Genomic DNA, 57,671 nt, shown 5'->3' with positions numbered 1-57,671 from the left:
TTCCATAAATGACGACTTGCGACGACGTCTTCTAAAAAAAGCGACAACCATTCATACATCCGCTTCGTCGCCCGTTGAAAATCGACCGTTTCGACATCGTATTCATCATACGAAACGGCAACAGCCGGAATGTCATAACTAATCGCTTCCCTCGCGCCGCTTACCGTTCCTGAATAAAACAAATCACGTCCAACATTCGCTCCGAGATTCATGCCAGAAAACACGACATCAATCGGCGAATGAATTAACACATCGCAACCTAATTTAATCGCATCTGTCGGTGTTCCGTTAATGCTCCAAGCTTGTACATTACGCCCGAACACATTCGATTCTTTCGCTTCGATCGGTTGACGTAAGGTGATGGATTGACTAATCGCACTTCGCTCTTTATCCGGAGCGATGACGTACACTTTTCCAAAATGTTGTAACACATCGACGAAAGCGAGAAGGCCAGGCGCAAAAATGCCATCATCATTCGTCACTAAAAAAGTCTTCATACCGATTGTTCTCTCCTCTCGCTCATCTGCTCTAAGTGGCAAAGCCCCGCCAGATGCGCACGTAAAAATTGTTCATCTTCCGACACGTCAAACCCTTCTAAAATGAGCGGAACCTTTTTATTTAAAATGTACGGCATCAGCCTCGACCATTGAATCTCGCCTTGTCCAACCGGAACATGAAAGGCTAACGGTGTCGCATCGCTCATATGAATTTTATTCACGCGTTCCAATTGAAGGAATGCTCGTTCTGGTTCTTCTCCTAAACTACTGTGCGCCACATCATACGTCGTATACACCCAATCCGAACACGCTTCAAGTAACTCATTTAATTGTGTGGGTGTCGTATACATTTCTTTCCGAATCGGCTCCATCAATTCAAAAGAAACGGGCATTTCATACTGTTGGGCCAATTGATCAATCGCTTCTACACTGTACAGCATTTGTTCTCTATGCCAATCATCCAGCAATGAAATTGAAGAGTGTCGTCCTGGATGAATCGTCACATCGTCCGCCTGTAGTAATTTCGCAAAGTGTAAAGATTTCTCGATTTCTTCTAACGATTGTTGGCGCACTCCTCGGTTGATTGATGAAAGATTTAAATCCCAACTCGCCGCATGCACAGTCCGTGCTTGACTATAAGAAGAAAATACATCCGCGATTTCTTTCGGTGAAAGGTTAAAAAATTGGGCTTGTTCATACCAAAACTCAATGCCCGTAAGATGATACGTTTCTAATGCTTTCGCCATCTCCAAAACAGATCGTCCCCAAAACAATGTCGAAGAACTATATAACATGTCCACGCTTCCTTTCTAATAAAGAGGTCATGAATGGATGTACACTCGCTTCATCATAAAGAACACTTCCTGGCAAATACGGATTGCGTGAATGTTCTCCGTGATAATCACTACCGACCGAAACATATAACCCGTCTTCTTTTGCACGTTTTAACCACGTGTTCGTCATTTTAATCGTGTGACGACTATGGAAGGCTTCGACACCTTCAATGCCTTCTTCTTTCAATTGTTCCCACGACCAATGTTGTGCGTACAAACCAGGATGGGCTAATAAAGCGATGCCTCCTGCTCGTTGGATTAATCGGATCGCCTGCTCTGAATCGTATGGAGGGCGCTCGACATATGCAGATTTTCCTTTCACTAAAAATGTGTCATACAGCTGTTTCGCTGTATATTCTGGATAATGGAGCGCTAATTCTTCTGCGATATGCGTGCGCACAATAATCCCTCCCGTCGCCCGCTCCATACAACGTTCCCACTCAATCGCAAAACCGAGTCTTTGAAGACGGTCCACAATGTCTTGACTCCATGTAATTCTCGTCTCTTTTCTCCAATTACAATACGCACGGAGATCCGCATGATCGACATCGATGCCATACCCTAAAATATGTAACTCTCCTTGAGGACCTTCCGAATTAATTTCGATACCTGGAATAACATCGGCAACCGCTTGTAATGCGTCTAATTCCGGATCATCATACGCCGCTACTGTATCGTGATCGGTAATTGACACGTGCGTCACTCCTGCATGGCGCACACGCTCTGCTAGTTCCGCAATCGTGTCTTGTCCATCTGAATGAATCGTATGCATATGTAAATCGATTTTCATAACATCTCCTTCCTTTCCCCTCTATCTTAAAGCGCACGTATTGAGGACATATCATAGTTTTATAAAGGTCATGTAAAACTATGAATATTTTTCTTCTTTTCAATTTCCGTTATTTTACACGTATTTCACACGTCGTTCATGAGTACTTTACAAACGGTAAAACCTTTCGTCATATAAGAAATTCATGACGTATATCGAGAAGTAAAAAAGTTCGTAAGGAAAGGTTAAATCGAACCTATACATGATGAAGACATACGATGCTCTTCTGAAAGGGTAGAAAAAACGCATGGAATATCGCAACTTTCAGTGTTGTGACAACATATCGTCTAATATTTTGAAAACAAAAAAGATGCGATTCAACGTTACATACCTGGATCGCATCTCTTCTCTCATTTATCCTCTTTCCGAAACTCTTCAAGAAGCGTTTATAGCTGTTTTCATCATACCTAAATAAAAAGAACGACTTCTTGCTACTCCAGCCAAAAACCGTTCTCCTCTTATATAAAGATTGAATATTCCTATCTACTTGCTCTATTTTCAAAATGGCCGGGATGACGACTTTCCGATTCGCTTGTTCCAATTGTTCTAAATCTTTCACCCATTGTTGTTGACTTTCGATTGTCTTCGTATCCGCCATAAATAAATGACTTCCCGCCGATACTAAAATACCCCCGAGGAATAGATCATCCGCTTCGTTATAAAGCGTCTGTTTTCAAGGTCGTCTCCAAAAATCGTAAACGTCGTATCCCCTAACACGATCGCCTCTTCCATACTTCAGGTATGACAATTTCATCAGGCGCGCCGTCTTTCAACGTATCCGCCCACACCGCTAATTTTGCTTCGTACGTATTTTGAATACGCTCAATCGTCGCAGGAGTCGCTACCACTTTCGCATCATAGTAGCGTTTTCTTAATTCTCTAGGAACACTAGAATCTTTTAGTAAGAAGAAGCAGATTCCTATGAGTTTGCTTCTTTCTTATTTTAAAACTATTGTTGTTTTTTTAAAAAATAAATATGGGCTTTTTGTGAGCTTTTTAAAAATCACGTGTCAAAAAAGTGTCACTTTGACACATTTTCTATTATTCCCGTTTTCCCGATGATTTTTTCTTATTTTTTGACACATGATTTTATAGGTCTTTTTACTTTTTATTTCTTTTCTTTCAGTCTTGGTTTCAGCTGAGCATCCTCAAAGAAAGTCTTGTAAGCCAGTTGTGTGAATAGGATGACGCTCATTGCGACACCACCTAGTATCCCGAGCATAATAGCCAATTGGTACTGTATCGCTGTCACTGGACTGAGACCTGCTAGGATCTGCCCTGTCATCATACCAGGAAGGAAGACAATCCCCATTCCAACCATGTTGTTGATTGTTGGGAGGACGGCGGAGTCGAAAGCTCGGTCGACGTAGCGTTTGACGGCTTGTTTTGGTGTCGCGCCTAGCATGAGAGCGGCTTCGACTTTGTCCCTGTTGTTCGACATATTGTCAAGTAAGGACTGGATGCCGAGCGTCACGCCTGTCATCGCATTGCCGACCATCATGCCCGCAATCGGTATGACGTAACGCGGGTCGAACCAAGGCGAAACGTTTAAGACGACGAAGTTGAAATAAAGCAGTGCTACAATCGAGCCGGCAAACATCGAACTAGCGATGACGCGTTTTAACGCTTTCGGCATAGCGTAAGGGACGCGCTTATATATGTTGTAAATCGCAAACACTTCCATTGCGAGCACGATGCCGACGACGAGCCAAGCATTCGGATTGTCAAAAATGTACGCAAGGACGTACCCTGCAATGACGAGCTGGATCGTCATGCGCAATGTTGCAACGGTTAATTGCATTTTGCGTGAGATGCCACGCCATTGAAAAATGAGCAACACAAAAAGAACGAATACGTATGCGCTCACGAGACGCCAAAATTCAATATCAATCAACGATTTCACCCGCTTTCACCGTAATGATCCGGTCGCTCACTTCTTCAGCGAGTGTTTTCGAATGCGTGATGATGATAATCGTTTGTCCGGCTTGTTTCGCATTGCGCAAAAATTGTCGCATCACGTCTTCTTCCGTATGATCGTCTAACGCAGACGTCGGCTCATCTAATATGAGGACGGATGGATTCATTAGAGCAACCCGTGCGAGTGCAATCCGTTGTTTTTCGCCTCCTGACAATGTCGCCACATCATCTTCTAATGATTGAGTCAGTTTCATCTCTTGTAGCACACGCATCATTTCTTCTTCTGTCGCTTCTGTTTTTTCCGCATAGTGTAAACCGAGCTGCAAATTGTCACGGATCGTTCCTTCTACGATGAGCGGTGTTTGCGACAACATGACAACGTCGCGACGTAACGTGACCGCGTCCATTTTCTTAAGGTCTTGACCTTTATATGTAATCGTTCCTTCGGTTGGGCTATTCATTTTATTGAGCAATTTCGCAAGCGTCGACTTCCCCGCTCCACTTTCCCCGACGATACATGTGATGTCTCCTTCGTGAATCGTCAAAGTGGGGACGTGTAACACGTTTAAAAAGCGAATATTTTGGAATTCAAACATATCCTCATCCTTTCTCCTATTCTGTACCCGATTTCTCTTATTTTACACAACTTCGGTGAAAGAATGCGCGATTTCAATGATTCTCGATAAGAAAAAAGTTGAAATAGCAAATGCGCCATTCCAACTTTTCTCATTTAAATAATCGTATTCTAGTTTGTTTCGCACACCCTCTCCGTACAGAGGGGGACTCAAACCGAGACTGAAAGACAAAAAGTGAATTTAATTTCAATCCACTCCCTCCATACAGAGGGAGACAGTTAGTTTAATTGTTGTGTTTATTCCATCGTCATATTTCAATCCACTCCCTCCATACAGAGGGAGACGGCGAGGGGTAGGTTTTTTTACTCTTCTATACTACATATTGTGCCTCATTTCCCTTTTTCTTGCAAGTAACTGCTTGTACTTCACTAAACGTTCGTAAAGTATGCTTTTTTCTTTGCGAAGGTCCTGGGGTTTTCGTGGGCACTTCGGGTTCGCACGCTTTTTTGTTTAATGGCAATCCCAGTTGTATAAGACGTTCGAGAAATTGCGGTTTTTTAAGTCGTCTGGGTGAATGAAGAAGTTGGCGACGCCTGCATCGCCCCACATACATTCAATCGTATCGTCTGTATCGAGTTGGAAAAGTAATTCATATTCTTTTAAGACGTCGTCGCTGTAGGCGCGAGGATCTTCTTGGGTAAAGTACGGATAGCCGCCGAGTTGATGACCGGAAGAAGAGAAGTTTTCCCATAACTCGTCTAGTACTTCATCTTCTTCATCACCTAAGTCTAGTGCTGTCCAATCGTACTGTTCGGTAAAACGGAAATCGTCGCATGATAAATACATCTCTTCTTGCGTAAATTGTAAAGTTCCCGCTTCTTCCATCGGAAATCCGTACTCTTCCACAGGAATGTGTGGAATGTCTGCCCATTTCGTTTCGTCTTCTTCTACCGTTTCATGATAGACGACGCGAAATGTATCTTGTTTTTGCGGGGCGTCGAAGTCGAGACCGTACAGATCGTCACTTACGATAAAAAATTGCAGTAAGCCCGTCGTCGGATAGTGTGGCAATGGTCGTTCGATTTCGTCGAAACGAATTTGCGCCAATAAGCGGAGCGGTGTGCCGTCTTGTGCTGTCGGATAAGGCATCGTTTTTAACCAATAAGGTGTGCCGCCAAAATGACTTTGCGTGCGGGATGGTTGTTCTCGTTTCGTCTGGATGCGAATCACAGGGCGTGCGGTTTGTTCTAAACCTTGGCGCCACGCTTCTAATTGTTTCGGTAATTGTATAGTCATACGTCCCACTCCTCTTCTAATCGTAATCCATTTATAAATTGTTCAAAGTTGTCAGCGAGCTTCGTTTCTTGTTCGCATTCTACATCGATATGGACGACAGACGGTTCTCCCGTCGGTCCACACGCTCGGTAATCGAGATATACGAGGTCGTGGCCAGCTGACGGGCAGTCACAAATCGCTACGCCAATCGCAGGATAACCCCATTCACTCTCCCAAAAATGAGTGCCCATCTCTCCCGCAATGCCGTATTGATGCGTGCTCGATAAAGGGAAGAACGCTGTGATGGCGATGTGGTCTTCTGCCCAAGATGTCGCCTCGCTTGTCGGATACGTGGAGCGAATCGGGATTCCTCCGTTTTGTCCACGCATGAAGTCGATATAACGGCTCGGTAATGTGTAGCCTAATCGTTGTTCTACTGTTTTAATCTCTTCATCTGTCGGCGTTGGTGCGACGTATGTTTCGGTCGCGTATTCGCTCATTTCCCAAAAATTTTCGATCCTCAACATCCCCTTTCCCTTTCCATTATAAAAGAACAAACGTTCGCTTTCAAGTGTGAAGAACATATTTTAATTGGGTATCGAAATCGAGGACGAGATGCGCGGGCTTCGTCGTGCGTAAAAACCCGAGTGCGTGCAATTGTTTTTCTACCGCGTGCCAATCTTCTAACCACATGAAATGGTCAATCATTGAGCGATCGCCTACATAGACACGTTCTTCTTCTAATTGATAATGATCAATGCGAATGCGCACAGGTTCTTGCCACGTCACTAAACGTTCTAAATCCGCATAGTCGTGAATGATGTAATCGATCGGCTGATTCGGAATCGATGCCCGTTCAGGATTGAACCAACAGCTCGGAACACCCGCTCTCCGCGCTCCTTCCATATCGCTCGTCAATGAATCCCCAATGACGAGCGCTCGCTCTGCTTGAAATTCGGGAATCGTTTCGTTTACCGCTTCAAAAAATCGCTCGTCCGGCTTTTGGACACCGATTTCACTCGATACGAAACGATAGGCGAAAAAGGAATCGAGGTTAGATCGTTTTAATCGGGCATCTTGCGTATTTCCGACACCGTTTGTCACAATCGACAAGCGATGATGACGTTCTAAACGTCGAAGCATGTCATACGCTCCGTCAAAACTGTAATCATCCGCTGCAAGCAACGAACGAAAACGCTCATCTAAAGCGACACCATCGCCTTCTAATTGATATGCGTCTAACCATTTCGTAAAACGGGTTTCTAAAATCATCGGAACCGTTATTTCTCCCGCTTCCGCCGCTTGCCATAAGGCACTGCTGATCGTGCGAAATGTTTCGAATCCATCCGCATAATCGATACCGTAATCCGCAAAAATCGTTTGAAGTGCCGCTTCCTCTCCTTTTTTAAACTGCAGTAACGTATCATCCACATCAAATAATAAATCTGTATACAACACCATCAACCATCCTTTCTCATTTCTTTAGTATACCACGCTGTAACGCCTCTGAAAAAGTTGTCAACTGTTACACCTCGAAATAAAAATGACAATTCGTTCGTTTTTCAGACATTAGTTCGTCAAAAGTTGCTTTAAACAAAAATCTTGTCGCTTAAACATGTATTATGCGGAAAAGTCGTTAATATTTGATTAAATTTTTGTGTCCGCACTTTGTCACATTTTCAAATGCGAAACAGCAATACATACAGCGGAAACATCGCTATGGTATGTTCGTCTTAACAACTAAAGGAGCTGAACATTCATGAAACGAAATATATTAGGTGCCGTCACATTATCATCGGTTTTACTTTTAGGCGCATGTGGTTTAGGGAATACGATGAAGGTCGAACAACAAGAAGGCATCGATGCCGCACAAAGTGAGGAGGTTGCCCAAATGCCAGGCACAATCGGATTAATCGACGACATTACAGATGAGCGCATTTTAATTACCGTAGAAGAATCGTCTGTCTTTAACGGCAAAATGAAAGGTCAACGCATTTTCTTCTCAACGGGAGAAATTGACGACGAAACGAAAGCACAATTAAAACGTGGACAAAAAGTAAAAATTGAACATGGCGAAGCATTCGGTATGAGTCATCCACCGGTCGGCAACGCTGAAAATATCGAAGTGATCGACAAAGCGATGAGCGAACAGCCACATGTGATGATTTTTAAATATGACGAAGGTTCAACAGACTACTTACGTCATGGCACTGTGACAGGTGCCGCGATCGCATCAGTTGAAACAGTATTAGAAGATGCGACTTGGGAAGATGCAGCATTTCCATTTGACGGTCCAGCAGACTATCAATTTTCTATCGAAACCGCTTCTTCCCCATTTAAAGAACAAAATATCTTTATGAAAAATACAGACGATGGCGTTCTTTTATACAACGCAGCGACTGAACAAAAAACAATCGTCTCAGGCGGCATGTCACAAAAATTAGTCGAATTAATTAAATAAGTGCACACAAAAACCAAGCACCTACTTAAAGGGCTTGGTTTTTCATTTATCCTTCATAACATGTACTATGCTTTTTCACGATATACTTTTTACATTGTCTGCCACTTTCATCGTACCGTTCCTTGTCGACGTGTAGCGCCAGTTGAAAATTGCCATTTTCGATGCGAAGGACGTCTTCTGTTTCCCATACGAGATGTAAACGTTCACGAGCTTCCGCAACATAAATCGTCCGATTTCCTACATTGACAATCGCCCGTACCCCACCTGCCGCACCCCCGTATAATTCGTAGCGAATGACCGCTTCATGTTGATGATTCGGAGATACGATCGGGTCTCCGTCTACTTCTCCGCGTTCCGTATACCATTCCGACGTCGTCCATATTCCCCAATTCACCGCTAATCCGATGAGCGCAATGCCGATTCCGAACCAAATGATTTTTCGCAACTCGTTCTCCCCCTTTACTACGTAACGTGTCCTTCTCAAACAAGTTCCCTCTTTTCATGAAACTTATTCCGATTTGTAGCGTATAATAGCTATATCAACATTAGAGGAGTGTCGGCGATGAGCATTTTTAACTTTTTTAAAAATCAATTTATCGAAGTAATTGAATGGACAGATGACAGTTCAAACACATTAGTGTATCGCTTCCCTGTCGCAAATAATGAAATTAAAATGGGCGCGAAATTAATCGTGCGTGAATCACAAGTAGCGATTTTCGTCAATGAAGGAGAAGTGACGGATGTATTCGGTCCAGGGCATCACGAACTCGTGACACGCAATATGCCCATCATGACGAAGTTAAAGTCATGGCCTACTGGTTTTAATTCTCCGTTCAAAGCGGAAGTGTATTTCGTCAATACGAAACAGTTCATCAATCAAAAGTGGGGTACGTCGAATCCGATCATGATGCGCGATCCAGAATTCGGTGTCATCCGTTTGCGCGGGTACGGAATTTATTCATATCGCGTCAGTGAGCCGAAAGTGTTTTTACAACAATTGTTCGGGACGAACGGAGTGTATACGACCGAAGCGATTGAAGGTCATTTGAAGAAGATGATCATTTCAGGACTCAGTGATTTATTTGCAGAATCTGGTATTCCAGCGCTCGATTTGGCGATGCATTACGATGAATTAAGTGAAGCGGGTCGTGAAAAAATGCGTCCGCGTTTTGAAGCATTCGGTTTTGACATTACATCGCTCTACATCGAAAACTTATCGCTTCCGAAAGAAGTCGAACAGACGATGGACGAACGCACGAGCATGGGTGTTTTAGGCGATATGAACCAATACCAACAATTCCAAGCGGCGAAAGCAATTCGCGAAGCGGCACAAAATGAAGGGGGCGCTGCAGGATTAGGCGCGGGCTTCGGAGCGGGTCAAGCGATGGGGCATATGTTGAACCAAGCGCAAACGCAACAACCAAACACGCCAAGTGTTCCGAACGTGAAACCTTGCCCACATTGTCAAGAGGCGATTCCACACGACGCGAAGTTTTGTTCACATTGCGGGAAGTCTACAGCACCTGATACTGTTCCATGTGTGTCATGTGGAGCGGCGATGCAAAAAGGAGCGAAGTTTTGTCCAGATTGTGGAGCGAAACAACAAGCAGACTGTCCGAAATGTGGTCATGTGAACGCTCCAGGTACGAAGTTTTGCAGTGAATGCGGAGAAAATTTACAACAGTGAGGTGACGAGCGATGCCACATGAACTCCATACGGAAGAAAAACAAACGACGATTTTCCAATGTGCGTCTTGTGGCGGTAGCGCCCTTTTCGACCCGGAAAGTCAGCAGTTAAAATGCCAATTTTGTGAGTCGTTAACGCCGATTGAGCGGACCGATGAACAACATATTGAATATCCCCTTTGGGAAACACTTGCGACATATGAGCGAGGAGAACGGGAAACGACACGTGTTTTCCATTGTGATAATTGCGGAGCGGAAACGGTGCTCGATCCATACAATATTGCGGACTTTTGTTCGTTTTGTGGTTCGAGTCATATCGAAGAACAAAATGTCGAAGAAGTCATTACACCTTCTCTCGTCGTTCCTTTCCAAGTGACACATCAACAGGCGATTCAAAAGTTTCGAGAATGGATGAAAAAGCGCTATTTCGCCCCGTCTAAATTAATGCAGCTGCATCAAATGGATAAGCTGACAGGAATCTACATTCCGTATTGGACATTCGATGCGGATACGTTTAGCAAATATACGGTCAATGTTGGAACGCATTACTATGTGACTGAAACGTACACGTATACGGACAGCGATGGTAAAACGCAAGTCGGCACGCGTACCGTTCAAAAAACACGGTGGCATATTGAAAGCGGGACATATACAGAATGGTTCGATGACATTCTCGTGCAAGCGACCCACCAAACAGCAAAAGCACTCATTCGAAAAGTCGAACCTTTCCATCTCGGTGGATTGACGGATTACAAAGATGAATACATTTCAGGCTTTTTAGCAGAGCGTTATGCGGTCGGTCTCGACGCTGGATGGAACATCGCGACACAAGCGATGGATAGCGCAATTCGTTCTGGCATCGAGTATCAAGTAAATGGCGACATCGTTCAAATTATGAAACTAAAAACCGAGTATTCGGACGAAACGTTTAAACATTTATTGCTTCCGATTTGGCTATCTTCTTTCCGTTTTAAAGAGAAGACGTATCAATTTATCATTAACGGACAAACTGGGAAAGTGAGCGGCCAAGCGCCGGTCAGTTGGGTAAAAGTATTACTCACCACACTCGGTATCGCATTCGTCGCTTTTCTCTTTTATATGTATATGGAAATGCAATAATAAAAAGTGGAAGGAGCGTATCACACACGCACCTTCCACTTTTTACATTGTTTTGAAATTAACGATTCTATCCTTTTTGATGAATGGCATTTTTAATATAACGGAGTAAGCATTGTACAAACTCAAAGCTGTCATTCAAGTAAGGGACTTGGACGAACGGGACGTCATATCGTTTCGTAATCGTTTGAATGTCTCGCCCTACCTCTTCTCGCGCCTCGACATTTTCGATGATCGACATCAGTTCGAAAGCAACGATGGGGCGAGGTCGTTCTTCTAACAATTGCGTACATACTTCTTTCACGTCTGGCCCGAGCCATTTTTCAGGCGCAGGACGACCGCTTCGATACGTGATCGAACATGATTGCGAAAATGGACGCATAATGCGTTGCACGAGCGTTTCGTAAGAGCGAATAAATTCGACATTCGCTTTTCGTATGCCTGGCATACTGTGCGACGTAAAGAGGATATGCGCTTCTTTTTTCTCCTTGCCGAGCCAATGTAAAGTGCGTCTCAAACGATTTTGCAACAACTGAATGAATGCTTCATCTTCACCAAATGGTCCGATATGACGAACGGGAATCGCATATTCATTGGCGATCCGTTCTACTTTTTGTTCGTACCATTTCACTCCTGTCGTAGAATAAAGAGGTGTGAGTGGTAATGTGAACAATTCATCGGCTTCTTGACTAGCGCGACGTGCGACGTCTTCGATGAACGGTTCGGTATGTTTACATCCGATGACGACGCGCCACTGCTCATCTTCTGTTGAAAGTTGCCCTTCTAACGCTTCCGCAATACGCTCCGTTACTTCTGTTAAAGGGTCTGGAAATCCGACTTCTTCAAACTTCTCTCGCCCTTCTTCTGCATAAGCTTCCGTATAATAACGTCCGAGCAAATGACGATAAAAGGCATCCAATGATTCAAGTTGGGGAATGGCGCTATAACTGAATAAAATAAGTACCTTTCGTTTCATCTTACTCTCCTAACCAATCGACAAGCATGCGCAATCCTTCAATATTCGCAGCATTCGGGTTTAAGAAATATTTCGCTTCCACGACTTTGATGCGTCCTTCTTTCACAGCGCGTAACGTTTGCCACGCTGCGTCATTCAGTAAAGCTTCGTATGCCGCTTCTTTCTCCCCTTTCCAGTCGAGTAAAATAATATAGTCCGGGTCCATTTTTAATACTTGTTCCATTTCCGCTTTCGCAGAACGCTCTAATCCGATTTTTTGTACGGCAGGAATCGCTTTCGCTTGTTCGATAATGTCTTGTGACACATTACCAGGTCCCATCATATAAGGTCCTGTCCCTGGTCCAACTTCTGACAATACTAAGACGGATGGTTTGTCTTCTTCCCACGTAATCGCTCCTTGAATGTCGGCGATCTCTCGCTCCATTTGGGCGACAATATTATTCGCTTTTTCTTCTTCGCCAATCGCTTTTCCAATCGTTTTTAAATTCGTACGATACGCTTCCATTGAACGCATCGTTTCGAAAGCGAGAATCGGTACATTCGCTTGACGCAAAATATCGTAGGCGTCTTGTTCTTGCCCGTGCATTTTGGTGAGTAAAAGCAAGTCCGTTTCATAAGACAAAATTTGTTCAGGATCGATATGCACTGCAGAAGCGATATGTTCTGTAATTTTCGATGCAGATTCCGGATATGTCGATAAATAAGGGTCTTCAATCCCTTTTGAAATGGCGACAACCCCTTCTCCGTCTGTTAATTGCATCACAATTTCTGCGACATCTAACGAAAGCGGTAATATTTTTTCAGGCTTTTGTTCGATCGTGACACTCTCTCCTTCTAAAGTGATCGTTTTCGGATATTGTCCTACTTCTTCTTGTACGGCAGGTTGTATCGGTTGTTGTTCCGCTTCTTGACTACATGCAGCGAGCGCGAGTAATAAAGTAAAGCTCGCTCCTTTCATCCATCGGTTCATTTTATTCTTCCTTTCGCGGTCGAATCGCGAGCATTTGATACGCGTCGACCGTTTCATTTTTTTCAACTGTCGTTACGACATCATAGCTTGCCATAAGTAACGACTCTTTCAATACTTCTTTCGGTGCACCGACTTGAACGATTTCCCCTTCTTTTAAAAGCGCTAACGTCGTACAAAAACGAGCCGCTAAGTTCAAGTCATGTAAAACGATCAATATCGTTTTCCCTTTTTCACTTTCTTCTCGCAATAGTTGTAAGACGAGAAGTTGATAATAAATGTCTAAAGCCGAAATCGGTTCATCGAGTAAATAAATTGGGGTTTGCTGGACGAACATTTTCGCAATCATGACTAATTGTCGTTGTCCCCCTGACATTTCTAAAATCGAACGCGTTCGCAACTTTTCAATTTCTAACTTCGCAAAAGCTTCATCGATCCGCGCTCTTTCTTCTTTTCGCTCCGCTTCTGTTTTCGGCGACTTATGTGCGTATTGCCCCATTTGGACAATTTCTTCCGCTGTAAAGTCAAAAGCGGCAGACGTATCTTGAAAGACGACGCTCATCCAACGCGCTAATTCCTTTCGTGCATACGTCTCGATCGGACGTTCTTTTAGCCAAATCGTCTTTTCAGGCAAATGATGCAAATGAGCGATCGACTTCAATAAGGTCGTTTTTCCGCTTCCGTTCGGTCCGATTAAACCGATCATTTCCCCTTGACGTACCGTCATATGAATATCGTGCAAAATGGTCGCCTGACGAATAGCATACGTGAGTCCGCGCACTTCGATCATGACCTCACTCCTTTATGGGACGTCAATAATAAGAAAATAAATAAAGGTGCGCCGATCAATGCGCTAACGACCCCCACTTGTAATGTAATCGGCTGTAAAATCATACGCGACACTAAATCAGCTCCGATTAAAAAAGTCGCTCCACCGAATGCACTTGCCAAAAATAACGACCGATGCCTCGGCCCGAGCAATAGACGAAACATGTGCGGGATAATTAAACCGACAAAGCCGATAATACCGCTTACCGCAACGGCCGTTCCTGTCATGAAAGCAGCGAGCAGTAAGACGAATGTGCGCACTTTTTTAATATCGACTCCGGAGCTAAGCGCTTGTTCTTCTCCTAATAACAACATATCGAGTTCTCGGCTAAACCATGTTAAACCGAGAATGCCGAGTAAAATCGGCAAAGCGACAAGTTGAACATGTTCCCACGTCCGAGCGTCGAGTCCACCTTGCAGCCAATAAATAATGCCCCGTAACTCCTGTTCGTTTTTACTCGTAGCGACGAGCACATTCATGATAGCCGAGAAGAAAGAATTAATCCCGATTCCTAACAATAACAACATCGCGATACTTTTATGCCGACTCGTCTGCCATACGGCTAAAATGACGACCATGACGAACATCGCTCCGACGAAAGCGGATAACGGCAACATCCAATGACTCCATTTTGTCCATCCGAAAAAGAGAGCGCTCACCGCTCCGAGTGCTGCCCCACTCGATACACCAATATACCCAGGTTCCACGAGCGGATTACGAAACAAGCCTTGCATCGCAACACCCGCTACCGCTAAGCCACTTCCGACGAATAAAGCGACGAGTACGCGAGGGAGACGTACTTCGTTAATGACGACTTCAAATTGCGTCGCCTCCATCGTTTGAGAAAGCACCCCTAATTTCTTACCAATCGAAACAACGGTATCTGAAAAAGGAATGACAATCGGTCCTACCGCAACTCCGACGACGATTGCGCTACAAAACAAACTGAGCAAAACGAGCCAAAATATAAAGCGCCCTCGTTTACTTTTAATCATATCCCACCTCATTCTTTCCTTAAAGCAAATAACTTTCTCTAAGGAAAGTTTTCCTGTAGAGCATCGTATCTAATTTTTTAGAAGGTGTCAATGTCAAAAAATTCAAACCATTTTATTTCCAAAACGCTTTTTCCACACAAAAAAACTAGAGAGACATGAAGCTCTCTAGTTTCGATCATTCTTTTAAATCATTATCCCCCATGCGCTCGGTTAAGTCATAATGCATGAGCGCGTCGGGTTGGTAACGGTTATAGCGCAATTTGTACAAGTCGAATAAATGGGTGACGAGTACTTTTAACACCGCATATCCTGGAATCCCGAGGATGACCCCGGCAACTCCGAATAACGAACCGCTCGTCAATAAGACGAAGATGATTGTAATCGGGTGAATTTTGAGTGATTTCCCCATCACTTGTGGTGAAATAAACTTGCCGTCAATTAATTGCACGACCGTCCATACGACGATTAACTTCACTAACATCCACGGACTCGAAACGAGTGCGATAATCGCTGCTGGTGTAATCGCAATCGCCGCTCCGAGATATGGAACGACACTTGTAAACATCGCAATAACCCCAAGCAATAACGCATAGTTCATACCGATGATGAAAAATCCAATCGACACCATCACACCGATACAAAAAGCGACGATAATTTGCCCTTGAATGTATGCGCTAATTTGACGATCCGCATCTTGCAAAATCATCTTCACATCAGGACGCATACGAGGGGGTAACATTTTCACTAAAACGGCTGGTAATTTTTCGCCGTCTTTCAATAAATAAAATAAAATGAATGGTACTGTTGCGATACTTAATACGATGCCTGTTAATGCGCCGATAAAGTTCGACACGCCACTTGCGACGCTGCCTAATGTATTGCCGACTGTTTTTCCGATATTCGCAAAACTACCATCAAAAAACTTCGACACATTGACATTCATATCATTGTAATACGATGCAAAAATCGAAGAATGACTTAAAAAATAGTCGATATCTTGTGTGAGTTTTGTAAAATACGTCGGAAATTCCTCTACTAAATTCGTAAATTGTGCTTTTAAAAATGGGAAAATTAAAAAGACGAATAATGTAATTAAACCGATGCCACCTACGAAAATAATGAGGATGCCCCACCCACGTTTAATATGCGCTTTTTCTAACAAACGTAAAATCGGACGTAATAAATAATATAAAATCGTCGCCAAAATAATCGGCAAGACGACGGTTGAAAAGAAGACGCGTAACGGTGTGAAAACGAACGATACTTTATCGAAAACGAAGATGATCAGTCCGATAAGTAAAATGCTCGCTAACACATAAAGTGTCGTCATTCCCCCTAAAAAAGGCATGAGTGGAAATATCCCACGACGCACATCTTTTTCATGCTCTTGTAAAACGTGCTCTCTTTCTTTCTCTTTCATTCCAAATCCCCCTGACCTCACTGCAGAAATTGTTGAAGGGCTTCCGCATTTTGTTGTCGGTCAATTTCGATGACAGAACCTGCATGTTCATACGTGACGAATCGATACGAATGGTCGATTGGAATCGTCATCGTCTCAACCGTTAAATCTCTCGACGTGACAACTTTCATCGCTTTCGACAATTCATCGATCGGTGACATATCGGTTTCAATAAATTGTGTAACCGCTCCGAGTGTTTTCGGTATTTGCTTTAACGTCGTAAAACTTAATAGGTTTTGCTGCATCGCTTCGAGCACTTGTTGTTGACGTCTTACACGACCGAAATCCCCTTCTTCATCCGCACGAAATCTGGCATAACCCAATGCTTCTTGTCCATTCAAGCGTTGAACGCCTGGCATTAAATGCACGCCGATTTTTTCGCTCATCTCTTTCTCTACATTTACTTCTAATCCTTGTGGAAACGCGATGTCGACCATCGTTTCAAATGTTTTAAAATCGACGAGTGCGTAATGATGAATCGGGATATCAAACATCGTTTGAATCGCATCTTTCGTTCCTTGTACGCCGTTTAAATAAAACGCTGTATTCAATTTATACGAACGGTATCCTGGAATTTCGGCATAAATGTCTCGCATAAAGGAAACAATTTTAATGGACTGTTTAGCTTGATCCCATGAAAGGACCATCATCGTATCGGTTCGGGACTTGCCGCTCCCGTCATCGTCTACGCCGAGCAGTAAAATATTTTCCACACTCGGATTTGTCGGATCGACGAGATCGCTCGTAAACGGTCCCGGTTCAATCGACATCGCCTCTCGTGCCATTTGCGTACCGACATAATATTGATACGTACTATAAATGATTCCGCCAAATAGCGTGAAGACAGCAAGAGTAAACAATGTACGGACTTTGCGTAATTTTCTCTTTTTCTTGCGCGGTTGTTCAAATTCGTTCATGCTGATCCTCCAAAACGCGTGTCATATAACTATGGACGTTACACGACTGAAATGGTTGCTTATGAACGATTATACCATGATTGGTTCAAAAGTGGTGTAGCCCTTCGTTGCATTTTCCATACCCTTTTTTGTTTAGAAACTAACCTTTACGTGAAATTAAGGAAGTATTAAGATTTAAAACGAAACTTTTTGCATGAATCAAACGCTATATTACATACAAACTGATGAAAAGTGAGGGATTATTATGAAATTACAGCGACTGATCGCCTTAACACTCGGCAGTACATTGTTCTATTCCGTAGGGGCGACACTCTATTATCGCAATACAAACCAACGACGCATTCATCGACATGCGACATGCGATGCTTTGTATTTAACGTTCGACGATGGTCCGCATCCATTTTACACACCGAAATTGCTCGATTTATTAGCCGAGCATAATGCGAAAGCGACGTTTTTCGTCGTAGGAGAACACGCAAAAGCGTATCCTGAACTGCTAAAACGCATGAGTGAAGAAGGACATGCAATCGGCATCCATCATATGCACCATCGTTCTAGCTGGACAATGACACCACAAGCTTTGCGTGAAGAAGTGACACAATGTGCGCGTGTCATTGAAACGATTACAGGACGTGCGCCTCAGTTATATCGTCCACCTTGGGGACATTTCAATGCCGCTTCCATGAAAGTGAGTCCTTATCCATTCGTCCTTTGGAGTCATATTTTCGGAGATTGGAAAGTATCGCAAAATCACTTATCTCGCCTACTAGAAGAAGATATACCGAACGGCTCTATTTTATTGTTGCACGACCATGACGGAACGCTCGGTGCCGACTTAGGCGCTCCGCTACAAACTTTAGAGGCTGTCGAACAATTTTTGAAATTACAAACGGGACGCTCTTTCCATGCGCTATCGAAAGAGGTTTTGCGATGACGATCGAAACGATTACAGGGGCTTTCGCAACATACGGCTATTTCCTCGTTTTTATTAGCTTATTTTTTGGCATTGTCGGCATTCCCGCCCCCGAGGAATCATTGCTCGTCATTATCGGCATGAGCGCTGCGAGTCATCATATGTCGCTCCCTCTCGCTTCATTAACTTCGATTGGTGGTGCGATTGCCGGTATGCTCGTCGCCTACGCAGCAGGGCGATGGATTGGACGACCTGCTCTCGAAAAAATCGGTCCGTGGATCGGCTTGCCGAAAGACAAATGGGAGACGGTCATGTACAAATATAAGACGCGAAGTCGCCGTACGCTCGTCTTCGGCTACTTTTTGCCAGGAGTTAGACAAGTGAGCCCTTATTTAGCAGGGACGACACAACTTCCTGTTCTACGCTTTACTTTATTTTCTTGCCTAGGGGCTATTTTATGGGTCATTCCTTACGTATTGCTCGGCTACTATGTCGCCGCACGTTTTAACATTCCTCCAGTTTACATTTCGTCGATCGGTTTTATTTTATTCGGACTTTTTATTATTCATTTCATTTATCAAACAATTCAAAAACGACTGAAAAAGGAGCCTGTATCATGAACATTTTAATTTTACCACTCTTCCGCTTTCCAACGGGACACTCTGTCGTCGCGGAAACGGTACAACGAAAAATTACAAAAACCAACCCTGCGACACATATTGAAATTGTCGACTTACTCTCTTATACGAACCCATTACTTGAAAAAATCGTCGGCACGACATACATTCGTTGGATTCAAAAAAATCCACAATCGTATCAATTTATATATGAGAAAAACGTCAATTCTTGCAAGAAGAAGAAAAAAGAAAAAATGCCGATTTTAACACCACTTTTCATTCGCTCGATGAAAAAATTACTCGACGAAAAACGCCCGGACCTCATTTTATGTTCGCACGCTTTCCCGTCTAGTATTTTGAGCGCATTGCGCGACAAAGGAACGTTCGTACCACCTGTCGTCAATGTATATACAGACTTTTTCATGAATGATGTTTGGGCGAAATCAACGAGTGACTACCATCTCGTTCCTCACGTAGAAGCGAAACAGTTATTAATCGATGAATACGGTCAACAAGCGGAGCATATTTTCGTAACTGGCGTGCCGATTGATGACGAAATTTTCATCCCGAAACCTTTGCAAGACGTCGGTCAACAATTACTGATCGCAGGAGGTAATGTGGGCTTTATGGACCTCGAACAAGTACATCAACTTCTACATATGTACGAAAGTCATCATTTCAACATTTTATGTGGCAGCAATCAAACATTATACGAAAAAATTCAAGCGACTAACCATCCGCGACTCCATGCGATTCCGTACTTAAAAAACCGCGAGCAAATGAATGAGTTATACGACCGGATGGACGCAGTCATTACAAAGCCAGGCGGTGTGACGATGACCGAACTTATTCATAAACGTCTCCCGATTTACATCGATCATTTTTTACCTGGTCCTGAACAAGAAAACTTCCACTACTTACAAGCGCGTGGACTCGTTCAACAAATCGACTTAACGGAAGGGACTGCACTCGAACTCGAAAAACAAAACGCCACTTTTCACGAAGCGTGCGATCGATACGAAGCCCAGTTCGAAATGAACGCCACCGAAGCCCTCGCACACATTATCGAACAAGTACAAACGGTTTCAGTATAAAATTCGAAAATAATATACTGATTTGAATATTATTAATAAAACTTGCAAATAGGAATGATGTTACTTAACAAAAACGGCTTCCACATGTCATGATTCAACGTGTAAGCCGTTTTATTTTAAAGTCTATATTTTTTTAATAGTTTCTATCACTTTTAAAGATGCCATCCATTTTATGGTACACTAAGCATATATCCATATATTAGAAATCTACTCAACTCGAGGTGTTTATATGAAATGTAAGGACGTTCTCTCTATGAGAACACTTCTCTTTCTTCCACCCTTTCTTCTTTTTATGGCGTATTTCATCCTTAGAATTGTAATGATCATCGTCGTGCAAACATTCGATTTTGTCATTTACTCTAGAAAACTACAATTAAATTTGTGGGATATCGCTTGGACGACAGATCTTTTCATGGGGATCATAGGAAGTTTAAGTGCGGCGATACTTTTTAAAAATAAACTCCCTTCTCTTATCCTTCTCTTAATGACGACTTTTTCGTTTTATATTTGGTTTATCGCTATGATTACACAAAAAAATTTGACTCCTATTCAACACCCTGAGGTTCAAGAACATTATATTTTCGAAAAATATGTGACACCAACAGAGTACAAGGACATGAAGCAATTGAGCGTCATCATCTATAAAGAACAATTTCCGCTTTTGTATAAACATGTCAATGAAACCACTTTACGAGTATCGAGCGAACATAACCGAGAAACGATTACACGTTTAAATGATGGAACTTATGAAGTAAACGAAAAAGAGAATGCCGTTTATTTTGGCGTGATGAAGGTCCCTTTACACGAATGATTCATAACTAAAAACAAATTGGGGGTGAAATCGATGAAAGAAAGGAAATATTCTCTACATTTTATCGCATGGTTCGCTTTTGGTGTGGCGATCGGCACATCTCTCATACGATTAGCTTTATTACTAACCCAGCATTCCTCCGACATCACTTCCGATACTATTAATCTCGTATCATCCATTGGTTATGTACTTTCCCTTTTACTCATAATCTTTTATTTTTACAAAAAACGCAAAAAATAAATCATGTTGTCTTATCTTGCAATTTCGATGAAAATCCCTCATTGAATCCACTTTTTCTAAAGTGTGATTCAACGAGGGATTGTTTATTTTAAAGAAATATCTTTATTCGCATACGCTCGTTCTAACAGTTCTACCCCACGAATGAGCCAAGCCGAAATGAAAAATACGCCAAACAATACAAAATAGGCGATCGCATAATTTCCGTTAATGACGTAATTGTATCCATCGTCCATGACATACGCATTTTGCCCTGGCTGCTGCTCGGACAACTCCTCTTCCCCTTCTGAATATTCCCAGTACTCATAAGCGGTGATTCGTAGACGTACATTTTGTAAAAGCCGATCGACAACATCGCAACGGATAAAATGAAACAAACCCAAGACCAAGCACTAAAATTTTGCATCTTCCCCTCTCCCTTCTCTTACGATTGATTATACAGAAAAAGGGAAGGAATCATAGCTTTTTTGGAAAATAGCCCGTTTATTTTTTCGGCTTTGTGCCCAGTTCTTCCATGAGCTCATTTCTTAATTGATTGATTTCTTCTTTCGTCATGGTAGGTTGGGATGTTTCTTCTTTTGCTTCTTGCCACCAACTCGGCAATCGTTCTTCCCGTCGATTCGAATATGTATTGTTATTTCTACCGTATGTCATTTTACTTCGTTTAATTTCTTCTTTCACTTCCTCTACCGTCGTCAATCCTTTCTGTTCCCAATCTTCCAAAATTGATTTCGTATAATTCCAATATCGCGAATATTCCGCTGTTCGTTTGATCGCTAACGAGACGATATCCGCTCCTACTTTTTCTATCCATTTATGCAAGGCGTCATTCGTTTCAGGTGAAGGGGGTAAAAGTTTGTGTTGTTTATACAGCTGATAAATGGAATCGTGTTGAGGTTTTTTCTTTTTCACGATCATATTGAGCCGATAAATATTATTCGTAAATCCGACCTCCTTCCGTTTTCGAAATGTCGTCAAATACCCTCTCGCCTCTAAATCTTCCCGATGTTTTTTCAATCGTTGTCGTGAAATATTTAAGTCGTCACACACTTGTTCAACGGGTGGAAAAGCTTCTCCTGCAGCATTCGAATACGTTGCTAAATACGCATAAATCGCTTTCGCTTCAATACTCAACTGCTGGTCTCTCATGATCGCTTTCGGTACAATGCCATAACCATATTTCATAATTCCTTCCGTTTCAATCTTCATCGTCCAAATCTCCCATCTTTCGTTTTATTTTTTATATTGACAAGCTTTCTCAAAAGATGGACAAAAAGTTTTGATTGTTTTTTGGTTTTTCTTTTTGGGAAGCTTCCTATGTCGGATATTAAATATTAACGGTATAGAATACATATGGATAGAAGATCATATCATCATCTTTTGGTAATTTTTAAGAATGGTATTATTAGGGGTAATGTTTTGTAACATACGATTTCATAACGTTACAAAACGTAACGATACGGCCATACCGACACATTTTGTAACACATCATTTCGTAACGTTACAAAACATGACGGTACGGAGATTTTAGAATGAAATTTCAAGAAAAATTTACTATTTCTTTCCTAAAAATTATGGATTAAAATTTTTCTCAAACTACACTGTTCACCGTATTTATACAAAACAAAACCAGTGCCCTTCAAAAGAGACACTGGTTTAATTATTATTTTCTATTATTCATTGGGGGTACTTGAACGACGTATTGCTTCGGTGATCCTAACTCAGTTCCTTCTAAAAATTGTCCGCTTACGAAGCATTGCCCTTTTTTGAGGGAACGTAATACTTCTTCAAAATCGCCACCTAGACGTTTTGATATCGAGCGTACTTCACTTTCCGCTGGATTAAAGTAAATTTTCGTTCCCGCGTTCTCAAATACCGCCAATTCTTCCGTCGTAAATTGACTAAATGTTTGAGTAGCAAACCAGGCAGACCAACCAAATTTTCGTCCTTCTCGCAATATTAAGTTAGACGGAGCACCTTGTGCAAAACTTAAATTTTGTGCCTCATCTAAAACGACAGCGACGGGACGGTCTTCGTGGTTGCTCAACATGAAATACCACAAGTCCCATAAAATAAATTCAGTTAACACTTTTTTAATTTCAATTTGTTCATAACCGTCTAACTGAATAATATTGACTTGTCCGTTTGAGGTGAACAAGTCTTCCCAATTATTTTCGGAAGTGTAATCGAACGGATCCATGTCAACGAGCTGTGTTAAACGAGATTGAATTGAAGTGACCACTGACTTTTGACTATCTTCCAATAAAGATAATTCGTCCATTAACAACGTGAGCGTCATATGGTCTTCATACTTTTCGATCCCATTTCGAATCGCGCGGTATAATGTCATTTTTTGTTGGTCTCCAAACGAGCGGTACACCGAGGCAAATACTTCCACTACACGGTTCGCTGTTTCGTTCGCAGGCTCTGGTGTTTCTCTCCCAGCGACAAACTTCATTCTTCGTTTAAATGGATTAATGGGCATTTTATCGATATATACGACGCGTTCTTTTAAATGTTCGCCGACATGCTGGACGAACTGTTCTTCTAATTGATGCCGCGTATAACTTGCAGAATAGTCAATGATGAGAGACGGTTGTTTCGCATCGTGTAAGTCCATGAGTAAAGATTGAATGAAGTACGTCTTCCCTTGACCGCTACGTCCTCCGATCACTAAATGACGATTGCTTAAACCTTTATGGTCAAATTCCCAATAAATGTTCATCCCTGCATTTGTCGCACCGATGAGTGGACGACTTTCGCTGATTGTTTCAGGAACAGGTTCTGCAGGCGAAGGCTCTAGCGGAACGGGTTCATCCACTATTGTTTTAGGTAACGTTGAATGAGTATCCTGCTGCTCGCCTCTTTCAGGTTCTGCTACTTTATTTGGTATTTGTTCTTCTATTTCAACGATGTTCTCTCGTTCTTCCATTGGTGAAATGACCGTCTCTTCACGTGGAGTAGCCGGTATATCATACGTAAATTCTTTCATTGCAAATATATCCGTCATTGATTTTGTCAACAACTCATAGCCTAATTGTTCTGGATATGTCGCAACGACGACTCCTTTTAAACGTGTAATATCTTCTACATATTGATCTTTCTTAAAGGATAAAACGAGACCGTCTCCGAATAAATGTTGGTGAGCGTTCGTCATATAGAAATCATTGTTGAGCAATCGATATTCAACTTCTTCTGCCATCGGTTCTCCGTAAAATTGTTGTTCATGCATTTTTTTCGCATTTGTAATGAGACGTTGCATAAAGAAATGACGCATGAAACGACTTTCAAATGTATCTCGTTCTAATACATCGCGCAGTCGTGCATTTAACGCTTTCACTTGTTCAATGCCTTTACTAATTACCGAAGATTCATTATGTCCAATTTTCACTTCAATCGGATATAAATGGACCGCTATTTCACCGTCTTCATCAATTTCATACCCCATCATTAATAAATCATCGCTACAATTTCCATGATGACCGATCGTCATTCCTGAAAATAAACCGTCTTTTTTGCTTAAATGAATCGCATTTGAAACACGTACAATCTCTTCCATCGAGATTGGAACCCAATGAATGCTGTGTGCTTGCTCTGTGAAATAGCGAAGTGCTTGTTTTAACGCAGACAATACACTCATTTTTTCACGTTTATCGTACGCCTTATTTTGAACAGCACGCAGCAACCATTCACCGTTAAAGACGTTAAATGCTTTAATCGTTTCTTCGATTTCCTCTTGTGTCGGATGAATGTCATGCGCTTCTAAAAATTGTTGAATGACTTGAACATACTGTTTCGATTTATTCGTTACTGTAATCGCATCAAAACTCATCGAAGAGCTCAGTTGATCGCTATAATGGACAACGATTAAATCTTCCTCATGTTCTGTAAAATACGTTAAGTCCATTTCTGGATTAATAAACGTAACCCATTGCGATTGCTTATACAGTTCATTCAGCTTTTGCTCGTTCAATTGATGGACGCGTGTCGCGATGGATTGCCATTTGCGATATGGATGTGTCCCTTCATACATCATATTCGCTGCGAATTCATTCATTGAAAAAACGAACCATTCTAATAAGCTTTTACTTTTCGATTCAAAAGAGCCCATACCAAACCCAATCCGGTACCCACCCTCTTCTGTCAATTGCGATGAAGGTGAAACGAGCAAACCGTTCAGTGACGTACTATTCGGTAAGCTATCCATCATTTGTTTCACGACTTCTGTTTTTCCATCCATTTTGTAAAATGATAAATGAGCATACTTTACTTCATCTGTAAACGACTGTTTTGAGAAGCGAATTAAACGTTGTAAATGAATAAAGACATCTCGTTCTAGTTCAAACTTATTTTTAAACGATACATTTTGTAAAAAAGCTTCCGCTTGTTCTACCGTTGCGAGTTGAATAAAGGTTTCAAAAGCGCTCGTTCCTGATTTCATATAACTTGTAATTTCAATCGGACGCATTGCTTGTAACTCTGCACCTTTTCGGATTTCTTGCATATACAGTTGAACGATCCCTTTCACGATTTCATAATCGTCTGGAATGTTGACGATATTCATTTTGAATGGCGTCCGCTTCGATATAGCAAATAAATACGGATAGTATTCTAAAAACTGCTCAATTTTCTCTTTCACGACATGAGCTAAAAATTGATTCGCCTCTCCCACTTGAACCGTTTCACTATTTTTATAAACTGTCCATTCTGGTAAAACATCATGAGACACTGGCTTATATAAACGATCATTCGCTTGTAAATAAGGTAAGACATGTGATTTTCGGATGCGCTCAATCGTATTTTTAGAAAGTTTTTCATTCGCCATCAATTGTTGACTCGCGAGTTGATACGCCATATTCATCGGAGACAAACTTGTATAAATCAGTTCTTCTCCATTATCTAAGCGACCGAGTTTAAATAAATTTCGTTGTGCCTCAGTTAATAAAGTATCGTTTTGGATACTTTGAATTTCTTGAATGTAAGAGGTAATCAATGCTTGAACCGCTTCACGCAACTCCCCTTCATAATAAATAAAAGTGAAAGGGGCATCGATGTCTCTACTCAAATTCAATATGCGTTCATATGCTCGCTCGATGCTAGACGGCAAAGTGAGTGGGATAGGTGTCCATTGACCATCTTGCATCTCAGCATAATACCAACCTTCTTTCACCCAGCGACGTTCCAACTCTAAATACGGTCGCTCAGTAGAATGAGTAGAATAAGGATAATCGGAAATGTACGCTTGGCTAAAGTCATCAGAAAACGGAATCGTCTCGGTCGATTGGAATTTTTCTATCCAAATATCACGAGCAAACTTCGGAACAATCGTCATCGTCTCATCTTTAATAACAATCGGTAACTCATAGTTTGGTGTACGGACATACATTTTTGTCGTGTCCGACTCTTCAATGGCAGAAGGATGTAATTTTAATTGTAAGCTCTTTCCTTCATAAACGATCGTCTGTTCAGACTCTGTAATCTCCACTTCTTCTACTCGTTCTGATTCTCCTAAAATGATCGGCGTTTCATTTCCCTCAATCGTTAACGCATACTTCGCTTTACTTTGCGTATTGATCGTATAACTTTGACTGACTGATTGTAAAAACTCTGGCTTATCTTGAAGCACTAAAATACTAAAGATATAACGCATGCGCGATTCATTTTCATGGCGATACAAAACACGATAAAAATCTGCGCCATCTTTCATTTCTAATGTCACTTTTAATTTCTTGCCACTCGTTGATGTAAATTTTCTCGCTTGATTGGATAGAAAACTCACTTTTGTATTCAAACTGAACGGAATGATTAATTCTATTTCATCTTGCCTTTGTTCCGAAAACAAAAGTATATTCCATTCTCGCATACCTGCTGCAGTTGATGATTTTGGACGTTTCCACATCGTCACCTCATCTGTCGTGCAAGTGATTTGATCGGCATACAATTCAATCGCTCGACTGCTCTTTACTTCTTCTTCCCATTGGATAATTTTCGTTAAATCTGTCTCGTACCAGACGTCTTTCTCTTCATCCTTTTTAGGCTGTAATTGTTTTCTACCGTTTCCAAAACGGTTTTCTAATTCTTCTTTCGCACTTCCTAACTCTCGAATTTGTTCAATGTCATGGTGAAGGGCTGTATTGATATCGAGACGCTTTTCTATTTCTCGTTCTTTCTTTTTCCAACTCGCTGACTGTTCTTTTAATAGTTCTTGCTCACTTAATAAGCGCATTAATTCACTATCCGGAAAGTATTGCAAGCTAAAATAGTCTTTCGGTGTGACTTTTTCTTTATTCGCAATTTGTAACACTTCTTCAAAATCTAAAAATGTTGTGTTTTCCAACGTATATTCACGTTCTCGACGCTTTAAAAAATGCTGAATCATTTTGCGACTAACGGGATCTTTCACATCTTCTTCTATAATTCGTTCTAATGCCCCGATAAAGCGTGTGACATGTAGAGGCATCCCTTCATTAATTAAATGGATACTCCCGTCTTTAATCGAGTCTTGTACGGACGATGTTAACAAAACGAGAGAAGTATTTTCCCATTGCCCTTTTTGTAAACTCATCGCATTTCGCAATGTTACTAAAAAGGAAGGAGCAATATTGTCATTGACGACCGCCATGACATATTTATATTCTCCGTAATGTAACGCGATCGTTTCATACGTTTCAGACCCTTCCTCGTGCTTATAAATGAATGGCTTCGCAACCGACATCGCTTCAAATATTTCGAACAATTTCTCGGAAATGTCGATGCTCGGTAATTGCAAATAGTAACGTCCGACATTTTCTTTCTTTACTTCTTCTTGAAAAAATTGTGTTAATTGATTGGCGACATATTTATAAAATTGGTTTGACATATTGTGCATCCCCACTATCACTTTTCTTTTCGATGTAGTTCAAGCTATCCAGTAAATCTACGATAACTTCTTTTGTTTTATAATCAACAAAAATTCCACGCTTTTCAAATTCATCCCAAAGTAAGTTTAATTCTAATCTTTCCGTTCCGACACTCACGGCAACGAGTAACATCACTTGTCGTTGGTCGAGTCCATTTAACTTGCCGAGTGAGCCTCCATGCTTGTAATAAAAGCGATTAAACAACTCCTCAAACCCTTTCGGATAACGGCTGTTTACTTCTTCCGGAATATTAATTTTCACTTGTTCATACATTTCACGATACAATTCTCCGATTGTTTCACTCGACTCAAACGGACGCCCACTCTCTTCAATGACGCAATAAACGGTTTTCATCCACTCTTCCGCCGATTGGATATATTCTTTCACCGCTTCCGGACCTGCCGCTTCGACTGCTTGTTGAATATCATGATAATACGCATTTTGTTCAATGCTTTCTGCTTGCGAGACGATATTTAATAAATGTTCGTGCGCATAAAAGTTTTTTAATTCATTTCGAACCATACGGTAGCCCCATTTATATGCATCCCGCCAACGGGCAGATTTTTCTTCTTGGTAAAAGAAATAGATCGGCACCCAGTCTTCTTCATTGAACTGTTCCATCCGACTCACTTGTAAAATGAGTTGACTAATGGCGATAAATGTATATTGCGCAAACAATAATTCAATATTTTGCACTAAAAAGCTCGGGTGCTCTAATAATAATAAAAAGTCTTTTTTAAATTGCTTCCCTAATCGTTTCAATTTAGGCGCATATAAAATTTGACTCCCTTTTTTCGACTCTGTTTCTTCCTCACTGAACAATTGGAAAATAATATTGTTCGGTTCTAAACTTTGAATCCCTTTTAAAAACTCCTCTCGGTAAGGATGTAAAAAGACATCGTGAACGAAATGAATTAAATATTTTTCTCCTTTTACTTCATTTGCATTTTCAGACAGTGGAACAGCCGTTAACTGAGAAACATCTTGAACGGTACCGCTCGAAACGATCGCTCGTTCTGATTCGATATAATGTTCAAAAAACCGCTCCGCTATAGCGTCTTTAAAGTCGAGTTGTGCTAACACATCATCAAAGGATTGTTCTTCAATTGAATCGATAGCTATATTTTGTAATTTACGTAAAGCGCCTGCGACAATTGGCATAAATCCGTTCTTAAATTGAGCCCGTTCTGGATTTCGTGTCGGGAAAGGCAATAAATATACTTTATCTTGTCGGTTATTTCGATATTTTTTCTCTGCTACATTGACGTTCATTACACGATTTATAGTTTCAGCTTGTAAACGATAACTCATCACTCAATCGACTCCACTTCATATTTTTTCAAACCGCCTCCGAAAAATGGCTTCTTCATCCGCACCATTTGTTTCGTCGGAATATGGACGATTAACATTTCGTCCGATTTATCCGTATAGCGAATAATATCACGATAAAACTCAACAAACTGCAGAGCTTCTGTGTAGTCTTGTCTCGTCGGACGGTATCCATTTGCCACATTAAATAATAATTCAAATAACGCATAATCAATCGTCACATAAATCGTTTTTCCGTTCACATCTAATCCTAATTCGACTTCTGGTTTTAAACGATTCATTTCAGCTTGTCCTCTTGCCTGTCCAAATTCACGCCCTGGTCTTGCATTCGCTTGGAAAGGTATCGCCAATTGATAATTCGATTCACCGATCGCATCGATGTAAATATAACGCTCTTTCGGACTACCAATCCATCGCTCAATCGCTTGCATCATCATATGAAATAGCTTTTCATACGCATCATTTGTTTCGGTATAGTAACTGAATAATGTTTGTAAAAATTGATAAAATCGTTCGTTTAATGCAACATGATTTAAAATATAATAATGACGGATTAATAATTTAGAATAACTTTCAACGTCTCCGTCTGTTTTTTCCCATATCGTTAAATACTGTGCATTCCCTGTCAAATGTTGCTGAATCATCGATGTTACATCATTCGTCAAAATAAATTCGCGCAACAAGTTATCTAACAGTTCCGCTCGACGTGCTACGGGGTCAATCGTATGCAAAGCATGCATTAAGTCTGAACGTTCAGGACGCGAAAATAATAAGCTCGGGAGCATATGGTCTGGATGGAATATTGTATTATCTAACGGAACGATCATGTCATAAATGACGTTGTAAAGCGCACGCGTGGATAAGAAAAGTTTTTCTTTCATCATCGCTTCTACTAACACTTGAACAATTGCACTAGGCATCGTTTCTTCCTGTAATAAAGAATAATTTAAATGAGCAGGTGTCCACACATCGCGCTCACGGTCCTTTTGCCAGGCGCGATAAAATGGATTCTCTTTTGTCGGTGCGACAATTTTTTTAATAATGGCTTCAAAAAATCGTGACGTCGCTCCTTTCTCATTAATTTCATACGGTTGTAATCCTGCAAAGTTCAGCAATGTCACATCTTCTGTGCTATTGTCAAAGTCTTTATCTACTTCAAACACTCGGGATGCTTCAATCGCATGAATCGTTTTCGGGAATTGTTTTGTATGGCGATGTTTCGCATAAAAATTGTGCAACACTCCGAGGTTAATTGCGAGAACGACTTTATCTCGGCCGGTCCCTCGTCCTTCAAACGGTGCTAACACTTTCTCTAAAGTTTCAATCTCATCTTCACTCGGGTTATGAGATTCCGTTGAGTCATTGTGCACATACACTTGCTCTAATAACTCAGGGCGAATTTCATGTACGTATGAAATTAAGTGACTTTTTCCGTCCCCTACGCTACCGCATAACATAATGAGATGCGCATCATTTTTGCTCTCTGCTTCTTCAAGTGCACGTATGAAATGTTCCTGTATCGGACGCTCCACATGCATGTAATGCTGTAGCTCTGTAAATTCTTCCGCATGCACAACCGATTGAACAGATGAAGTTTGCAAAACGGAAAGCTGTTCTAAAAAAGTAAAATCTTTTTCTTGCGATACCATTTCAACAACTTCAACTTTGTCTTCTTCAACTAGCTCTACTATGTTTTCTTCTAAAACTTTTTGTTGAATGACTGACTCGTCTATCCGTTTTTCTATTGAAACTGTACTAGATACGTCTAATGTGCGACCGATAAATCGTTCAAATGTTTCGGTAAACGCGTACTTTTCACGATCGTTAATCGAGCGATCCCACATATTTACGACGACTTCATTAATGTAAAGAGCATCTGCCAATTCTTCTTTTGAGCATTGATAAATACTATGTATTTTTTTCCATGTAAACGCTAAATCATTATTACCAAAATAATCTTTTGATAAAGGAGATAATTGCGTCAAATTCGCAAGCGTTTCCATTCGATATTGAGAGAGTTGTATAAAAATCCCTTGTAATTGTGCTAACGCTGCTATCGATAAACTCGTTTCTTGCCCTGCTTGAATCCACTGTTGAACTTTATTCGTTTCACTATTTTTAAGTAGTGGTGTTTTTAAAAGTGTATTCCATAATGTAATATTCATTGTATTCTATTGACCTCCCTTAGAGATATGTACATGTATTGTACTATATAAAAGGCATACACCAAAATTTCATTTTCATGTAGCCTAAATCATTACACCGTTCATCCATTGCTCCTGATCATATTTCATAAAACTACGCTTTAACGATTAGCTTAACGAACACAACAATTTTAAAAACCCCTCACATCATTTGTCATGTGAGGGGGAAGTCGCAATGAGTTTTTATGGGCTCGTTATGCTGTTTTTTTGTTTAAGTATAGGTAGACGATGTACAGGCCGAGTAGACAGGTTGTGATGCTGATGTAGGTTGTTGTGTACGTGCCAGTTGCGTCGTTTAGGGCGCCGACGAGTAACGGGAGTGTTCCTGCCATGAGGAAGCCGCCTGCTTGGGCCATGGCGTTCCAGGCGCTCGCTTCTTTTTCGTGGCGCGCTTCTCTTAGGGGAAAGACGAGCGCGAGTGGGAATGTCGCCCCGAGGACGATGCCGAATAACACCATGCTGATAAGATGACCGCTCACCGGTCCCCATACTACGTTCGCTAAGGCGAAAAAGCCGCCGAGGAACATTGCATGAATGAAGAGTGGTGCGCGTGTGGGCCATTTGTTGAGCGCTGCGGGGAAGGCGATATTTGTCACAATTTGAACGCTCGTCATCACTCCGACGTAAAAGCTCGCCTCATGTCGCGTATGCCCCGCTTCCATTAATAAAGGCACGATCCACGTAATCGTCGTAAAGAAAAAGGTCACTTGCAGACCGAAAAACAATAATATGCTCCACGCCCGCTTCGTTCGCCACGGATTGCGCATCGGCTTCGTTTGTTCGGCCACGATGACGCGTTCTTTCGGAATGAAGCGCCAAAATAGTAAACCGACGACCGCAAAGAGCGACCATATGCCGAGCGCTGTCGCATACGTTCCGAAATAACTCATGAGCGGTGCCGTAAAGCTTGAACTCAACGTCGCCCCGATGCCGATGCCGAACGAATACAGTCCGATCATCAATTCAAAACGTTCAGGAAATGTCCGTTTAATCCATGCGGACAAAACAGGTCCGACGATCGCAATTCCTACCCCTCCAATAAAGGCGGTCACTAACAACGTACGATACGACGCGTCAACAAGACGAATCGCCGTCGCTACTCCAATCGCAAATAAAAAGAACGCGACGAGTCCGTGCGACGAAAAATGGCGCTCTAATCTCGGAATAAGTAGCGCAAACAATCCCATGCAAAGAATCGGCACACTCGTCAACCACGTCACTTGAACGTGCGTCAACCCTTGATCGGCTTGAATATGGTCGATAATCGGACCAATCGATGTAATGATCGGGCGCAAACTAATCGCAACAAGCACGATCGCCCATGCATAAAGTGCAACATGTTTTTTCAACAAAAATCCCTCGAATCTATCTTCATCTTCTTCCACATGATTGTATCACGTTTCCCCCCTCGCCTCTCCCTGTTTTTTAAAAACGAAAATTCCCCTTACTCTTTCTTGAATTTGCTTTCCTTTCTGAAACTAAATCATGTATAATAAACGCATTGTACATGAAGGAGGAAATCGTCTTATGTTAGCTGTATCTGACGTTAGTCTTCAATTTGGAGATCGTAAACTATTTGAAGATGTCAATATTCAATTTAACCCAGGCAATTGTTACGGTTTAATCGGTGCGAATGGTGCTGGTAAATCAACATTTTTAAAAATTTTATCAGGGGAGATCGAACCACAATCTGGACAAGTCATTATGAATCCAGATGATCGTCTCGCTGTTTTAAAACAGAATCACTTCGAATATGAAGAATTCGAAGTATTGGAAACTGTCATTATGGGCCATAAACGCCTTTACGATATTATGAAAGAAAAAGACGCCATTTATGCAAAAGGTGAAGACATGACAGAGGACGACGGCATGCGTGCTGCGGAACTCGAAGGTGAATTTGCTGAATTGAACGGATGGGTTGCGGAATCAGATGCTGCGATTCTTTTACAAGGTCTCGGCATTTCAGATGACTTACACAGTGCGAAAATGAGTGAATTAACAGGTTCTGAAAAAGTGAAAGTTTTACTCGCTCAAGCTTTATTCGGTGAGCCGGACGTTCTCTTACTTGACGAGCCGACGAACCACTTGGACATTAAAGCGATTCAATGGTTGAACGAGTTTTTAATCAACTTCAACAATACGGTCATCGTCGTTTCCCACGACCGTCATTTCTTGAATAACGTATGTACTCACATCGCCGACTTAGACTTCGGAAAAATTCAATTATACGCAGGAAACTATGACTTCTGGTATGAATCAAGCCAATTAGCGCTTAAATTGTCACAAGAACAAAATAAGAAAAAAGAAGAAAAAATTAAAGAATTACAAGACTTCATCGCGCGCTTCAGTGCGAACGCATCGAAGTCTAAACAAGCGACGAGCCGTAAGAAAACACTTGAAAAAATCGAGCTCGATGATATTAAACCGTCTAGCCGCCGCTACCCATACGTCAACTTTAAAATGGGACGTGAAATCGGAAACGACGTGTTAACGGTCACAGACTTAAATTACACGTTAGAAGGCAAACAATTGTTGAAAGACGTCCGCTTCACGATGGGACGCGAAGACAAAATTGTCCTTCTCGGAAACCCACTTGCGAAATCAGCACTTTTAGACATTATCGCGGGTGAACGTGAACCAGACAGTGGCGAGTACAAATGGGGCGTTACAACGAGCCAATCGTACTTCCCAATCGACAACGAAAAATACTTCAGTGGTTCAGAGCGCACACTCGTTGAATGGTTGCGTCAATATTCACCTGAAGATGAGACGGAAACATTCCTCCGTGGCTTCCTCGGACGTATGCTCTTCTCTGGTGAAGAAGTAAACAAAAAACCGTCCGTCTTATCTGGTGGAGAAAAAGTGCGATGCATGCTTTCAAAAATGATGCTTGCTGAAGCGAACGTTCTCTTACTCGATGAACCGACGAACCACTTAGACTTAGAATCGATCCAAGCAGTGAACGAAGGCTTAACAGCGTTCAAAGGTGCGATGATCTTCACATCACATGACCACCAGTTCATCCAAACGATCGCGAACCGCGTCATCGAAATCCGCGAAGACGGCACAATCTTCGACAAATTAATGACGTACGAAGAATACATTGACTGGCAATTAAAAGAATCGAAATAACGAAAAAACCGCCCTTTTATAGGTGCGGTTTTTCTTTTTCATTCCATCGGTGCTAAAGCAAGCCATGGGAATAGTTGATCTAAAAAATGTTCCGTCGCTGGCATAAAATAAGAACCGAAATGATAATCCGGATCCAATGTTGTCACAACCCACGTCCCTTTTGTTGATACTTGGTCGATGTACAGTACAGCAGCTCCGTCCTCTGTTTCCACTAAAGTTTTTGTTCCTTCTACAGGATGATATACACCATGTTGATGCCACGTGCACATCGCTAAATCAAAATAATCGTAAAAAGAATGCGTTTGTTCAGATGGAAAGCGTAATCCACTATCGGCTCCTTCTTCTAGCCACCACCAAAAATTCGTCGGCCGATATTCCCATCGTTGATTGGGGATCCACTCGAGCGGTTGAGGTCCTAACACGACGACAATCTTTCCTCGCTCACTAAACGCATGAATAAGAGGAGCACATCGTTCCATCTCTCCTAAGTGTAGCTGGGACGGGACGATGAGTACGTCGAGTTTTTCTAACTGTTCGAGCGATTGTAACATTCGTAAAGGGATGCGTTGCGCAATATAAGCTCCATATTTAGGCGTTTGAAACGTCCGAGCATGATAAGCATTCCCTCCATCTAACACTCCGATTGTTCTCATCGTATTTCCTCCTTCACCCATGCGATTAACTCTTCATAAATGGTCACGCCACTCGTCGTGTCAAAACGCAAGTCGAATAAATTTCGCCCTGCATGAACGAATATCGTTCCCTTTGTTGAAGTACGATCAATGAAGGTGATCACTTCTCCACTCCGAAACGTTAATAAAATTTCTGCGCTTGAAGATACGGGATAATAACCACGCGCGAAAAAGCCTGCCACTCCACGTTTATATAAAACATCTTCCCATACGACATGTTGAAAAATTGGAGCCCCTATACGCCTTGTCACTTCATAATCATGATGACTCATTAATCGTTTAGGCATGAAAGGCGCCACATGAGGAAGCCATCTTTTAAATAAATGTCCGAAAAAAAATACGGTTTTTCCTTCTTGTAAAAACTCTTCAATCCATGAACGTCTTTCCCATAAAAATTCTTGGTCCACAAACTCTGGAATGATGAACGCATCATAATGAAATAATTGTTCTTTCGTCCACTCATATTGATCGACGAGCGTGACAACTGTATCTTCATACTCTTGTTTAAAAGCGTGACACGGGTCAAGCTGTAACAATTTCATCTTATTTTCGCTTCCTTTCAAAATACGTACTCGCTTCGATTAACTTCTTAGTATAGGAATGTTTCGGCTGAGACATGACGCGCTCATACATTCCATATTCCACGATACGGCCCTCTTTTAATACATATACATCATCGATAAACGATGAAAGTTCTTGAAAACGATGGGTAATATACAATATCGCCATCGAACGACTTTCATAAATTTGTTTCAAATATTGAATGATCTTTTTTTCATTTTCAGGGTCGAGAGCCGATGTCATTTCATCCGCAATTAACACATCAGGACGTTGTAGGAGGGCACGTGCAATAGCGAAACGTTGCTTTTGACCACCTGAACATTCATGAGGTAAAGCATGCCACGTGTCCTTGGGCAACTCAAGCTGTTGCAAAACTGGAACAATTTCTGCTTGCCATTGTTTTTTCGGATATTTCAGTCCGCGCAGCGCTTCTTCCATACTTGCCCACATCGTCCAGTATGGATTAAATGAACGTTCTGGATTTTGATAAATGTATTGAATCGATGACGTATGGCGTTCGATTTTTCCTGACGTCGGGGAACGTAGCGAAACGAGCAATTCCGCAATCGTCGATTTACCCGATCCGGATTCTCCAATTAAAGCGGTCACCTTTCCCTTCGTCACACGACAATGAATGTCATGTAAGACGACATCATTTCCATACTGTTGATAGACGTTTTTCATTTCAATCATCGCGATTCTCCTTCGTCATTTGTAACGTTCGGTCTGAAATAGCATGCGCTACATCGTGATCGTGAGTAATCATCAATACACCGCAATTTAATTGTTTCGCTTTTTTCTGGAGTAAAAAAATAATCTCCTTTTTCAAAATAGGATCTAACGCGCTCGTCACTTCATCGCAAATGACATAATGGGGTCGCCATACAAAAGTGAGAGCGACGAGTACGCGACTGAGCATTCCTCCTGAACATTCATGCGGATATCGATTCGCAATAGTTTCATACAGTTGCACTTCTTTTAACGCTTCGTTCATTTCGTCTTGCGTGACACCTAACTCTTCAAATTGTTGACGAAGGGGCAATAACGGATTGAATGCCGCTCTTGCATCTTGGTACATAAAAGCGATTGTTTTAAAATAATGGGCTGAAGCAAATTTTGGGTGACTCGTCCATTCGCCGTCCATTTGACCATGCCCTTCATAGTATGCGACAGGCAAAATCCCGTACATCGCTCGTGCTAACGACGTTTTTCCCGAGCCAGACGGTCCTGTAATGCTTACAATTTCGCCTCGCTGTACATCCAGCGATACATTTTCAAAAATCGGTTTAGAAACGCCGTAATGAAGGGTGATTTGTTCTCCACGCAAGCCTGCTTCTTTCGTGCAATGAACTTCTTTTCTCAACGACGATTTTGTACGCTTGACGTTCTTTCCTTCAATTATGAAAGAAATATATACCGTCACGATCGCGAGCAATAAAACAGGAGGTAAAACAAGCCACGTCCAACTGCCGTTTAAAAAAATAGTTGGGTTACTAAATCCATCATGTAACAACTTTCCCCACGTCACTTTTACCGGATCACCTAACCCTAAAAAGGCTAATCCCGCTTCCGTTAATATCGCGTATCGAAATGTCATAATCCATTTCGTTTGAACGAGTGATTTTAAATGGGCTGGAAAATGACGGGTCAAAATATATAAATGGCTATTTCCTAATTGTCGTGAAATTTGAATAAATTCGCGTTCTTTTAACGACATCACTTGCGCTCGAATAATTCGCATGTAAGCAGGCCAAGATAACACACTCATTAAAACTAACAACATCGTATATTGTCCGCCTGTAAAAGCGATGACGAGCAGTATGATGAGTAAATTCGGTAAAACGAGCAAAACGTTCGCTAACCCGTTCCATAACGAATCCCATTTGCGAAAATAACCAGACCATACACCGAGTACGACGCTTAACAAGGTAGAAGCAGTCGCAACAACGAAACCGACTATTAAACTCCATTTCGTACCTTCTATTAATAAAGCGACGACATCTTGCCCGACACTATTTGTACCGAGCCAATGCATTCTACTCGGCGCTAAATAAGATTCAAATTGATAAGAAGAAGCGGCATATGGATAACTGAAATAAAGCACGCTATAAAAAAGGATAAAACTTCCGACGATATATTTTTTATGCTTCACATCGGATCCTCCTTTCGAATGCGCGGATCTAATTTTGGATAAATCCAGTCGGTAAGCAAATTAATCATTAAAATGATGCTGGTAAATAAGAAGAATAAACCGTGCATAAGCGGATAGTCTCGCGAAACGATAGCATCACGCAATAACTTCCCAATCCCAGGATATGAAAATAATGTTTCTACAAAAATGGCTCCTGTAAAAGTTAAACCGACACGCAACATCATCATCGTAAAAACAGGAAGTAAAGCATTTTTAAAAACGTGTTTTCGCAATAATGTACGAGTATGAATCCCTTTCATTTGCGCAAATTCAATGAAAGGCGCTTGCATAATACGCACCGTCTCATTGCGCATTAACAAATACAAACTCGGAACTGTCGCTAAAATGAGCGTTGTAATCGGTAAAACCGCATGTTGAATCCGGTCTAGCATCATATTTAACAAAGAAGCATTTTCTAAAAAAGGAGTTGCCGCACCACTCATTGGAAAAATCGGTAGCATGACGCTATATGTGATAAGGAGGAACATGCCGACTAAAAATTCAGGCAAAGCGCTGAAAACTAACATCGTGCCGAATAAAACGCGATCTCCTTTGTGAACTGCCTGATAGCCAGAGTACAAACCGAATACGATGCTAATAATGATAGAAATGAGCGTCGCCACCCCGACGAGACTCAACGTATATGGCAAATGTTCTCGTATGACAGCTCCTACATCTTGGCGATATTGAAAAGACGTCCCAAAATCAAGCGTCACAACGCCTTTCATATAGCGAACCCATTGCGTCACAGGCGATTCATCTAACGCGTAATAAGCTAAAATCGATTCTTTTTGTTCCTTCGTTAACGTCGGGCCACTATCCTGTCCTTCAATAAAATCAATCGGCCCTCCTGGCATCATACGAGGAAGAGCAAAATTTAATAGAATCAACGCGAGAAAGACGACGACGTAAGAACGCAGTCGAACGTGTTTCATCGCACGAATGCTGCCTTATTATCAACGAGTGGAATACCGTCTGCTATGCCGCCTTTCGTATTAAACCATCCGTCAAACACCGATGCGTCGTATATGTGATAAAACGGGCGGTGGTATAAGACGAGCGTCGGCAATTCATCTCCGAGAATCATCTGCATCTCATCGACAAGCTTTTTACGCGCTTCCTCGTCTTGCGCACGCAATTGAGCTTCCGCTAACTTCGTGAAACCTTCATGTTGGAACACAGATTTTCCTGCATATAAATTACTTGCTTGTCCACTAAACCAAAGGCGTAAAAAGTCAGGATCTCCACTCAATCCGATATGTCCTGTAATCGCCATATCAAAGTTTCCTTCTGCCATCAGCGCTGCAAAGGTTGCCGGTTCTGCTGTTTGAATCGATAAAGTAATGCCGATGTCTCGCAACATCGCTTGCATTAATTCCGCTTCTTTCGATGTAGAAGACACGAGCACATTCAGCTCTAATTTCTCTTCATAGCCTAACGCTGTTAACATTTCTTTCGCTCGTTCAACGTCATAATCGTATTGAGGAACATTCGGATTGTACCAATCAGAATCTGGCGGAATAATGCCACTACTTCCTTCCATCGCTTCTTTTGAACCTGTTAACTTTTGGGACATATCGATTCGATTTAAAGCATGTGCGATCGCCTGTCGCAATTGCTTTTCTTTTAATTGCGGATGATCTAAATTAAAAATAATGCGCACGGCACTTCCTGTTGGCTCACTTTTCAAAACAGAAAACCCTTCTTTTTCAAGCTGTGCTACGTCGTCATATTTAAATGTCATTCCATTATTAATTTCACCTTTTTGTAAGGAAAGAACACGGTTTTCGACGTTTAAGTATTGCAGTTCATCAATGACAACTTCCCCTTTAAAGAAAGATTCGTTTTTCACAAATTGATAATGACCACTCGCTTCATCATAATGCTTTAATAAGAATGGGCCTGATCCGATTAAAGCATCCGACTCTCGATACTCTAACGGATTTTTTACTGCCGACCATATATGTTTCGGAATAATCGGCAACATGCCTGCAATTTCCGTAATAAAAGGTGAAAATGGTTCCTTTAACTGAATGCGTACTTCATAATCGTTGATCACTTCCGCTTTCTCTACTTTCGTCATATCGACATTCCACTGAAATGGATGCTTCTGAAAATATTCATACGAAAAAGCAACATCTTCCGCCGTTAATGGCTCACCATCATGGAAATTCGCTTCATTTAACTGAAATGTATACGTAAAACCATCTTCTGACACTTCCCATGACTTCGCTAACCACGGGATGACGCCTGTATCATCTTTCCATGTGAGCGCATCGAAAAGATAGCTATTTCGCAAAAATCCGATCGGTCCACTCGTTCCGAACGTAAATGGTGAAAGAAAACCACTATCTGCCCAACCAATTTTCACAATGTCTTTCGAAGCAGACGTTTGTTCGACTCCTGCTTTACTTTCTTGTTCCTCACTATTGCTACAAGCTTGTAATAATAAAACAACAAGCCCTAATAAAATAAATAATCGCTTCATTGCATAAACTCCTTTTCTTTGAATTATTCGTATCGTATCATCATTGATAATAATTATCACTATCAATTAGGGCCTTCTATTTGAAAAAACCTCTATCCTTATTCATTTGCATGATATTATAAAATTTTTTTATACATTTTCAAATTGTATAAATAACTTCGCGCTATTTTCGGGAAATAGAGACAGTAATACGTCGATTAGTTGACGCTCACTATCGTTTAAAATGATATCATTCATCAGTTGGATTCCACTTTTTCGCTTATACTGAAAAGAAGGACTAGCCAACGTATGCAACTGCCCTTTTTGTATCTCTTCATAAACTGCACTACGAGGTAAAAAAGCAATGCCTCGATTCATCGCTACAAATTGTTTCGCCATCTCAAAAGTGCTAACTCTCACTTGACGCACGGTTTGCAAACTCAATGTTTCAATCATTTCTTCATTTAAAAATTCACTCTGTGTGAACAATACCGTTTCTTGCTGCAAATCTCGGGTGTACAATTTTTTACGTTGACTAAAAGGGTGCTCGGAGGAAAACACGAGGATAAATTCATCTTCAAAAAGTGGATAAAAAGTAGTTTTTTCTTGAAGTTCCTTATCTGCTACATAATGTGGCATGAGCGCAAACCGTGCTTGATGAGTCAACAATTGACGCTTCAATTCATCATAACAATAACTATGAATCGTTAAACGAGAAGCAAGCATAGGATTGACTTGGTCATATAAATGGAAAAAGAAATAGTGTGCAATATAATTACTCATATAAAGAGGCAGTTGATCTTTTTGAAAGGAACGTTGCATCTCAGACTCTGCTTTTTTTAATAAATGATTTATTTGTTCAATGAATTCATATAAAATTTCCCCTTCTTTCGTCATTAAAAGCTGTCCATGTTGTCGCATAAATAGTGGCATTTGATAATGGTCTTCTAATTGTTGAATGTGATTCGTCACAGTCGGTTGCGAACAATATAAACGTTTTGCCGCTTCCGTATACGATTGACATTTAGCAACGACTTGAAATGTATGAAATTTTTGCAACATAAAAAACCTCTCCTTTGTCTGTAACATTCCTATTCTACAGGTAACTCAAAGGGCTCGAACATAGAGAAACTCGAGTAATTTCGAAGGGTAGACATTGAAATCTTGAAAAAACACAAAATTCCCTTTTCATTCAGTACATGACGTACGAAGAATACACCAACTGGCAATTAAAAGAATCGAAATAAACAAAACCCGCATCTCTATTATGAGAATGCGGGTTTTCTATTCAGTCATTTAGTCATTTACTTATATGCGCTGTTCTCTTTCATTTCTACTCTCTATAAAAATAAAATCACGAAACCCCCACCCCTATTGATTTTCTTGTATAATCAATACAAGGAAGGATGTTTGTTTATGAATATTTTACTGCTCGTCATCATACTCTTTTTCGTCGCGTTCGGGCTCATGTTGCAGTTTAGTCGGAGCGAGTTGTTTTTAGCAGGCTTTCGACTGATCGAAAAGCAAGGTGGGAAAGTGGCAGATGAGGCGAAGTTGTTGCGCACGGGGGCGTATGCGTTTTACGGGTATGCGGGTGTTGTCGGTATCATTTGGTTTGCGTATGCGCGCGAAGAATCTTATTTTTACATGATCGCCTTGCTCGCCTTCATCATCGTGACGTATTTAGCGATTCTTGAATTGAATAAAAATAAAAAATAATCATCACTCACGTTGTCGCTCCGTTCGTGAGTGATGATTTTTTAATGCGCTTCTATTAATTTCGCATGAACGACGAGGCGCCCTTCGTTTGGATCTAACGTGTAATCGCATGTCGACAACGTAAGAATCCGGTCTTCCTCTGTTACCTCAACATTACTTTCAAAAAATGACTTCTCCTGAATTTCTTCGAGTAATGCTCGGTACTCTTCATCTGTCGTAAAATCCGTTTGAATGTAGTCAAAATCAATCGTCGTATAATAGACGGCAAAAATTTCAGCGTCAAATCGGTCGTACATCGTATCAAATTCAATCGTGCGATGCGTGTGGAAAAAGTCCTCGTCTAAAAAGTTCGTCAAACTTTGAAACATCGAACCATCTTTTAAACGATGTCCGTATAGGACTGTATTACGATCATCCGCACTCACATCATTTCGGAAATCCATAAAGATGCTGCCGGCTTTCGATTTTTGCGCTTTATAGTTTCGATATAAATAATAATCGTTATCGACCGCTTGTAAAATCGGATAATCGATCGGTGTGCCATCAATTCGAATCCATCCGATCATTTCAGGATTTAATTGGTGCAATGATTGAAATTGCGGGCGGATGGCATCGTTGTCTTCCGCCTGCAGCGTACCTCTGACAACTTCTGAAGAAGCAAGTTCGTTTTTTTGCTCTCGCACTTTTTGACGTTCTCGTAAATATAATGTGTCCGCTTCAGCATATCGCTCATCCGCTTCTTCTCGCACTTCTTGCGCTGCTGCTAAAACGTTTGCATTATGGCGATAATCGTACATCGTGCGAAATAATTGTGTGCCTGAAAATAAAAAAACAACGACGCACAGTAATGTGAAGCTTTGTGAGAAATAATGTTTCATCTTCATCTCCCTTTCAATGGAACGGTATACCATCCGATCGCTTCTTCATACCGAACGGTCATCTGAATGCCATACACGTCGTAAATACGTTCTTCTGTCAACGCTCGTTCCGGAGGTCCGTTCGCTACGAGTCGCCCCTCCTTCATGACGAGTACGGTATCGCTATACCGGAACGCTTGATTTAAATCGTGTAAAACCATGACGACCGTTAATCCGTACTGAACGTTCAGCGACTGAATGAGATCGAGCAAATCGTATTGATAATATAAATCTAAATACGTCGTCGGCTCATCTAGTAATAAAATCGGCGTTTTTTGAGCGAGTGCTAAAGCGATCCAGACGCGTTGCCTTTCTCCACCCGACAACGCGTATACAGGGTGATGTCGCTTTCCTTCCAACCCTGTAACAGACAACGCCCAATCAACCGCTTCTTCATCTTCGCACGTCATCCCGCGAAAGCGCTCTTGATAGGGGATGCGGCCATAAGAGACGAGATGTTCAACCGTTATATCAGACGGGGCTTCATTTTGCTGATAGACGACCGCGACACGTCGTGCAAACTGCTTCATCGGACAAGTCGCAATATCCTCCCCGCGCAATAATACGGCGCCTTCTGTCGGCAAATGAGCTTTTGCGACGGTTTTAAGCAAGGTTGATTTTCCTGAGCCATTCGGGCCGAGAATGGTCGTCACTTGCCCTTTCGGAATATGCGCAGTCACTTTTTCAAGCTGAAAATTTTTAGAATCGTACGAAAAACTCACTTCTTTAAAATCGAGCAAAATGACGTTCCCTCCTTAATAACATAATTAAAAACGGACCACCGATGAGCGCAACGATTACGGAAGCCGGAATTTCTTGCGGAGCGATGAGCGTGCGCCCGAGTGTATCTGAAAGTAAAATGAGCCAAGCACCGAGCAAAGCCGAAAAAGGAATTAAATAGCGGTGATTCGTGCCGACGATACGGCGGCTAATATGCGGAATGAGCAAGCCGACAAATAAAAACATGCCGGCGACGGCTGTTGCGACAGAAGCGAGCAATACCGCAATAGCGGAAATGACGAGGCGCAAACGTTGGACGGGTACGCCGAGACTATGCGCAGTCGCATCGCTCAAACTTAAATGATTACAACCGCGAAATAAAGAGAACGCTGCGATTAAACCGAGCGTTACATACATGACAATTATGCGAACGTCCGACCATTGACGCATCGCAAGTTGCGACATTGCGACATCGCTCGTTGCACTCAATGAAATTCCTCCGGAAAAATGGAGCACTTGCCCTAAACTCGTAAATACCGCATTAATGGCCACTCCGATTAAAATCATGCGAAGCGGATCTAAGCCTGACGACCAAGAAAGGCGATAGACGAGGTAAAACGCAAACGCTCCGCCAAGGATTGCAAAAAACGGCATATAAAAAAACAAAGTCGGCCATAATGTAATCGCAGCGACAGCGGTAAACGATGCACCAGCAGATACGCCGATTATACCGGGCTCCGCTAACGGGTTGCGCATCACCGCTTGCAGTAATATCCCCGATACAGCTAATGCGGCACCTGCGAAAATCGCGATGACGATACGAGGGAGGCGCAAATCTTTCACAATTTCGACGTGCGGGTCATGTCCGCTCCAAAGCCCTTGTATGAAAGAGATCGGTGTCACCGCTAACGTTCCTGTCGTCGCCGACATAATGATGGTTAGCAATAATAAAATCGTGACACTCATTATCCAAAACCACTGTTTCATCGCCTTCCCTCGCTTTCATATAACATCGCATGTAATGTATGAAGCGCTTCTTCCGCGGCTAGGCTTGCCGTCATACCGAAAATGCGTTCTTCTAAATCATACACACGGCCGTCTTGTACCGCTTTGAAATGTTTCCAAATATCATTTTCTTGAAATTCACGGTCGAACATTTCCACGACTTCATCCGGCATGCCGTGTGCGGCACGCAAAATAATATCCGGTTCGGCATGTTGTAAATATTCGGTATTCGAGGCGACATATTCCACATCTTCTCCTTCGATCACATTTTTTCCTCCTGCTAATTTTACTAAGTTGCCGATATACGAATGTTCCGTCGCGACTAAATAACTTCCCGGCACGCCCATTAAAATTAAAACGCGTGGCTTTTCAAACGAAGCGGTCTTTTGTTCCATCTCCTCGATCATCGTATAAAAAGGAGCGACGACATTGGCCGCTTCTTGCTCACGCCCGTACATCGCACCGAATGTTTCAATTTCTTTCAGCATATGTTCCACACTTTTTAAATCGGCATAATACGCTTCCATCCCGTTTTTTTCAAACAATGGTTCCAAATCGTATTGCAATGTCGTCACGGACAATAATTGTTTCGGCTGCAATGCTAAAATGAGCTCCATATCCGGGCTCATCGGATTACCGACTTCCATCACTTCTTCATAACGCTCAGGTAAATTTTTATAACTGGACGGTTTGCCAATCAAATCGAGGTCTAGGGCGTCCATCATTTCTGTTAACGCAACAGTTGTCGAAACGATGCGGTGGCCTTCTCCGTCTAGCGCTTCTACTTTTTCCAAATCGATGTTCGGGCCCGTTTGACATCCTGCGATGAAGACGAGACTAAAAAGTAGTAAGATTAATCGTTTCATCTCCATTCTCCTTTTTAAAAAACGTGTAGATGAGAATGTCATCTACACGCTAGTTGTTAAAGATTTTTTATTCGAACGCGTCGATACCCTTTCCACATTAGCACACCACTTGATAGTAAAAGTAATAATGCAAACAGTGCGAGCTGTGAATGATCCCCTGTTTTCGGATTGAATGATGGACCGCTCGTCGCATGTTTCACATCTGTTAAAACCGCTTCTTTTGAAGGAGTATCCTCAGAGCGATCATACGTGAGCGATTCGTCACGTTCATTCGTCTGTCCCGGTGTAGTAGATGTTGTTGAATCATTCGTTGATGGAGTAGTTGTCGTTGGCCCACCTGGTGTAGATGGCGCGGGTGTAACGTCTTCGTTTTTCAACTGTCCGAATTTCAAACGAATATCATATTTATTATCATAATTAAAATTAGGAATTCCCGTTACGATAATATGCACTTTGGCATGCACGATCTGTTGTGGATCATCGATTTCAAACTCGACGATGCGTGTTTTTTCTCCTTTATTCGTCGAAATCGTCTTCACTTCTTGATACGTTCTATTCGCTTTTACTTTGAAATATTGCCACCAATCTTCGTTTTTGACTGTAATACGAATGAAATGCTTTCCGTCTTTTTTCATATATTGCGCTGGTTTTGCGAAATAACTATCGGCCACAGATGTTTCATCTTTATCATCTTTCCAAACGACGTAGTCAATCGATTGCCACTTGGCTTTTTTTGTCTCGGTCACTTTCACTTGATCGAGGCGCTTTTGGAGCTCATTTTTTGTTTTAGCGTCTTGCACTTTTTGAATGAGCGCTTGTACGGATTGTTTGTCTTTTTCAGTGACTGTTTTTTGTTTTTCCAATTGTGCGAGTGCGTCTTTCGCTTTTTGTACAGCAGGATCATGTTTCTCCGTTGGTACTTGATCTGTGCCGAGTAAAAGGCGGACGTTATATTTATTGTCGTAATTAAATCCTGGAATTCCTTTCACAATGACATGTAATTGCGCTGGAACAAAACCGTCGATCCGGTCGACTTCGAATTCAATGCGCTGTTTATTCCCTTCTAACGGCTCAATCACTTTAACATCTTGATATGTGCCATTCGCTTGAATGCGGAAGTATTGCCACCAATCCGCATTTTTGATGATTGCTTGTACGTAGTGCTTCCCATCTTTTTGATACGTTTTCATCGGTTTTTCAAAGTAGTCATCTGCGACAGATTTTGCATCCGCATCCTCTTTTAAAACGACAAATGATAAATTCGTGAAAGAAGGAACCGCTTCTTGTACTTTCACCAAGTCTAAACGTTTTTGAAACAGTTGCTTCGCTTTTGGATCTTTCACTTCATCGATGAGCTTTTGAACGCGTTGTTTATCTGCTTCCGTCACTTTCGTCTGTTTCTCTAATGCGCTCAATGCGCGTTCTGCTCTCTGTTCTGCCGGATCTTCTTTCACCGTTTCTTTACGGTCATCTTGAATGACTATACGAATATCGTATTTGTTGTCGTATTCAAATCCTGGAATTCCTTTGACGATAATGTGTACTTTTGCGTTAATTTCTCGGTCGAATGCGTCAAATGGAAATTCGACGAGTCGAACGACCGTTGTTTCTCCTTTTTCATTCGTCCGTTCTTCTTTTTTCAATGTCGTCACTTCTCGATAAGCGCCATCTTGTTCCACTTGGAAATATTGCCACCAATCTTCATTTTTAATGATGATTTGGGCGTATTTTTGGCCATTTCGTTCAACGACCGTCGCTGGTTTTTCGAAGTAACCGTCCGCGACAGACAATTCATTTTTCTCTTTTTTCCAAACGATGTACGGGAATTGCCCGAGTGTTTGATCAATTTCTTTTTGTTGCACGTTTACAGCTTGCAAACGTTTTTGGAATGCTTCTTTCTTCGCCGCATCTTGCACGGCATCAATTAACTGTTGTACTTTCTCTTTTTCCGCTTCTGTCACCGGTTGATTGTGTTCTAAATGGGTTAACGCCGCTTCTGCTTTCACGACCGCTTCATCGATGGACGGTTGTTCAGTCAATGGGGTCGGCAACTTTTCTGGCGCAGGTGCTGCATATGTTACGTTTTCAGGAATGACGCGCACTTTATGCTCCATAAACCCGAAGTTCGACTTCGTATCGACGGACACGCCTAATGTCATCGGCTGATCGATCGCAGGCACTTGCAGTTGAACAGTGCGCTTATTATTTTGGTCATCTTTTGCGATATCGTACGCTTCAACAGTTTGTAAAGATGGAGCGACGTTCGCGACCGCCAATGTGCGAAGTGGCGCATTGTCATCAAGGTGAAGGACAATCTTTTGAATCATGTCGCTTTCGTTCAATGTCATTTGAAGGTAATGTTTCCCGTCTTTCACAATACCGTAGACCGGTGTTTCGACATATTTCGCCATCGAAGACGGTTTATCTGCTTTTTCTTGTAATATTTGAAGAGGCACTGTATACGTTCCGTCTTTCAAGCCTTTCGTTTGTTCAGATTCTTCAGGATCCTCATTAGGTGGTGTCGGCTCTTCTGTTGGAGGAGTCGATTCAGATTGATTTGGAGCTTTTGATAAATTCAACTGTTGCTTTTGAGAACCTGTAATCGTATGCGTTCCATCATCGATTGTAATCTTTTCCATCCATTCATAATAAACATTTTTCCATTCCATTCCTTCTATTAGATGAAGCAAACTGGAAGTCGTGGGAGATGGTTGACTCTTCGTCGAAGCACTCGCCATTTGTAAGGGCGAAGAGACGATGATGAGTGCGATCAGCATAAAAACAAACGATTTTTGTAAAATAGTTTTCACATTATTCACCTCTTTGAGCGATTTTGTTCGTATATTGTTTAATTAAAAAATAACTTGAAAAAATGAGTAATACGATGAGCGCTAAAATAGGCGTTTGATCGCTCGTTTTAGGATTGACGACCTCTGCTTCAGTTCCGTCTGACGCTTCTGCCGATGTCACAACAGAAGTTTCGGGACTTTCAGACGCACTCGTCTCTCCTTTTGCTAAACCGCTCGTATCGAAATCGAAGCGAATGACGTAATGATTGTCGTAATTAATATCTGGGACGATGACGTGAATATTCGCCTTCACCATCTGCGTTAAATCTGCTACATCAAACTCTACAACACGCACGTCGTCCGCTTCACTCACTGTACGTACATCTTTTCCTTCCACTTTAAATTCTTTCCACCAGCTACTATTTTTCAACACCATTTGAACCGTTGCTTTTCCATTGTTCACCGTCACTTTCGCTGGTTTTTCTAAATAATCATCCGCCATCGAGGCTTCTGTATTTTCTTCTTTCAATACCCGAAATCCGACATCGTACGTTCCGTCCGCAATCGTAGCTGCAAAACTTGCATTTGGCAATATGAGTAATCCTATCGCTATACAAAAAGCGATCCATCGTTTCATCGTGTTATTCCTCCTTTATTCTTTTTGTTTTTTTCCGTGCGAATGCGATTCCAATGAATAGAGCTCCTGCGATAAGTAAACTACCTGTCACGAGTAAAGGCTTGCGCCATAATGGTTGTGTGCTTTTCGTTTCAGCGGATACCGCATACGCTTCTTGTTGTTCCACACGCTTTGCAGATTGTTCATCGAATTGTAAGCGAACGGTGTAGCGATGATCATAAACGGGAGTCATCGTCTCAATGAGCACGTGCATTTTCATTTCAACCGGTTCTCCGATCGATTGTTCGAGTGGAAATTGAATCGTGCGTAAATCGTTCTCTCGATCTTCCTCAATCACCGTCACATCGACGTACTCTCCTCCTACAGGTGCTTGTAATTGCTTCGTCCATTCACTATGATTCAAAGTCAATTGCACGTATTGCTCGTCTCCTTCGACAATCCAAATCGCCGGTTTTTCAAAATAATCATTCGCGATCGAAACGGAATCGTTGGAGGCATGGAGTAATTCGTATTGAATTTCATACACGCCATCCTCTACAGCACCCGCTCGTTGTGCGAAACTTACGATAAAAATAAATACAAATAATAAATGAAAATGGCGGGCTTGCATATTATCCCTCCTCTCAATTGAGAATGTTTATCATTCCCTTTCGCTAATAAGCATACAGGAGGAGGCGTCAAACGATAATATACTTTTTCAAGATGTTTTTTAGCTCATTCCTGCATTTTCTTTAATAAAACAGCGGTATGACAAGGAGAACTAGAAGTTAAAACGGTCGATGAAAAAGTCCAAAATGGATTTTTAGCAAAACGCCCTGTTAAAATTCCCTCTTTTGTCTATATGCAAAAAAACAAATTCCTTTTATGATGAAATTATTAAATCAGCACGAACGAAAGGGGTCGAGCGATATGTATATCGTGACGAATAAAACATTCATTCAAAAAGGAGAAGCGCACAAGTTGATCGAGCGCTTTAACAAAGTCGGGAAAATCGAACAAATGGAAGGGTTTTTAGGATTGGAAGTGCTGGAAACTCAAAAAGTGAAAGAGCATGATGAAGTATGTATCGTTACACGTTGGACGGACGAAGCGGCATTCAAAGCGTGGATGAAGAGCGACGCATTCAAACAAGCGCATAGTAAAGACGGGGAAGGACAGCGCCCTGCGTTCATCATCGGAAATGAAATCATTTTCCAAGAAGTGAAAGTCGTTCGCCATCCGATGACAACCGCTGCTATGTAGACGAAAATAAAGCGAGCTTACGAAAACGCATGAAATCAAAAGTGAAACACTTGATTTCATGCGTTTTTTATTTAGGCCTCTATTTCTTTTCTGTTCATTTACATCATTCGCTTCTTTTGGTATCTTTTGAAGAGATTATACGTCTTCATACGTATAGAAAGGAGTTTTTATATGTTGCGATTATTTTATATTTCCTTAATCAGTAGTCTTTTATTCGCCCTCGGTCTCGCCGGGTTATCTGTCCCACTTGGCGATCCTAAGCCTGGTGTCTATACTCCCTCATTTGGCGAGTTATTTCTTTTTCCTTTGCTTTACGTTGCACCACTCTACATCACACTCGGAACGCTCGTTGCGTATGTGACAACAAAGTTTAGTGAAAAAATGACGTGGCGCTTTCCGAATATGATTTTAGGTGGCGTACTTATCGCGGCGCTTTCTTACGTGATTGGTGAGTGGAATTCGGTTAAAAACAGCGATACACTTGCTAGTTTCGTTGCGTTCGGTGCTTTTGCTACTTTATTATTTTTCATCCTGCAGCTCATTGCCGAACGTTGGGTGTGGAAAGAGCGTGCGGTTGCTAATGACCGAGAACGCGGTGGTCTTTTATTTCTCATTTTTAGTTTGTTCATTGGCGCACTTTATGCGATCGTCGTTCAAGATAGTAAAGGGCGCTTAACAGATGAGGCGTACGCATTTCTTTCAAAAGAAGGGTGTTATTACGTCGTTTACAATCAACCAGATGCCCCGCCCCTTCCTTTTGAAGATGGGTGGATTACGTATGACTTCACGAAAGAAAATCCGATCATTACTTCCTCTCCTCAAGATCTCGGATGGGAAGGGAAAAACTCTAGCGGTGCTTACCGTACACATATCGTCGTTGACGGAACATTATTACCTCTCGAAGAACAAGGCGATTTAATCGGTGCGAACGGCAGTACAGAAATAGACGGGCGTGTCATCGAACATAGCTTTATGACATTTGATTCAGAAAATATGGTCTGTGAAGAACCCGATTGGTCCGAATTTCAATAATACAAAGCATCGCCCTTTTTACGAGGACGATGCTTTTTTTCATCGATTATGAGCCGAGCATTTCTTTGGCGATGAGGCGATACGCTTCTAATTTGTCGTCGTAATCATACGTAATCATGACGAGCATCACTTCTTTCGCCGCATATTTTTCGGCGAGCGCTTCAATTTGACGTTTTGCGGACTGCGGTGTTCCGACAATCATGCGTGAACGATTTTGTTTCATGCGCGCGATTTCAGACGGGGAAGCATTGTAAGCGGCGATCGTCTCAGGGGATGGCGTTCCTTCGCTCGTTTTCCCCGTTTCTAACCAAAGCATCGAATAATCGAAGCCTTGTGCGATGCGCTCTGCTTCTTCTTCTGTTTCCGCACAGGCGAAGAAAATACTGACTGCATTTTCAGGTGTATCTTCTTCGCCTGCTCGGTTGTACTGTTGGTGATAGAGTGAAGTCGCATACGTGCCGATCGCTTCACTGCCACTAATAAACTGGGCATACATGTAAGGCAATCCTTGTTCTGCGGCAAGTTGTGCAGAAGACGGACTCGACCCGAGCATCCAGACGCGCGGTTTCGTATCAATTTCAGGTGCGGCATACAACTTCGGATGCAATTTTGCCCCTGTCACATCATCGTTTAAATAACTGCGCAACTCTTTCACTTGATCCGGGAAAACGTCTACGTTGCGCGGCTGTCCTTCTCGCAAAGCGTAATGAACGAGCTGACTTCCTCCTGGCGCGCGACCGACTCCTGCATCGATGCGCCCTGGGTAGAGCGCTTCTAACAATTTAAAGTTTTCCGCAATTTTGTACGGACTATAATGAGGCAACATAACACCGCCCGAACCGATGCGAATCCGTTCTGTCTCGTTGGCGATATGCGCCATTAAAATTTCTGGGGTTGAGCTCGCAAGTTTGCGCGAACCGTGATGTTCAGCGACCCAAAAGCGTTCGAAGCCTAGTTCATCAGCGAGCTTCGCCATCTCGACCGTTTTGTCTAAAGCTTCTTTCGCTGTTTGTCCTTCCGATAACATCGATTGTTCTAAAATACTTAATCGAATTGACATCTAATCACTCCTTCGTGTGAGACAGTATATCATATGTGAAGTGCCACTTCTCTCTTTACAAACTTTTAACCATTTTCTCCAACTGAATCTCGTATACTAAAAGAAAAGAGGTGACGCGATGTATTTATTACCCGCTTATTTTCTCGGAGCTTTTGCTGTTTTGGCATATGTGATCATTCCTTCGGTCATTTGGCGCAATAGTGTCGTATTCATTCTTAGCCTTCTTGCTTTCATTTCCTTTCTATTCTTTATACGAAAGACCGTCATTCGGAAATGGCTACAAAGAAAAGGCACACTCACGATCGGCCAGTTAAAAGATTGTTCTGTTGACCAAGGCATTTACTTTGAACAAGCCGGAATGTGGTTCAACCGAGTCGATGCGCTCATCGAATATACTTGTTCGAAAGGGATGAAGCGCCAAGCGAAAGTGCGCGACTATATTTATCGTCATTATGCGACCGATTACCGCTCCGGACAAGCAGTACCGATTCGATATTCAACACGCTTCCCGCGCTTCATTGCGCTCGACTGGAGCGTCCAACAAAAAGAACGAGCCGCTGCCGTGCGACAAGCGAAACAAAAAAGAACGCGTTCTCAATGAGTCGTGCGTTCTTTTTTCGTATGCAAATTTTCAAGCATCGTCACTTTATGAAGTTGGACGAATGTTTCTCCGTCTTTTTCATACGTAATGCGCAAGCGGCGAAGAGGATCTTCTATCACGTCTCCTTGCAACTTCACATAGAGGAGAAAGTTTCGTTCCCCTTCCAATCGAAAGCCGTCTAATGGAACGGTTGCGCCGTATCGCTCCCACGGCATCATCCCGACCGATTGTACAGGCGTTGCGCCGTAAAAAGAGTATTCCATTCCGTCGACGACATCATCTTGTTGCGTCACAATCTCCATCGAACGCAATATTACCGCTCCTTCTCTCCGACGCTCGATTGGAAAGACAATGCCATACTCTTCTCCTTCCGTAAGACCTTCTAATCCAATGCTCCCGACACTCAATCCCATATCCGCCACTTCCCATGTGCAACCTGCCAAAACGAAAACGAACAGCATGAGCCATCGCTTCATTCGAGGACCTCCTTTTTCTTCTACTTTACAATAGCTGACAAAAAGCTTCCAGTTTCTCACTTTCCGTTTAGAACAGAAATTTCATTCAAAAAAGCGTATACTAAAGAAAAGGAGGCGAATGATATGGAGATGACGACTGTATTTTGGATCATCGCTTACGGATTGCTGGTCATTGTTTTCATCGTTCTCTTCTCTCGCCCACTCATCCGACGGTTCATTCGACAAAAAGGGAAATCGACGGTGGGACATATCGTATCGATGGAAACGGAGCAAGGACTCTTTGTCGAACGCGGCCAATTGCACCGTGAAGCACTCGTCATAACGATTCAATATACGACCGACGACGGTAAAATCATCGTCGGACGCGCCTATGAAATTGAAGTTCATTTACATATGGCGCTCATTCGTACAGGGCATGACGTCGCGATTCGGTATCACCCACTTTTCCCGAAAACACTCCTCGTCGATGCGACATCGTTTAAAGAAAGCGTCGCCCGCAATCAAATGAAAGCGTAAAAAAACGACTCCTTCTAATGTGAGGGAGTCGTTTCTTCTTCGTTCGCAAAATGTAAAATACGCTCCATGAAATAACGGATAAACGCATCATCTTCTTTATGTAACAGACGGAATTTTTGCTCTTCCTCTTCTGTACGCTCTTCTTTTTCCATCAGCTCGAAATAACTTTCCTTCAATGCTAAGACGAGATTTAATTCTTCATGTACTAAATAATTTCGTACGTCAACATAATACGATAAATGGAGCGGCCTCCCGATTTTTGGAGCGAGCGCCTCTTCAAGTAAAGCGATCGTGCTCGTATAATGCCCATGTTTCGCATAATACGCATTCAATGCTTCGCGGTGGATGAACGGTTCATCGTAATAATACTCATGCGCGAGCTTCCACCCTTGTTCGACAATTTGAAACAACTCGAACATGAACATCCCGTATCGTTGACTGCGTCGCCTTTTCAAAATTTTTTGCACCGCTTCATCTTCATTTTCTTCAATTTGTTCATCCAATGTTTCAAAATCACGCTTCACAAGCTCTGTCCGCTCTCGCATATGAATGCGATAATGCCTCGGCTCCACCTCATACCCTTTTTGCCATCTCGTCACAATCATCACCTCATGCTGTTCATACCCAAAAACACTTCATCTAACACTTCCATCTATCATTCTTCCCACTATTTTTCCTCACATAAAAAAGCTGTTCCTCGCAAAGAGAAACAGCTTTTTGCTTCACTATTTTAAGTCTGAGTTATTCGCGTCTTGGTTTTTCTTTTGATTGTACTCTTTTTGCGTCATGACGTCTTCAACGTGCATGTTCACTTCGACGACGTCGAGGCCTGTCATATGTTTCACTTGTTGTTTCACAATTTCAGACGTGCGACGGAAGATAGCTGGTGCGCTTTCGCCGTATTCGATGATCACTTTTAAGTCGATCGCCGCTTGTTTTTCTCCGACTTCTACAGAAACACCTTTCGTAATGTCTTCGTTGCCAAATGCGCCTGTAAACGCTGACGTGAAGCCACCTTTCATATCTAAAATTCCTTTTACTTCACGTGCTGAAATCGCTGCGATTTTTTCAACGACATTGTCATCAAATGTTAATTTGTTTTCAAAATGTGGTTGGTTTTCCGCTGCTTTTTCATCTACCTCTGTTTGTCGATTGTATTGTTCTTCTGCTCTGTTTGTCATAATCGTTCATCTCCCTTTTCTAATTAATCTTATCGGAATACCCGATTTAAAAATAGAAAGACGCTCTCTGAATGATCTTTCATATATCCTATACCCCATCCGAGGGCGCTTAAACCTACAATTAACATTGTTTTCCAAAAACCGAGTGTTAAAAATAAAATCGCAATGAGTAACATTCCAAGTGCACCCATGATGCGCCAACGATACGTGCGCAACCACAACACTGTTCGTTCATCTTGCATAAGACCCTGCCTCCTTTATAAAACGCGTTGATTTAGCGCTTTTTGATCAAGTACATTTAAGCTCACTTCGCGTACAGGCAATTCTGAAAAATGTTCTGTACTTGCTTTTAAATCGTTGCGAATCGTTTCAAGCAATGTTTGGACTTGTTCGGTGCGCGCCATCAACATATTGACATGAATATCGATATAGGACGCGTGTTTCTTTTGATACAACTTGACATCAATTGAAGGTTGTCTAACATCTTCATACTTCGCTAACGTATGTTGTATATTTTTTTCGATTGATTTTTTGTTCATATAAATTTCGCCATCATTATACTTCAAGTAAAGACCACGTCGTTTATATGAAGGGCTTAATGAAAAAATCAAAATGGCGAAAGCCATCACAACAGAAATGATAAACAGACTAAGTAAAGTTGGATAAAACCACTCATAGTTGCGCAATGTTTCTTGGTAAGATGCCACTTCGGGTTGATTGAGTAATAAAAACCCCATCGTTCCTAATGTGACAAGTAAAACGATACTGACGATAAAACTCACAAATCGCTTCATTTATAAATCCTCCTTCCCAAACCGTTAACGCCTCGTACTCTATGTGTAACCATAAAACACCAATTGTAAACATCATTCCTTTATTCTTTTCTAAAAAAAGAAAGAACGACATCTCTTCTCTATCGATTATCCTTCCTATTTATGGTATGTTGGTTGTATAAATAGGATAAAGGAGTGGTTGTGAACATGTTTGATTTAACAGGGCAAATTGCAGTCGTGACAGGTGGAGCGAACGGAATTGGAAAAGGGATTTCTGAAACATTAGCGAAAGCTGGCGCACACGTAATGGTGTGTGACATTAACGAAGAAGCAGGTAAGGCAACTGCTGAAGCGATCGGCGGGGAATTTTATCAACTAGATGTGACGAATGTTGTAAATATCGAAGACGTTGTGCAACAAATTGCCACAAAACATGAAAAAATCGATATTTTAGCAGCGAATGCGGGCATTTACCCAGAAGTATATATCGAAAATATGACTGAACGAGATTGGGATACGATTCAAAACATTAACTTAAAAGGGATTTTCTTCACAGCGAAACCGATTTTAAAATTGATGAAAGAACAAAACTACGGACGCGTCATTTTAACTTCATCGATCACGGGAGACATTACCGGTTATCCAGGAGGGTCGATTTACGGAGCGACAAAAGCAGCGATTCTCGGATTTATGCGCAGTACAGCTGTAGAATATGCGAAATTTGGCGTGACGGTCAACTCGGTACAACCCGGGATGATCGCGACGGAAGGGTTAAAAAAACAGCTCGGCATTTTAAGTGAAAAAGGTGCTGCGGCCGTCCCGATGAAACGTCTCGGCGAACCGGAAGATATTGGCGCAGCGGTCGCTTTCTTCGCCTCAAAAGAAGCGAATTACATTACAGGACAAGCGCTCGTCATCGACGGTGGACAAATCATTCCAGAAACACCAGACGTCATTTTATAATTTAGGTGAGAACACCCGTCACTTTAGTGATGGGATGAATCACCTTTTTGTTGTCAAACGTATGTTTGGTTGGTATACTATGCTTAACGTTATTTGAAAACTAAAGATATGGAGTTGTGATAGGAAATTCGTCTATCACGTAAAATCTTTAACGTAAGTGCAATCGTATATTTCTACTAAGCGAAAACAAAGCAAATGAAATATACTATAAAAGAACTTTGTACACAAGTCACCGTAGGAACTACGGGTTGAGCCTACTAAAAAAGGAGTCGATAGACACCTGTTCGTAGGAATCTCGTTACTTTAGTAACGAGAGGTTCAAAAGACAAAACAGGAAGCGAGCGAGTACTCACTTCCTGTTTTTATTTTTCATATAATTGAATCGTTTCTACATGAAAAGTAGGATCTCCAAGCTCTTCCCACTGTACTTCTACATAAATGCGCTCGATGTCTTCGAACTGAAGCGCATTTTTTCCATCGTTCGCTTCATCGCTTCCAATACTTCCTGTTTCAAAGGTCGCGATATTAATCGAATCCCCTGCGACCGATCCTGCGTGAACTTGTCTTTCTTCACCTTGAATCATAAAGTATGTAGTAAATGTTAAATGATTCGCTGTATACTCGTCTTGGCCTTTCATCTGCAACTTGCCATTGCCGATGAAATGTTTTTTCGAGTCTACATTCACTTCATAATG

At 41.8% G+C, this 57,671-nt stretch carries 57 protein-coding genes (2 of these 57 only partly in view); 14 read left to right on the top strand and 43 right to left on the bottom strand.

All coding sequences use genetic code 11. The annotated features are described in order from the left end of the window. The 9 genes from surE to IRY55_RS03500 all read right to left on the bottom strand — a co-directional run. Positions 1-497: the 5' portion of a 5'/3'-nucleotidase SurE gene (gene surE / locus IRY55_RS03540; protein ID WP_194561869.1), read on the bottom strand. It extends 307 nt beyond the left edge of the window; the window shows 497 of its 804 coding nt (coding positions 1-497); its start codon is at positions 495-497; the stop codon falls past the left edge of the window. After that, complete coding sequence (locus IRY55_RS03535) at positions 494-1,291, bottom strand: sugar phosphate isomerase/epimerase family protein (RefSeq protein WP_194561868.1); 798 nt, start codon at positions 1,289-1,291, stop codon at positions 494-496. The genes surE and IRY55_RS03535 overlap by 4 nt, the downstream gene beginning before the upstream one ends. Then, a complete protein-coding gene (locus IRY55_RS03530; RefSeq protein WP_194561867.1) occupies positions 1,281-2,120 on the bottom strand; it encodes a PHP domain-containing protein in 840 nt (279 codons plus the stop codon). The genes IRY55_RS03535 and IRY55_RS03530 overlap by 11 nt, the downstream gene beginning before the upstream one ends. A gap of 749 nt (positions 2,121-2,869) precedes the next feature. Then, positions 2,870-3,007 carry a hypothetical protein gene (locus IRY55_RS03525; protein ID WP_194561866.1) on the bottom strand — a complete coding sequence of 46 codons (138 nt, stop codon included), beginning with the start codon at positions 3,005-3,007 and terminating at the stop codon, positions 2,870-2,872. 260 nt (positions 3,008-3,267) lie between these two features. Then, a complete protein-coding gene (locus IRY55_RS03520) occupies positions 3,268-4,062 on the bottom strand; it encodes an ABC transporter permease (RefSeq protein WP_194561865.1) in 795 nt (264 codons plus the stop codon). Next, on the bottom strand, positions 4,046-4,672 hold the full coding sequence (locus IRY55_RS03515) for an ABC transporter ATP-binding protein (protein WP_194561864.1): 627 nt from the start codon (positions 4,670-4,672) through the stop codon (positions 4,046-4,048). Before IRY55_RS03515 ends, IRY55_RS03520 begins: the two co-directional genes overlap by 17 nt. 489 nt (positions 4,673-5,161) lie before the next feature. Continuing rightward, on the bottom strand, positions 5,162-5,947 hold the full coding sequence (locus IRY55_RS03510; protein ID WP_194561863.1) for a YwqG family protein: 786 nt from the start codon (positions 5,945-5,947) through the stop codon (positions 5,162-5,164). Next, a complete protein-coding gene (locus IRY55_RS03505; protein ID WP_235961008.1) occupies positions 5,944-6,450 on the bottom strand; it encodes an SMI1/KNR4 family protein in 507 nt (168 codons plus the stop codon). The genes IRY55_RS03510 and IRY55_RS03505 overlap by 4 nt, the downstream gene beginning before the upstream one ends. 43 nt (positions 6,451-6,493) lie before the next feature. After that, positions 6,494-7,384, bottom strand: coding sequence for a YjjG family noncanonical pyrimidine nucleotidase (locus IRY55_RS03500; protein ID WP_194561861.1), 891 nt, complete (start codon positions 7,382-7,384; stop codon positions 6,494-6,496). 301 nt (positions 7,385-7,685) lie between these two features. Here IRY55_RS03500 and IRY55_RS03495 point away from each other — a divergent pair, with 301 nt between their 5' ends. Continuing rightward, the gene (locus IRY55_RS03495) at positions 7,686-8,387 is read left to right on the top strand and encodes a DUF3221 domain-containing protein (protein WP_194561860.1); all 702 of its coding nucleotides are present in this window, start codon (positions 7,686-7,688) and stop codon (positions 8,385-8,387) included. A 46-nt stretch (positions 8,388-8,433) separates the two neighbouring features. On the opposite strand, the gene IRY55_RS03490 is transcribed toward IRY55_RS03495, so the two are convergent. Beyond that, positions 8,434-8,832: a hypothetical protein gene (locus tag IRY55_RS03490; protein WP_194561859.1), complete on the bottom strand. Its 399-nt coding sequence runs from the start codon at positions 8,830-8,832 to the stop codon at positions 8,434-8,436. A gap of 117 nt (positions 8,833-8,949) precedes the next feature. Here IRY55_RS03490 and IRY55_RS03485 point away from each other — a divergent pair, with 117 nt between their 5' ends. Together IRY55_RS03485 and IRY55_RS03480 are read left to right on the top strand one after the other, a co-directional pair. Beyond that, a complete protein-coding gene (locus IRY55_RS03485; protein WP_194561858.1) occupies positions 8,950-10,074 on the top strand; it encodes an SPFH domain-containing protein in 1,125 nt (374 codons plus the stop codon). Positions 10,075-10,085: 11 nt separating this feature from the next. Continuing rightward, a complete protein-coding gene (locus IRY55_RS03480) occupies positions 10,086-11,192 on the top strand; it encodes a hypothetical protein (protein WP_194561857.1) in 1,107 nt (368 codons plus the stop codon). Positions 11,193-11,259: 67 nt separating this feature from the next. On the opposite strand, the gene IRY55_RS03475 is transcribed toward IRY55_RS03480, so the two are convergent. The 6 genes from IRY55_RS03475 to IRY55_RS03450 all read right to left on the bottom strand — a co-directional run bounded on the left by IRY55_RS03475 (position 11,260) and on the right by IRY55_RS03450 (position 17,332). Then, positions 11,260-12,165, bottom strand: a complete 906-nt coding sequence (locus tag IRY55_RS03475) for a ferrochelatase (RefSeq protein WP_194561856.1) — start codon at positions 12,163-12,165, stop codon at positions 11,260-11,262. Between the two features lies 1 nt (position 12,166). Beyond that, a complete protein-coding gene (locus IRY55_RS03470) occupies positions 12,167-13,135 on the bottom strand; it encodes an ABC transporter substrate-binding protein (RefSeq protein WP_194561855.1) in 969 nt (322 codons plus the stop codon). Between the two features lies 1 nt (position 13,136). Then, on the bottom strand, positions 13,137-13,922 hold the full coding sequence (locus IRY55_RS03465) for an ABC transporter ATP-binding protein (RefSeq protein ID WP_194561854.1): 786 nt from the start codon (positions 13,920-13,922) through the stop codon (positions 13,137-13,139). Further along, entirely contained in the window at positions 13,919-14,956 is a 1,038-nt protein-coding gene (locus IRY55_RS03460; RefSeq protein ID WP_235961007.1) for a FecCD family ABC transporter permease, read from the bottom strand. Before IRY55_RS03460 ends, IRY55_RS03465 begins: the two co-directional genes overlap by 4 nt. Before the next feature lie 175 nt (positions 14,957-15,131). Further along, positions 15,132-16,304: an AI-2E family transporter gene (locus IRY55_RS03455; RefSeq protein ID WP_235961049.1), complete on the bottom strand. Its 1,173-nt coding sequence runs from the start codon at positions 16,302-16,304 to the stop codon at positions 15,132-15,134. A gap of 89 nt (positions 16,305-16,393) precedes the next feature. After that, entirely contained in the window at positions 16,394-17,332 is a 939-nt protein-coding gene (locus IRY55_RS03450; protein WP_194561851.1) for an LCP family protein, read from the bottom strand. Positions 17,333-17,576: 244 nt separating this feature from the next. Here IRY55_RS03450 and IRY55_RS03445 point away from each other — a divergent pair, with 244 nt between their 5' ends. The 4 genes from IRY55_RS03445 (at position 17,577) to IRY55_RS03430 (ending at position 20,767) form a co-directional block, all read left to right on the top strand. Next, the gene (locus IRY55_RS03445; protein WP_194561850.1) at positions 17,577-18,266 is read left to right on the top strand and encodes a polysaccharide deacetylase family protein; all 690 of its coding nucleotides are present in this window, start codon (positions 17,577-17,579) and stop codon (positions 18,264-18,266) included. Continuing rightward, positions 18,263-18,865 (top strand): DedA family protein, encoded by a 603-nt coding sequence (locus IRY55_RS03440; protein WP_194561849.1) that lies wholly within the window; start codon positions 18,263-18,265, stop codon positions 18,863-18,865. Before IRY55_RS03445 ends, IRY55_RS03440 begins: the two co-directional genes overlap by 4 nt. Continuing rightward, a complete protein-coding gene (locus IRY55_RS03435; protein WP_194561848.1) occupies positions 18,862-19,956 on the top strand; it encodes an MGDG synthase family glycosyltransferase in 1,095 nt (364 codons plus the stop codon). Before IRY55_RS03440 ends, IRY55_RS03435 begins: the two co-directional genes overlap by 4 nt. Positions 19,957-20,476: 520 nt before the next feature. After that, entirely contained in the window at positions 20,477-20,767 is a 291-nt protein-coding gene (locus IRY55_RS03430) for a hypothetical protein (RefSeq protein WP_194561847.1), read from the top strand. 323 nt (positions 20,768-21,090) lie between these two features. Here IRY55_RS03430 and IRY55_RS03425 read toward each other — a convergent pair whose 3' ends face one another. The 6 genes from IRY55_RS03425 to IRY55_RS03400 all read right to left on the bottom strand — a co-directional run bounded on the left by IRY55_RS03425 (position 21,091) and on the right by IRY55_RS03400 (position 32,785). Further along, a complete protein-coding gene (locus tag IRY55_RS03425) occupies positions 21,091-21,276 on the bottom strand; it encodes a hypothetical protein (RefSeq protein ID WP_194561846.1) in 186 nt (61 codons plus the stop codon). Between the two features lie 211 nt (positions 21,277-21,487). Further along, entirely contained in the window at positions 21,488-22,213 is a 726-nt protein-coding gene (locus IRY55_RS03420; RefSeq protein ID WP_194561845.1) for a DnaD domain protein, read from the bottom strand. A 454-nt stretch (positions 22,214-22,667) separates the two neighbouring features. Continuing rightward, on the bottom strand, positions 22,668-27,863 hold the full coding sequence (locus IRY55_RS03415) for a helicase HerA domain-containing protein (protein WP_194561844.1): 5,196 nt from the start codon (positions 27,861-27,863) through the stop codon (positions 22,668-22,670). Beyond that, positions 27,844-29,214, bottom strand: a complete 1,371-nt coding sequence (dptG, locus tag IRY55_RS03410) for a DNA phosphorothioation-dependent restriction protein DptG (protein ID WP_235961048.1) — start codon at positions 29,212-29,214, stop codon at positions 27,844-27,846. The genes IRY55_RS03415 and dptG overlap by 20 nt, the downstream gene beginning before the upstream one ends. Beyond that, positions 29,214-31,397 carry a DNA phosphorothioation-dependent restriction protein DptF gene (gene dptF / locus IRY55_RS03405; protein ID WP_194561842.1) on the bottom strand — a complete coding sequence of 728 codons (2,184 nt, stop codon included), beginning with the start codon at positions 31,395-31,397 and terminating at the stop codon, positions 29,214-29,216. The genes dptG and dptF overlap by 1 nt, the downstream gene beginning before the upstream one ends. Before the next feature lie 233 nt (positions 31,398-31,630). Continuing rightward, a complete protein-coding gene (locus IRY55_RS03400; protein ID WP_194561841.1) occupies positions 31,631-32,785 on the bottom strand; it encodes an MFS transporter in 1,155 nt (384 codons plus the stop codon). A 178-nt stretch (positions 32,786-32,963) separates the two neighbouring features. Between IRY55_RS03400 and IRY55_RS03395 the strand changes: the two genes are divergently transcribed. Continuing rightward, on the top strand, positions 32,964-34,568 hold the full coding sequence (locus IRY55_RS03395) for an ABC-F family ATP-binding cassette domain-containing protein (RefSeq protein ID WP_194561840.1): 1,605 nt from the start codon (positions 32,964-32,966) through the stop codon (positions 34,566-34,568). A gap of 38 nt (positions 34,569-34,606) precedes the next feature. On the opposite strand, the gene IRY55_RS03390 is transcribed toward IRY55_RS03395, so the two are convergent. The 7 genes from IRY55_RS03390 to IRY55_RS03360 all read right to left on the bottom strand — a co-directional run bounded on the left by IRY55_RS03390 (position 34,607) and on the right by IRY55_RS03360 (position 41,541). After that, entirely contained in the window at positions 34,607-35,221 is a 615-nt protein-coding gene (locus IRY55_RS03390) for a hypothetical protein (protein ID WP_194561839.1), read from the bottom strand. Then, entirely contained in the window at positions 35,218-35,802 is a 585-nt protein-coding gene (locus IRY55_RS03385; protein WP_194561838.1) for a phosphate starvation-inducible protein PhoH, read from the bottom strand. Before IRY55_RS03385 ends, IRY55_RS03390 begins: the two co-directional genes overlap by 4 nt. Position 35,803: 1 nt before the next feature. Further along, positions 35,804-36,514 carry an ABC transporter ATP-binding protein gene (locus tag IRY55_RS03380; RefSeq protein WP_194561837.1) on the bottom strand — a complete coding sequence of 237 codons (711 nt, stop codon included), beginning with the start codon at positions 36,512-36,514 and terminating at the stop codon, positions 35,804-35,806. Continuing rightward, positions 36,507-37,973 carry an ATP-binding cassette domain-containing protein gene (locus IRY55_RS03375; protein WP_194561836.1) on the bottom strand — a complete coding sequence of 489 codons (1,467 nt, stop codon included), beginning with the start codon at positions 37,971-37,973 and terminating at the stop codon, positions 36,507-36,509. Before IRY55_RS03375 ends, IRY55_RS03380 begins: the two co-directional genes overlap by 8 nt. Then, positions 37,970-38,947: an ABC transporter permease gene (locus IRY55_RS03370; protein WP_194561835.1), complete on the bottom strand. Its 978-nt coding sequence runs from the start codon at positions 38,945-38,947 to the stop codon at positions 37,970-37,972. Before IRY55_RS03370 ends, IRY55_RS03375 begins: the two co-directional genes overlap by 4 nt. Further along, positions 38,944-40,500 carry an ABC transporter substrate-binding protein gene (locus IRY55_RS03365; RefSeq protein ID WP_194561834.1) on the bottom strand — a complete coding sequence of 519 codons (1,557 nt, stop codon included), beginning with the start codon at positions 40,498-40,500 and terminating at the stop codon, positions 38,944-38,946. The genes IRY55_RS03370 and IRY55_RS03365 overlap by 4 nt, the downstream gene beginning before the upstream one ends. Before the next feature lie 129 nt (positions 40,501-40,629). Further along, positions 40,630-41,541, bottom strand: coding sequence for a LysR family transcriptional regulator (locus tag IRY55_RS03360; protein ID WP_194561833.1), 912 nt, complete (start codon positions 41,539-41,541; stop codon positions 40,630-40,632). Between the two features lie 354 nt (positions 41,542-41,895). Here IRY55_RS03360 and IRY55_RS03355 point away from each other — a divergent pair, with 354 nt between their 5' ends. Then, positions 41,896-42,198 (top strand): DUF3784 domain-containing protein, encoded by a 303-nt coding sequence (locus IRY55_RS03355; protein ID WP_194561832.1) that lies wholly within the window; start codon positions 41,896-41,898, stop codon positions 42,196-42,198. Between the two features lie 41 nt (positions 42,199-42,239). Here the strand turns inward: IRY55_RS03355 and srtB are convergent, their stop codons facing one another. The 7 genes from srtB to IRY55_RS03320 are packed head-to-tail and all read right to left on the bottom strand — an operon-like array spanning position 42,240 to position 49,742. Beyond that, the gene (gene srtB, locus IRY55_RS03350) at positions 42,240-43,076 is read right to left on the bottom strand and encodes a class B sortase (protein WP_235961006.1); all 837 of its coding nucleotides are present in this window, start codon (positions 43,074-43,076) and stop codon (positions 42,240-42,242) included. A 2-nt stretch (positions 43,077-43,078) separates the two neighbouring features. Next, on the bottom strand, positions 43,079-43,855 hold the full coding sequence (locus IRY55_RS03345; RefSeq protein WP_194561830.1) for an ABC transporter ATP-binding protein: 777 nt from the start codon (positions 43,853-43,855) through the stop codon (positions 43,079-43,081). Then, entirely contained in the window at positions 43,842-44,822 is a 981-nt protein-coding gene (locus IRY55_RS03340; RefSeq protein ID WP_194561829.1) for a FecCD family ABC transporter permease, read from the bottom strand. The genes IRY55_RS03345 and IRY55_RS03340 overlap by 14 nt, the downstream gene beginning before the upstream one ends. After that, positions 44,819-45,706 carry a heme ABC transporter substrate-binding protein IsdE gene (isdE, locus tag IRY55_RS03335; RefSeq protein WP_408015116.1) on the bottom strand — a complete coding sequence of 296 codons (888 nt, stop codon included), beginning with the start codon at positions 45,704-45,706 and terminating at the stop codon, positions 44,819-44,821. The genes IRY55_RS03340 and isdE overlap by 4 nt, the downstream gene beginning before the upstream one ends. Before the next feature lie 56 nt (positions 45,707-45,762). Continuing rightward, positions 45,763-48,516: an NEAT domain-containing protein gene (locus IRY55_RS03330; protein WP_194561827.1), complete on the bottom strand. Its 2,754-nt coding sequence runs from the start codon at positions 48,514-48,516 to the stop codon at positions 45,763-45,765. Between the two features lies 1 nt (position 48,517). After that, entirely contained in the window at positions 48,518-49,132 is a 615-nt protein-coding gene (gene isdC / locus IRY55_RS03325) for a heme uptake protein IsdC (RefSeq protein ID WP_194561826.1), read from the bottom strand. Positions 49,133-49,136: 4 nt separating this feature from the next. Continuing rightward, on the bottom strand, positions 49,137-49,742 hold the full coding sequence (locus IRY55_RS03320) for an NEAT domain-containing protein (RefSeq protein ID WP_194561825.1): 606 nt from the start codon (positions 49,740-49,742) through the stop codon (positions 49,137-49,139). 299 nt (positions 49,743-50,041) lie between these two features. Between IRY55_RS03320 and isdG the strand changes: the two genes are divergently transcribed. Further along, entirely contained in the window at positions 50,042-50,374 is a 333-nt protein-coding gene (gene isdG, locus IRY55_RS03315; RefSeq protein ID WP_194561824.1) for a heme oxygenase, read from the top strand. Positions 50,375-50,545: 171 nt separating this feature from the next. Further along, on the top strand, positions 50,546-51,406 hold the full coding sequence (locus tag IRY55_RS03310) for a hypothetical protein (protein ID WP_194561823.1): 861 nt from the start codon (positions 50,546-50,548) through the stop codon (positions 51,404-51,406). Between the two features lie 46 nt (positions 51,407-51,452). Here the strand turns inward: IRY55_RS03310 and IRY55_RS03305 are convergent, their stop codons facing one another. Continuing rightward, positions 51,453-52,466, bottom strand: a complete 1,014-nt coding sequence (locus tag IRY55_RS03305; protein ID WP_194561822.1) for an LLM class flavin-dependent oxidoreductase — start codon at positions 52,464-52,466, stop codon at positions 51,453-51,455. 118 nt (positions 52,467-52,584) lie between these two features. Between IRY55_RS03305 and IRY55_RS03300 the strand changes: the two genes are divergently transcribed. Then, entirely contained in the window at positions 52,585-53,067 is a 483-nt protein-coding gene (locus IRY55_RS03300) for a hypothetical protein (RefSeq protein WP_194561821.1), read from the top strand. Here IRY55_RS03300 and IRY55_RS03295 read toward each other — a convergent pair. Then, entirely contained in the window at positions 53,061-53,543 is a 483-nt protein-coding gene (locus IRY55_RS03295; RefSeq protein WP_194561820.1) for a hypothetical protein, read from the bottom strand. The genes IRY55_RS03300 and IRY55_RS03295 overlap by 7 nt on opposite strands. Positions 53,544-53,666: 123 nt before the next feature. On the opposite strand from IRY55_RS03295, the gene IRY55_RS03290 reads away from it, so the two are divergent. Then, complete coding sequence (locus tag IRY55_RS03290) at positions 53,667-54,059, top strand: hypothetical protein (RefSeq protein ID WP_194561819.1); 393 nt, start codon at positions 53,667-53,669, stop codon at positions 54,057-54,059. 14 nt (positions 54,060-54,073) lie between these two features. Here IRY55_RS03290 and IRY55_RS03285 read toward each other — a convergent pair whose 3' ends face one another. The 4 genes from IRY55_RS03285 to amaP all read right to left on the bottom strand — a co-directional run bounded on the left by IRY55_RS03285 (position 54,074) and on the right by amaP (position 56,034). Beyond that, positions 54,074-54,658: a hypothetical protein gene (locus IRY55_RS03285; protein WP_194561818.1), complete on the bottom strand. Its 585-nt coding sequence runs from the start codon at positions 54,656-54,658 to the stop codon at positions 54,074-54,076. A gap of 126 nt (positions 54,659-54,784) precedes the next feature. Further along, positions 54,785-55,240, bottom strand: a complete 456-nt coding sequence (locus IRY55_RS03280) for an Asp23/Gls24 family envelope stress response protein (RefSeq protein ID WP_194561817.1) — start codon at positions 55,238-55,240, stop codon at positions 54,785-54,787. Positions 55,241-55,269: 29 nt separating this feature from the next. Continuing rightward, positions 55,270-55,482 carry a DUF2273 domain-containing protein gene (locus IRY55_RS03275; protein ID WP_194561816.1) on the bottom strand — a complete coding sequence of 71 codons (213 nt, stop codon included), beginning with the start codon at positions 55,480-55,482 and terminating at the stop codon, positions 55,270-55,272. 15 nt (positions 55,483-55,497) lie between these two features. Beyond that, positions 55,498-56,034, bottom strand: coding sequence for an alkaline shock response membrane anchor protein AmaP (gene amaP / locus IRY55_RS03270; protein WP_194561815.1), 537 nt, complete (start codon positions 56,032-56,034; stop codon positions 55,498-55,500). Between the two features lie 186 nt (positions 56,035-56,220). On the opposite strand from amaP, the gene IRY55_RS03265 reads away from it, so the two are divergent. Then, a complete protein-coding gene (locus tag IRY55_RS03265; RefSeq protein WP_194561814.1) occupies positions 56,221-56,976 on the top strand; it encodes an SDR family NAD(P)-dependent oxidoreductase in 756 nt (251 codons plus the stop codon). Between the two features lie 362 nt (positions 56,977-57,338). Here the strand turns inward: IRY55_RS03265 and IRY55_RS03260 are convergent, their stop codons facing one another. Beyond that, a protein-coding gene (locus tag IRY55_RS03260) for a hypothetical protein (RefSeq protein WP_194561813.1) crosses the window boundary here: on the bottom strand, positions 57,339-57,671 show its 3' portion. The gene runs 129 nt beyond the window's last position; only the last 333 of its 462 coding nucleotides appear in the window; its start codon lies off the right edge, out of view; its stop codon occupies positions 57,339-57,341.

This window comes from Savagea serpentis (genome assembly GCF_015351395.1).
In the GTDB taxonomy this organism is placed as follows: domain Bacteria; phylum Bacillota; class Bacilli; order Bacillales_A; family Planococcaceae; genus Savagea; species Savagea serpentis.
The sequence above is the reverse complement of the archived record's forward strand: the minus strand, read 5'-3'. Positions and strand labels throughout refer to the sequence as shown.

Bases quoted from the DNA above. Each gene is read 5' to 3' on its own strand.
- isdE (WP_408015116.1), bottom strand. From the start codon at position 45,706: ATGAAACGATTAATCTTACTACTTTTTAGTCTCGTCTTCATCGCAGGA.
- IRY55_RS03440 (WP_194561849.1), top strand. From the start codon at position 18,263: ATGACGATCGAAACGATTACAGGGGCTTTCGCAACATACGGCTATTTC.
- IRY55_RS03290 (WP_194561819.1), top strand. From the start codon at position 53,667: ATGGAGATGACGACTGTATTTTGGATCATCGCTTACGGATTGCTGGTC.
- isdG (WP_194561824.1), top strand. From the start codon at position 50,042: ATGTATATCGTGACGAATAAAACATTCATTCAAAAAGGAGAAGCGCAC.
- IRY55_RS03495 (WP_194561860.1), top strand. From the start codon at position 7,686: ATGAAACGAAATATATTAGGTGCCGTCACATTATCATCGGTTTTACTT.
- IRY55_RS03380 (WP_194561837.1), bottom strand. From the start codon at position 36,514: ATGATTGAAATGAAAAACGTCTATCAACAGTATGGAAATGATGTCGTC.
- IRY55_RS03415 (WP_194561844.1), bottom strand. From the start codon at position 27,863: ATGTCAAACCAATTTTATAAATATGTCGCCAATCAATTAACACAATTT.
- IRY55_RS03515 (WP_194561864.1), bottom strand. From the start codon at position 4,672: ATGTTTGAATTCCAAAATATTCGCTTTTTAAACGTGTTACACGTCCCC.
- IRY55_RS03530 (WP_194561867.1), bottom strand. From the start codon at position 2,120: ATGAAAATCGATTTACATATGCATACGATTCATTCAGATGGACAAGAC.
- IRY55_RS03485 (WP_194561858.1), top strand. From the start codon at position 8,950: ATGAGCATTTTTAACTTTTTTAAAAATCAATTTATCGAAGTAATTGAA.
- IRY55_RS03275 (WP_194561816.1), bottom strand. From the start codon at position 55,482: ATGCAAGATGAACGAACAGTGTTGTGGTTGCGCACGTATCGTTGGCGC.
- IRY55_RS03435 (WP_194561848.1), top strand. From the start codon at position 18,862: ATGAACATTTTAATTTTACCACTCTTCCGCTTTCCAACGGGACACTCT.
- srtB (WP_235961006.1), bottom strand. From the start codon at position 43,076: ATGAAACATTATTTCTCACAAAGCTTCACATTACTGTGCGTCGTTGTT.
- IRY55_RS03450 (WP_194561851.1), bottom strand. From the start codon at position 17,332: ATGAACGAATTTGAACAACCGCGCAAGAAAAAGAGAAAATTACGCAAA.
- IRY55_RS03475 (WP_194561856.1), bottom strand. From the start codon at position 12,165: ATGAAACGAAAGGTACTTATTTTATTCAGTTATAGCGCCATTCCCCAA.
- IRY55_RS03310 (WP_194561823.1), top strand. From the start codon at position 50,546: ATGTTGCGATTATTTTATATTTCCTTAATCAGTAGTCTTTTATTCGCC.
- IRY55_RS03305 (WP_194561822.1), bottom strand. From the start codon at position 52,466: ATGTCAATTCGATTAAGTATTTTAGAACAATCGATGTTATCGGAAGGA.
- IRY55_RS03360 (WP_194561833.1), bottom strand. From the start codon at position 41,541: ATGTTGCAAAAATTTCATACATTTCAAGTCGTTGCTAAATGTCAATCG.
- isdC (WP_194561826.1), bottom strand. From the start codon at position 49,132: ATGAAACGATGGATCGCTTTTTGTATAGCGATAGGATTACTCATATTG.
- IRY55_RS03460 (WP_235961007.1), bottom strand. From the start codon at position 14,956: ATGATTAAAAGTAAACGAGGGCGCTTTATATTTTGGCTCGTTTTGCTC.
- IRY55_RS03395 (WP_194561840.1), top strand. From the start codon at position 32,964: ATGTTAGCTGTATCTGACGTTAGTCTTCAATTTGGAGATCGTAAACTA.
- IRY55_RS03420 (WP_194561845.1), bottom strand. From the start codon at position 22,213: ATGAAGATTGAAACGGAAGGAATTATGAAATATGGTTATGGCATTGTA.
- IRY55_RS03355 (WP_194561832.1), top strand. From the start codon at position 41,896: ATGAATATTTTACTGCTCGTCATCATACTCTTTTTCGTCGCGTTCGGG.
- dptG (WP_235961048.1), bottom strand. From the start codon at position 29,214: ATGAGTTATCGTTTACAAGCTGAAACTATAAATCGTGTAATGAACGTC.
- IRY55_RS03340 (WP_194561829.1), bottom strand. From the start codon at position 44,822: ATGAAACAGTGGTTTTGGATAATGAGTGTCACGATTTTATTATTGCTA.
- IRY55_RS03510 (WP_194561863.1), bottom strand. From the start codon at position 5,947: ATGACTATACAATTACCGAAACAATTAGAAGCGTGGCGCCAAGGTTTA.
- IRY55_RS03280 (WP_194561817.1), bottom strand. From the start codon at position 55,240: ATGACAAACAGAGCAGAAGAACAATACAATCGACAAACAGAGGTAGAT.
- IRY55_RS03430 (WP_194561847.1), top strand. From the start codon at position 20,477: ATGATTACACAAAAAAATTTGACTCCTATTCAACACCCTGAGGTTCAA.
- dptF (WP_194561842.1), bottom strand. From the start codon at position 31,397: ATGAATATTACATTATGGAATACACTTTTAAAAACACCACTACTTAAA.
- IRY55_RS03390 (WP_194561839.1), bottom strand. From the start codon at position 35,221: ATGAGAACAATCGGAGTGTTAGATGGAGGGAATGCTTATCATGCTCGG.
- IRY55_RS03365 (WP_194561834.1), bottom strand. From the start codon at position 40,500: ATGAAGCGATTATTTATTTTATTAGGGCTTGTTGTTTTATTATTACAA.
- IRY55_RS03320 (WP_194561825.1), bottom strand. From the start codon at position 49,742: ATGCAAGCCCGCCATTTTCATTTATTATTTGTATTTATTTTTATCGTA.
- IRY55_RS03265 (WP_194561814.1), top strand. From the start codon at position 56,221: ATGTTTGATTTAACAGGGCAAATTGCAGTCGTGACAGGTGGAGCGAAC.
- IRY55_RS03480 (WP_194561857.1), top strand. From the start codon at position 10,086: ATGCCACATGAACTCCATACGGAAGAAAAACAAACGACGATTTTCCAA.
- IRY55_RS03385 (WP_194561838.1), bottom strand. From the start codon at position 35,802: ATGAAATTGTTACAGCTTGACCCGTGTCACGCTTTTAAACAAGAGTAT.
- IRY55_RS03295 (WP_194561820.1), bottom strand. From the start codon at position 53,543: ATGAAGCGATGGCTCATGCTGTTCGTTTTCGTTTTGGCAGGTTGCACA.
- IRY55_RS03300 (WP_194561821.1), top strand. From the start codon at position 52,585: ATGTATTTATTACCCGCTTATTTTCTCGGAGCTTTTGCTGTTTTGGCA.
- IRY55_RS03535 (WP_194561868.1), bottom strand. From the start codon at position 1,291: ATGTTATATAGTTCTTCGACATTGTTTTGGGGACGATCTGTTTTGGAG.
- IRY55_RS03470 (WP_194561855.1), bottom strand. From the start codon at position 13,135: ATGAACCGATGGATGAAAGGAGCGAGCTTTACTTTATTACTCGCGCTC.
- IRY55_RS03465 (WP_194561854.1), bottom strand. From the start codon at position 13,922: ATGATCGAAGTGCGCGGACTCACGTATGCTATTCGTCAGGCGACCATT.
- IRY55_RS03445 (WP_194561850.1), top strand. From the start codon at position 17,577: ATGAAATTACAGCGACTGATCGCCTTAACACTCGGCAGTACATTGTTC.
- amaP (WP_194561815.1), bottom strand. From the start codon at position 56,034: ATGAAGCGATTTGTGAGTTTTATCGTCAGTATCGTTTTACTTGTCACA.
- IRY55_RS03455 (WP_235961049.1), bottom strand. From the start codon at position 16,304: ATGCCTTTTTTAGGGGGAATGACGACACTTTATGTGTTAGCGAGCATT.
- IRY55_RS03370 (WP_194561835.1), bottom strand. From the start codon at position 38,947: ATGAAACACGTTCGACTGCGTTCTTACGTCGTCGTCTTTCTCGCGTTG.